Consider the following 56,064-nt stretch of genomic DNA (forward strand, 5'->3'; position numbering starts at 1 on the left):
CGAGAGCCCACAGCGGGGCGGCTAACGGCAGGACGGCGTGCTTGAACTCCACCACCTCCCGTTTGAGCTGGTAGACGGCGCCCGCGTCGGGGAAGCGGATCCGGTGGTCGAACACCGCGTTCTCGATGGAGTCGATGTCGGTCTCCACACGGTCGGCGACCTTCAGGTAGTCATCGACGATGTGGTCGGCGATGGCGTGCAGCACCGTGGCGGGGCCGCGGGCGAGCAGGTGCGGACGGGCTTCCAGCCGGGCACGCAGGGTCTGCAGCTCGCCGTACGCGCCATGGCGGACGGTGACCACGAAGTCGGAGCCGAGGAAGACCATGATCTGCCCAGTTTCGACGATCTCGGAACTCGCGGAGATCTCGTCGTGCTCGACGTAGCGGATGGTCTTCAGCACGACGAACAGGGTGTCGTCGTAGCGTTCCAGCTTGGGGCGCTGATGGTTGTAGCTGGCGTCCTCCACCGCGAGGGGGTGCAGCCCGAAGGTGGCTGCCACCGCCGACAGGTCGTGCTCGGACGGCTCGTACAGGCCGAGCCAGACAAAACCGTTGTGTCCGGCACGTACGGCGCGCAGCGCCGCGTCGAACCCGCACGGGTGGGCGTCGCGTTCGCCATTGCGGTACACCGCACAGGCCACGATCGAGTCGCGGTCACCCAACGTCCCGCCCTCCATGCCGGACGGGTGCCGCCGAGGATGGACTAGCGACACTCGCCTGCGCAGGGCGCCACCAAGCCGACTGGCGCCATCCCTGATGGTGAAGGCCGGGCTGGGCGCGGGACGACGTGGCCTCGGCACACGGTCACGCTCCCCGTCCATGGGAGAAGCCTACGGCGGTCGGTCGGTCGGCCGACCGTCTGCTGGCCGGACAGGCATCCGGCGGCCGGCAGACCGGAGCTACACCACCAGACGACCACAACATCGGCCTGTGGTCAGTAGTCGGCGGGCGTGCTCGGGTGCCGGCGCGACGTGCCCGTGCGGGATCATGTGAGGCGGGATCGCTGCCGTTCGCGGTCGGGGTCGTGCATCAGAGCCAGCCACGGCCAGATCCCTGGTGCGCCATCCGTCCGTCCCGGTCGCTGGTCACAGCCACCGCCGCTGGCGGAAGATCACGTACAGCAGGGCGGAGACCACGCCCATCAGTCCGAGGGCGAAGGGATAGCCGAATGCCCAGCCCAGTTCCGGCATGCGATCGAAGTTCATCCCGTACACCGTGCCGATGAGGGTAGGGGCGAACAGGATGGCCGCCCAGGCGGAGATCTTCTTGACCTCTTCGTTCTGTGCCAGGCTGGCCTCGGTCAGGGTCTTCATCTCCTCGTTCTGACGTTGCCCGACCAGCGCCGTGTTGACCGTCAGGATGTTCTGCAGCAGTTGGCGTAGGCCGTCGATGCGTTCCACCACACCCACCACATGGTCGGAGACGTCGCGCAGGTACTGCTGCAGCTCGGTGTCGACGCCGTACTTCGCGAAACCGGCCGCCAGCCCGTCCAACATGCCCGTCAGCGGCTTGGCCGCCCGTTGGAACTCGATGACCTCCCGGGACAGTTCATAGATACGCCGGCTGACCTCGGGGGCACCGCGGAACACCTCGGTCTCGATCTCGTCGATGTCGTTTTCCAGCCCGGCGACGACCGGGGCGTAGTCGTCGACGACCCGGTCGAGGATCGCGTACAACACCGCCTCGGGGCCGTGGGTCAGCAGGTCGGGGTCGGATTCCATCCGTCGCCGCACCCGGGGCAGGTCCGGCGCGTCGCCGTGCCGGACGGTGATGACGAAGTCGTCGCCGATGAACACGTGCAGCTCGGAGAAGTCGACCTCTTCCCGGGCGTCGTCGTAGCGGGCCGCGCGCAGGACCACGAACAGGGTCTTGCCGTACCGTTCCAGCTTGGGCCGCTGGTGCGCCTGCACGGCGTCCTCGATCGCGAGCTCGTGCAGGTCGAACTCGGTGGCGATCGAGGCGATCTCCTGCTCGTCCGGACGGACCAGGCCGATCCACGCCAGATCCTGTTTGTTCCCGTCGCGGTGGTCCCGGAGCAGCTGGTAGGTGTCCGCCAGCGTGTCCGGCTGCGCCAGCCGCCGCCCCTCGCTGTAGAACGCGTTCTCGACAACGGTCATCACATCAACTCCCCGGGCCGCGAACGGTCTCCGCCTCGATCCGCGCGGATGGCGGTGCCGGCCGGAGCCACACGAGTTCCGCACCCGCCGCGGGACGACCGTCCACGGCGTGCCCGGTCGGCCTCCGCGACCGCCGCACACCCGACCCCAGTAGACCCGTCGCCAGGTCGAACAGTCAAACATTTGCGCAAGTATCGAGGGGTGGTGACGCTGACGGTGGCACCCGAGTAGCGCAGACCGCCCGGAAGGACGACCCGTGCCCCACGACCGTTCCGCCCAGCCGCCATCGGACGCGTTGCCGCTCGACCTGCTGCAGGACACCGCGGCCACGTTCGGCCTGCTCTCGGCCACCGTCCGCCTGCACATCGTGTGGCTGCTGGCGGCGGGCGAACGCGACGTCGGCACCCTGGCCGACGAAGTGGGCCAGAGCGTGGCCACGGTCAGCCATCACCTGGCCAAACTCAGACTCGCCGGCCTCGTGCGCGCCCGCCGCGAAGGCAAACGGCAGGTGTATCTGGTCGACGACCCGCACGTCGTCGAGATCGTCCAACGCGCCGTCCGCCACCACGACGACCTGCGCGACAGCCCGGCACGCCGGCGACGAGCCCATGGCGCATGATCTACGTGCATGGCTGGCAAGCTGGCGCGCAGGTCAGCGAGTTGGGCGGCGTGGTCCAGACCAAGGACCTTCGGCGTGCCGCAGCAGCAGCCCCGGCAGACGGTGACAGTGCAACGCACCCCTCCCGCCTGCGCCGTAGCGGGCGGCGGTCTCGCGGCTGCAGCGGCTCACTGGCCGTTCCGGCTGCGGGCGCGGTGCCAGGCGGCGTCGGCCAGCAGGCGCAGGCCGTTGAGTCCGACGATGACGGTGGAGCCCTCGTGGCCGGCGACACCGAGGGGCAACGGGAGGGTGCCGGCCAGGTCCCAGACCACCAGGCCGGTGATGAAGAGCGAGGCGATGACCAGGTTCTGCACCACCAACTTGCGGGCCCGGCGGGAGAGCGCCACGACCGTGGGGATGGTGGCCAGTTCGTCGCGCACGACGACGGCGTCGGCGGTCTCCAGGGCGAGGTCGGATCCGGCCCGGCCCAGGGCGATGCCGGTGTGGGCGGTGGCCAGCGCCGGGGCGTCGTTGACGCCGTCGCCGACCACCAGAACCTTGTGCCCGGCCTGCTCCAGTTCCTGGACGGCGCTGACCTTGTCCTGCGGCAGGAGCCCGGCGCGGACATCGGTGATGCCGACCTCGTCGGCGAGGCGGGCCGCGGCGCGCGGGTTGTCGCCGGTGATCAGGACCGGAGAGGTGCCGGTCAGGCTGGTCAGCGCGGAGACGGTCGCGGCGGCGTCCTCGCGCAGCCGGTCGGCGATGCCCAGCACCCCGACCGGGGTGTCGTCCACCTCGACCAGCACGGCGGTGCGGCCCTCGCTCTCCAGCTGCCAGGCGACCGCGGCGGCAGGGTGGTCGGTGCGGCCGTTCAGCAGCCGGGCGGGGCTGCCGACCGCCACGCCGCGGCCGTCGACGGTGGCGGTGACCCCGGTGCCGGGGGCGGAGTTGAAGTCCTCCACCAGCGGAATGTCGAGGTCCCGGGTGCGGGCGGCGTCCACGATGGCGCGGGCCAGCGGGTGCTCGCTGGGGTGCTCGGCCGCCGCCGCGAGCCGCAGCAGCGCGTCTTCGGTCAGGCCGGAAGAGACCAGCGGACGGACGTCGGTGACCCGGGGGGTGCCTTCGGTCAGGGTGCCGGTCTTGTCCAGCGCCACGGCGTCGATCTGCCCGAGCTGCTCCATGACCACGGCCGACTTGACCAACACGCCGTGGCGTCCGGCGTTGGCGATCGCGGACAGCAGCGGCGGCATGGTGGCCAGCACCACCGCGCACGGCGAGGCGACGATCATGAAGGTCATCGCCCGCAGCAGTGTCGGCTGCAGTGCGGCGCCGAACAGCAGCGGGACGGCGAACAGTGCGATGGTGGCCGCGACCATGCCGAGGCTGTAGCGCTGTTCGACCTTCTCGATGAACAGCTGGGTGGGCGCCTTGGTCTCGGAGGCTTCCTCGACCATGGCCACGATCCGGGCGATCACCGAGTCCGACGGGTCGCGTTCGACCTTCACCCGCAGGGCGCCGGTGCCATTCAGGGTGCCGGCAAACACCTCCTCCCCCGCGTCCTTCGCCACCGGCAGCGGCTCCCCGGTGATGGTGGCCTGGTCGACCTCGCTCGCCCCGTCCAGGACACGGCCGTCGGCGCCGACCCGCTCACCGGGTCGCACCAGGATGGTGTCACCGACCGCGAGCTGCCCGGTGGCCACCGTCTCCTCGCCGCCGTCGTCGGCGATCCGGGTGGCGGTCGTCGGGGCGAGGTCCAGCAGGCCGCGCACCGAGTCCGCGGTGCGGGCGGTGGCAATGGCCTCCAGGGAACCGGAGGTGGCGAAGATGACGACCAGCAGGGCGCCGTCGAGGACCTGCCCGATCGCCGCCGCACCGATCGCGGCGACCACCATCAGCAGGTCCACATCCAGGGTCTTCTCACGCAGTGCCTGAAGGCCCGCCCAGCCCGGCTCCCAGCCGCCGATCGCATAGGTCAGCGCGTACAGCGGCACCCAGGCCCACGCCGGAGCTCCGAGCAGCTGCAGCGGCAGCGCGATCAGGAACAGCACCAAGGCGGCCGCGGCCCAGCGGGCCTCGGGCACCGCGAAGATCCGGGTGCGGCGCCTGGGCACCACCGCGTCACGGACGGCGCCGCCGGCCGGAGCCGGACGGGTCAGAGTGGAAGGCATGCGGCGGTGACCCTTCACGCGGGAACTCGGCGCCCCACCACGATACAGGAACACATGAACATTTCTTCATTTGTTCCTGGGTGGCCGGTATCATCGGCCCCATGGGCCATGGAGCCGTCACCGCCGCCGAGAACGCCGTCCCGCGCACCCGCCTGGACGCGACCAACGCCGCCAAGGTCGCCACCACGCTCCAGGCGCTGGCGACTCCCTCACGGCTGCTGATCCTTGCCCGGCTCCGCGAGGGACCACTCGCGGCCACCGACCTGGCTGCCGAGGTCGGCATGGAACAGTCCGCCTGCTCCCACCAGCTACGGCTCCTGCGCAATCTCGGCTTGGTGGTCGGCACCCGCAAGGGCCGCTCGGTGATCTACGCCCTGTACGACAACCACGTGGCCGAGCTGCTCGACCAGGCGATCCACCACGTCGAGCACCTGCGGCTTGGTATGACCGACACCCCCGCCGAAGCGGTGGAGCCGCTCTCCACGATGGCAGCGGCCCCGGCGGACGCCTTGTAGTCCCGGTGACCGACGAAGGGGAGCAGCCGGAAGCCCTCCCCGCGCAAGGCCCGGTCAGGCGCCGGACACTGTGGTGGCTGAGCATCGTGTGCGGGTCCCTGCCGTGCGTGGCGTGGTCGTCGTCGTGACCGTTGCCGGCCTCGCCGTCGCCGGATGCTCGGTGCCCGGGCCCGCGGGTACCCCGATGCGGCGCCCGGCCCTGCGCGTCGTGTTGGTGGCGGCGCCGCCATGCTCATCACCGCTCTGGTGGGCCGGATCGCGCATGTGGCCGGCATCTGACCGACGCGGACCGCGGGCCTTCCCGCAGTGGTCGGCCTGCCGGCGTCGCCGTTGTGCTACAGCAAGGTTCGCGGTCAGCAGCCGCCGGGGGGTTGCACCGGTCGGGGCGCGTGCGGCGGAGCCTGGCCATCGCTCGCGCGGGACCAGATCAGACGCGCCGCGACCGCCGGCGCGGCGCGCGTGTATCGGACAGGCCGGGTTTGCTCGCGGTGCGGGCGTCGGATAGCCACGGAGAGGTGAGATTTCACCGCGACCAGGACCATTCACATCTTCCCAACGCGCCGTTCGCTCATGTGACCGCGTCCGAGATCAGCGCCAGGGAGTTGGCCAGCACGCCGATCACGACCTCGGCGGCCATGAAGGTGGCGATCAGTGCGAGCGCGATGGTCAGCCAACGCCGGTCGGCGTCGGCTGACACCCTGTGGGAATCCCCTGCGTGCCCGCTGCCCGGCTCGTGCCCGCCGTCGTCGCGGTCGCGGTCGTGGTCGTGCGTGCTCATACGGTGTGCCCTCCCCGGGCCGGTGGGGCCGTAGGCGTCAGTGGAGCGCGGATCGGCCGAAAGTCCGAAGGCTGCGCGGGTTGCCGTCGTCGTCGCCGGTCCGCCCGCCACCGAATCCACCGGCGGGAGGCACGGGGGCGGTGGTTAGGCGGCCTGGTGGTGGGCCAGTGCGGCGTGCGGGTCTTCCCCGCCGGTGCGGGTGGGGTCGGGGTGGATCAGAGCGGCGGTCAGCCGGGGAACGGCGTGCAGTAGGGCGTGTTCGGCGTCGACGGCGACCTGGTGTGCGGACCACAGGCTGAGGGAGCCGTCGACGACGACGGTGGCCTCGGCCCGCAGCTGGTGGCCGATCCACCGCATCCGTACCTCGCCCACCCCGACCACGCCGGGCACCTGGCGCAGGGCGGTCTCCGCGGTGTCGACCAGGGCGGGGTCGACGGCGTCCATCAGGCGGCGGAAGACCTCCTTGGCCGCTTCCTTGAGGACCGCCAGGATCGCGACGGTGATCAGCAGGCCGACTATCGGGTCCGCCAGCCGCCAGCCGAGCGCGGCCCCGCCGGCGCCGAGCAGGACGGCCAGGGAGGTGAAGCCGTCGGTGCGGGCGTGCAGCCCGTCGGCGACCAGCGCCGCCGAACCGATCCGCCTGCCGGTGCGGATGCGGTAGCGGGCAACCCACTCGTTGCCGACGAAGCCGGTCACCGCGGCGGCCGCGACCGCGGGCAGGTAGCCGACGTCGCGCGGGTCCAGCAGCCGGTCGATCGCGGTGTAGGCCGCGAGCGCGGAGGAGGCGGTGATGGTGAGCACGATGGCGATCCCGGCGAGGTCCTCGGCGCGGCCGAGGCCATAGGTGAACCGGCGGGTCGCGGCTCGGCGGCCGAGGACGAGCGCGATGCCCAGCGGTACGGCGGTTAGGGCGTCGGCGCCGTTGTGGATGGTGTCGCCCAGCAGGGCCACCGACCCGGACAGGACCACGACCAGGGCCTGCAGCACGGTGGTGACGCCCAGGACGGCGAGCGAGATCCACAGCGTGCGCATGCCGTCCGCGGAGGCTTCCATCGCCGGGTCGACCTTGTCGGATGCCTCGTGGCTGTGCGGGGTGACCACGTGCGCGGCCCGGTGCCGCAACCGCGCCCACCGGCCCGGTCCGGGCTCCTGGTCATGGCCGTGCCCGTGCCTGTGCTCGCCGTGGTCGTGCCCGTGCTCGCCGTGGCCTGCGTGCTCGTGCCGGTGGCCACCGCCCCGCCCGTGGCCGTGGTTGTGGCCGGGCGGCTCGCGGGTCGTAGTCGGGTCGCTCACGGCAGCTCACGCCTTCCGGTTCGGGGGTCGACATGGCAGGTCGACATGGCAGGCCGGTTGGACACCGGCGATCCACCGCCCCATCATGTGCATATGAGTGCACGCATGCAACTATCAGGTGCGCACAGGCCGCAACAGCCAGACGATGGCGAGCGTCTGGCCGTGGCGGCGGAGGTCCTGGGGCTGCTGGCCGACCGCACCCGCCTGGCCCTCCTGCAACGCCTGTCCGAGGGCGAGGCGGACGTGACCACCCTCACCGAGGCGTGCGGCGCGGCCCGGCCCTCCGTCAGCCAGCACCTGAGCCGGCTCCGCCTGGCCGGGCTCGTCACCACCCGCAAGGAGGGCCGCCGGGTGGTCTACGCCCTGCGGCACGGCCACCTCCGCCGCTTGGTCGCCGAAGCCCTGGGCGTCGCCGACCACCAACTCGGCCGTCTCCCGCCCCACGACTGACAGCGCGGCCCTCACGTGCCCGGTGGGACGATGGTCAGAGCCAGTGCCTACGTTTGAAGAACGTGTAGAGGCTGGTGCAGACGACGACAGCAAAGGGGACTCGGACGAGATCCTGCCACTGTGCACCCGCGTCCGGGATGCCGGCGGCGTGGCCACGCTTAATTACGAATAGATAATTATGATCTAGCAACGATGCTGCACGCATAACTATGCCTTGGCAAGGGTCTAGTCTGTGTGGCGTGACCAACGACCAGCGGCGGCCGGTGCAGGAGACAGCCGGACCCGCCGTGGACCCCCGGTGGGAGGAGCTCGCCGACCTGGCGTTGATCATCAGCCGGGAGATCCAGTTCCGTGGCTACATCGACGAGCGGGCCGTCACCCTCACACAGTCGGAAGGCATGGTGATGCGCTACCTGCAGCGCGAGCCGACCGCGACCCCCAGCCGGATCGCCGACGCGACCGGACTCCAGCGCACCAACCTGTCCGCCGTCCTGCGAGGACTGGAAGGTAAAGGGCTCGTCGAACGGCGGGCCCAGCCGGACGACCGCCGCGGCGTGATCGTTCGCGCCACCGAACGCGGACGCAGCAACTACGCGCTGGTACGGAACGAGTGGGCTGCGGCGGTCTCCGCCGCGGCTGGCAACAACACCAGCCACCTCGACTCCGCGCTCAGGTTGCTGCGCACAGTCACAGCCGGCCTGGTGGAGATGCGCCCGCGCAGCCCGTCCTCCACACCCGCGGCGTGACCAGCTTCGAACCACGCCGCGCGGGCCGGTCTACTCCAACGCGAAGCGGCCACTCTCGCGGGGCATTTCACCCTCCGAGGCAGAACGCGGAGCCCCATCGGGCGCCCACGCCTTTGGTAGCAGCCGTCAGCCGTGGTCGTCGGTGATCTCGACACTGAGCGCGCCGAGGCCGGTGATCTGCCCTTCGAGGCGGTCGCCCACCTTCAGCCAGGTGCCCGTTGCCAGGCCAACGCCGGCCGGCGTGCAGGTCATGACGACGTCGCCCGGCTCGAGAGTCACGTGTTCGCTGACGCGGGCGACCTGCTCGCCGACGTCCCAGATCATGTCGGCCGTGTTCGCGTCCTGGCGTAGCTCGCCGTTGACCCAGAACCGCAGGTCCAGGTGGCCCGGGTCGACGAAGCGTGCTGGCACGACCGCCGGGCCGAGCGGGCAGCTGTCGTTGAACGCCTTGCCGCCGAACAGGTCGAACTTCACCAGGTGCTTGGGGTGGCGCTGCCAGTCGCGCGCGGACAGGTCGATGCCAATGGTGTAGCCGGCGATGTGGTTCCTGGCCTCGGCGACGCTGATGTGCCGGCCGCGCTTGCCGATGACGAAGGCCAGCTCGAGTTCGTAGTCGAACTTCGCCGACTGCACCGGGTAGCGCACCGAACGACCCGACCCCACGAGGGTGGTCGTCGGCGGCTTGAGGAAGAACACCGGGATGTTGTCCTCCTTGCTGAACCCCGTATGGCCGCCATCCCTGGTGACGTGGTCGTAGTAGTTCGAACCGGTGCAGATGACCTTGTGGGGGTACTGCAGAGGCGTGAGCCAGTCCTCCAGCCGGGCTGGCGCCGACAGCGACGGCGATGCGTCGGGTTCTGCGGTCATGCGGCCGGCGGCGGCGACCAGGGCCGGCTCCGCCCCTGCCCAGCGCTCGAACACGGTCATCAGCCCGCCACGCCCTGACGCGGTCAGCTCGGGGGCGACGTCTGGGATGCGGTAGTACCGGTCGCCGACGACGAGTGTCGGCGTCGGTGAACCGTCCACGTTGATGGTGGCCAGGGAGAAGCTGGTCATGTGATCACGTTCCCCGGGTTGGCGAGCATCGACCAGCGCTCGAGGACGAGCTCGAGATCGGACAGTGGGTCGGCGAGCAGCCGCCGGCTGATCGCGCGCACGAGGACGCGCCCCGGCTCGTCGAGGTACTCCACCGGCGAGCTGCCATCCACCCGGGCCAGCGCGAGCGCGGGCAGGAGGGTCGCGGCCCGAGCTGTGAGCGCGGGCACCGGTTCCCAGATGACACGGGCGGTGTAGGCGTCCGTGAGCGCGCGGGCCGCGGCCTGGAGCTCGGCGGCCAGGCACGGGAGCCTGACCGACTTGAGCAGCAGATGGTTGAGGCAGAACGCGAGGTCGAAGACCGGGTCGCCGAACCAGGCGCACTCGGCGTCCAGCAGCACCGGGCCGTGCGGGCCGAGCAGGATGTTCTTCGGGCTCACGTCCCCGTGGACCACGGCCAGGTGGGTGTTCGCGGTCCGCTCGGCCAGCAGCGCGAACCTCGGCCGCAGGTCCGGGTGGGCTCGGGCGGTGGCGCGCAGGTAGGGCTCGATCCGCAGCGCGTCGAAATTCTCGTCCGTCGCGAAGCGGGTCGCGCTCGCCGGGTCGGCGGCGCTCGCCGCGTGCAGGTCACCGATCAGGTCGCCGACGGCCCGGGCGGCACTGACGTCGACCTCGCCAGCGAACAGCAGCGTCTTCCACACCGGATAGCGCTCGGGCGGGAGGTACTCCATCGCGAACAAGCCCGCCTCAGGGTCATGGGCGAGCACCCGCGGCACCTGACCGGGACGGAGCGGCCGCGCGAACCGCAGCCAGGCGTACTCGACCGCGTTGCGGGAAACCGGCGCGAGCCAGGTGTCGGCCACCTTCAGCTGCGGCAACGACCCCTTGACGCACAGCGACCGACCGGCCACGTCCACGCGCCACAGGTCGGAGGACACGCCGCCGGGCAACGGTGTGAGTAAGGGCTCGGCAGTGGGCGCGACGAGATGGTTGCGCCGCAGGAACTCGATCACTACCAGGCGCTGCTCAGCGCCGGACCGGCTCACGCGCTCAGCCTCGCCGTCGCCTGGTGGTTGCGCGAGGCATCCGGTGCGGCTGGGTATCCGCGGTACGACAGCGTGGGGTCCTCGGCGATGCGCAGCAGCTGGTTGTACTTGGCCAGCCGCTCGGAGGAGCGCACCGAGCCGACCTTGATCTGCCCGGCGCCGGTGCCCACCGCCAGATCGGCCAGGAAGTCGTCCTCGGTCTCCCCGGACCGGGCCGACACCACCGGGGCGTACCCCGCGGCGCGGGCCTCGGCCAGGACCTCGAGAGTGCCGGACAGGGTGCCGTTCTGGTTCACCTTCACCAGCACACCGGTCGCGCAGCCCCGGGCGATGCCGAGCCGCAGGCGGGTCAGGTTCGTGGTGAACAGGTCGTCGCCGATCAGGTGCACCCGCGCGCCGAGGCGGTGGGTGATCTCCCGCCAGCCCTCCCAGTCCTCCTCGTCGAGCGGGTCCTCCACCGACAGGACGGGGAAATCCTCGACCCAGGAGGCGACGAGGCCGAGCACGGTCCAGCCGGCGGCGGCCAGCAGGCGCAGTACACCGCGAACGGGCGCGGGGAGTGACCGAGGTGCGCGGGGTCGCGCCATGAGCGGCTCTTCGGGCGGTCATGAGTGTGCTCCTGTGCGAGCGAGATTCTCGCCGTCTGGGGGTTCGGAGAGCGGGCGCCCGGTGTCGAGCTTGCCGCCGAAGACCCGGTGGGCGAACACGTTGTAGGCCACCACCAGGGGCATGTTGAGGCCGATGCCGACGAGGATGAACACCATCGTGTTGTGGGGACCGACCGCGCCCTCGACGGTCAGGTCCGGCGGCACGAGGACCGGATAACGGGCGACGGCGAGCGCGAGAATCACTGACACCGTCGCGACGACGAGGCCGCCGATAGGCAGCGTGTCGGCGGCGCTAGACCGTTGGCTCCACAAGAACGTGACCATGGCGGTCGTTGCCCCCGCCGCGGCGAACAGCAGCAGACCGCCGAAGGCGAACGCCCGTCCTGGGCTGCTGAGGTCCAGCCGCGCGGCGGTGTCGTTGATCGCGAAAAGGGCGGCGACCAGCAACGCGGCCGTGAGCGCCGTGCACGCCAGCCCGCGGCGCCCGGCGGTCTCGCGCAGGCTCCCGGACGACTTCTGCTTGGTGTAGGCGTAGCCGAGGGCGGTGTACCCCGCGGTGACGGTGACCCCAGCCAGCGCCGAGAACCAGCCGAAGGCGCCGAACGCCGAGCCTGCGTAGGCCCCGTTGCTCACGCGCAGCGCCGATGTCAGCGTGCCCAGCGCGAAACCCTGGCCGAACGAGGCCAGCAGGGATGCGATTCCGAAGGCGGTCGTCCAGCGGCGGCCGGGCGGGGCCTGGGACGCCATCTCGATGCTCACGCCGCGCACGATCAGCGAGAACAGCACAACGGTCATCGGGAGGTAGGCGTGCGGGAGGACCGTGCCGAACGCCAGCGGGAACCCGGACCACAGCGCGACGCCGAGCAGGATGAGCCAGGTCTCGTTGCCATCCCAGGCGACCGCGACGGACTCGAGCATGCGCCGCCGGTGCTCGCCGTCGCGCTCGAGCAGACTCGCCACGCCGACCCCGAGGTCGTAGCCGTCCAGCACGATGTAGGCAAGAAAGCAGACGAGCACCACCGCGAGCCACAGCGAAGTGATCATCGCGTCGCCACCTCCGGGGAACTGAGCAGCGCGCGACGTTCAGCTGGTATCGGAACGTCCGCGGATTCGAGCGGAGTCAGATCCGGCGGCTCCGGTGACGGTTGGCGCCGTGGATCGTCCCGTTCGGGACCGATACGCATCGTGCGCACGACATAGGCGATGTACGCCGCGAGCATGCCGAGGTAGAGCGCCGAGACGCCGATCACCGAGAACAGCACCTCGCCGGAGGCCAGCCTGGAGACCGCCTCGGACGTGCGGAGCTGACCGAAGACGACCCACGGCTGGCGTCCCGCCTCGGCGGTCACCCAGCCGCCGAGGATGCCGAGGACGCCGGCCGGTGTCGTCCAGAGAACGAATGCGTGGAATCGTCGCGCGGTCCACAGCCGGTTCCGCATGCGCAGGACCGTGGCGGCGAACGCCGTTCCGAACATCAGCAGTGCCGCGAGGTAATGGCGAACTGCCATCGGGACAATTCGAGCAGACTCATCACTGCTCCACGGGTATGTCCGCGGCGTGGGCCGTGAAGCGCGGCAGGAAGCGGCTGCCGACGACCAGTAGCACGACGATGCCGAGCTGGACGCCGACCGCACTGCCGAAGGCCTCCGGAATGCTGTGCGGCTCCAGCGCCAGGTACAGCGTGCCGAGAGTCGCGACGCCGAGCGCCAGCCCGGACTGCTGCAGGGTGATGAGAACGCCGCCGCCAACGCCGGCGAGGTGGGCGGGGACGTCGCTGAGCACGGCGCGGAACAGCCCGGCGAACAGCATCGACTGTCCGGCGCCGACCAGGAGCAGGGGTCCACCCAGTTCGGCGAGGCTCACGTGCGGCCAGCCGGTGGCGAGGATGACGATCAGCAGCGCCAGTCCGGTCCCCTGCACCAATCCGCCCACGGCGAGTACACCGCGGCCGAACCGGTTGATGAGCTTGGGACTGACGATCGAACCGAGGAGGAAGAGGACGGCCATCGGCAAGATCGCCAGCCCGGCCTTGAGTGGGCTGGCATGCAAGCCGCCCTGGACGGTGAGCGCGAAGACGAACATGAAGGAGCCGAATCCGAGGCTGAACGCCGCGATCATGGCCAGCCCGCGGGACATGGACGGCAGCTTGAGCAGTGACGGCGGCAGCAGGGGCACCTCGCCGCGTGTCTCCGCGCGTCGTTCCACGACGACCGTGACGGCGGCCAGCGCGACGGCGACGGCGAGCAGCACCCACGTCCAGGCCGGCCAGCCCAGCGTGTGGCCCTCGGTCAGCGGCACGAGGAGGGCGGTGAGCGTCGCCGCGAAGAGGACCGTGCCCGGGACGTCGATGCTGGCCGGGTGCGGGGACCGGTTGGCGGGGACGACTATGCGCGAGGAAACGAACACCGCGATGCCCAGGGGAACATTGATCAGGAAGATGGGCCGCCAGGACGTGCCGGCGATGTCGGCGCTGATCAGCAGCCCGCTGGCCACCTGGCCGACCACCGCGGCGATACCCGAGGTCGCGCCGTAGAGCGCCAGCGCCCGCGTCTTACGTTCACCTTCCAAGGTTGCATGGCAGGTCGCGAGCACCTGGGGTACCAGCATGGCGGCCGCCGCCCCCTGCACCAGCCGGGCCGCGATGAGTATGCCGATGGAGGGCGCCAGCCCGCAGGCCAGTGACGCCAGGATGAAGCCGACCAGCCCTACCTGGAACAGGTTGTGGCGGCCGAAGCGGTCACCCAGCCGGCCCCCCAGGACGAGGACGGCGGCGTACGCGACACCGTAGACGGCCACCACCAGTTCCAGCGCGGCGGCGGACGCGTGCAGCGAGGCGTCGATCGTCGGCAGCGCGACGTTGACGATGAAGAAGTCGGCGATCGGCAGGAACGCGCCCGCCAGCAGGACGAGTACGCCGACCGGATGCAGGCCGCCGGCGCGCGCCACGGCACCCGGCGAGTCGGGTCGGACCGGTGCGGGTCGGGTGTCGAGAGAGGTCGTCACATGATCCTCCAGTTGTTATGACTACATCACTATATACCGATAATCATGATTGCGTCATAACTACCTGGGGTGTGGGCCTGATCCGCGACGGGGACCGACCAACGCGGGCAGGAGCTGCGGCTCGGCCGAGCGACGATCAGGGGTGGGCGGGGCTTGCCGACCTCGCGCTCGCCATCGCCAGGGAGATCCAGTTCCGCGGCTACATCGACGAGCGGGCCGTGCGCCCGCCACAGTCCGAGGGCATGGTCATGTCCGCCGACGTCTGCTCACGTCCACTGGTGTAGGTCACGGGCCGACTGACGTCCGCCGGGGTCCATGAACGTCCGCTGTCGTTCGCGGGCCAGCCCTATGCGGGCTCCCACCGATGATCACCCGCCTGCGGTCCGCCCTTCGCCAAGACGCAACCGTTCGCCAACTCTGTGGGCAAGCCCAGGTGGTCAGGTCATGAGGCAAGAGCCGCGTCCAGAAACTCCCACCGCACGTGTCACTGGGAACGCGCGTCCAGGCTGTCGACAGCCAAATGACCGAAAGCGTCGCTCCAGGCCGCATACCACTGGCGGAACCACGGATGGGACTGCGCGAGCGGGACGACAGAGCGCACCGTCTCCTGGTAGTACGAACGACGTTTCTCCGGCCGAGGATGTGTGTCCAGCCGCTGCACGTTGCTCAGCCGGTCCGCCAGCTTCACCAACAGTGCATCATCCGGGGCGCTAAGCAACCGTGTCAGATATGCCACCCGCACCTCCTCACGTGTCTGGCCCTCCGACGCTGCGGGCTTGGTCACCCAGTCGACCAAGCCCGCGACGCGGTCACCGAAGCGCTCGCGCACATCCTCCAGCGAGCACTCCGTGTCCTCGACCACATCGTGGAGCACGGCCGCGCGCAACACGTCGATGTCAGTCGTTCCGATCGCCTCCACCAACACACACACGACCTCAAGCAGATGCTCGGCATAAGGCTCACCCGCCGGCCGAGTCTGGTCCCCGTGCCACCGAACAGCGAAGGCGACCGCATCATCCAGCGAGGCTAGATCCTGTTCCGCAATGCGCCTGGCCAATCGCTCACGCACGGACGGCCAACCGGCCGCCGCCTCGAACACCTGCAACATGCCCCGAGCTCCCTTCACGTGCCACAGCGACCGACGGGGGCGCGCCTGGGCCATCGCGGACGGATCAGGCATCCCAGTCGGCATGCTGCAGCACGAAAGCAGGCTTGTGGGAACGCGGCGGGGCGACTTCACGCCAGCGACCTACCAGGGCGCCTGGTGTCGGCGGGCCGCCAGGATCGTGATCCACTCCAATTGCCATAGGGATGGTTATAGGGATGCGCAACCTGGGCGCACAACCACCCCCCGGCACTACGCAAGGCCGCCGACGCCTACGACACCGCGCTCGGCGGCGCGCCGCGTCCGCCTCGCCCACCGGGCGGCCGGGACGCCTACGCCGACAGGGACAGGTGGGTGAGGACGGCCAGGACACGGCGGTGGGCGTCGGCGTGCTCGGGGACGTCGAGCTTGGTCAGGATACGGCGGACGTGTGCCTCGACGGTGCGCTCGGACAGCACGAGGCGGCGCGCGATGCCGGCGTTCGTGAGGCCCTCGGCCATGAGCCGCAGGACCTCGCGCTCCCGGTCGGTCAGCCCGGCGAGCGGGTCGTCGGCCCGCTGGGAGGCGAGCAGGCTCGCGACCACCTTCGGGTCGAGCGCCGAGCCGCCGCGGGCGACCCGCTCGGCCGCGGCGAGGAACTCTCCGACGTCGAGGACCCTGTCCTTGAGCAGGTAGCCGAACCCGCCGAGAGTGACGAGCCGGACGGCGTGCGTCGTCTCGACGTGTTGGGAGAGCACGAGCACCCCGGCCGCCGGGTGGCGCCGTTTGATCTCGCCGGCCGCTCGGGTGCCCTCGTCGGTGAACGTCGGTGGCATCCGGACGTCGACGACGGCGAGGTCGGGGCGGTGCCGGTCCACGGCCTCGAGCAGCCCCTCCGGGTCGCCGACTGACGCGACGATCTCGTGCCCGGCATCCTCGAACAGCCGACCGAGGCCCTCGCGCAGCAGCACCTGATCCTCGGCGATCACCACTCGCATGGGTGCGCCACGCTCCCAGCCTCAGTCCAGTCCCGGTCGGTGGGGCGGTGGTCCGCGCGGCCCCTGGCCACGGCGCGCGGGGCCGCCGACCGGGTGGCCGTGGCGCGCCCGGCGGCGGGGCCGCGGACGCGGGCAGCGCGGCTCACGAGCCGCATGGCAGCTCGGCGGTGAGCACGGTGCCGGTGCCGGGACCGCTCGCGATCCGCAGCGTCCCGCCGAGGGTGGCGACCCGGTCGGCGAGCCCGCGCAGCCCGCCCCCGCGCGCCGGGGTGGCACCGCCGACGCCGTCGTCCGCCACCGCGACGACGAGCCGGCCGTCGCGGACCTCCACGGTCAGCTCGATCCGGCGGGCGTTCGCGTGTTTCACGGCGTTCGTCACCCCCTCGCTGCCGACGAAGTACGCGGCGACCTCGAGCCGGCGGTCCAGCCGCCCGCCGCCCGCCTGCTCGCGTCCGCCCGTGCTGGCGGAGCCGATGACCGCGTCGTCGGTCCCGGTGCCCGCGGCCACGTCCGTCGCCACGCCGGCCGTCGCGCCGCCGCGGATCGCGGCCGCCGTGCCCCCGGCCAGCGGCGCGGCGTCGGGGGCCGCGGCCGCGGTGGCCGCCGGTGACGTCGGCGCTGGGAGCGACCCGGTGGACGTGAACGTCGCCGCCACGGCGGGCGGCAGGTGCACGCGCACCTCGACCGGTACCGGGGACTGGCGGGCGACCTCGGCGAACGCGAGGGCGAGGCCGCCGCCCAGCTGCGCCGGCGGTAGGCCGCGGGCGAGCTCACGTAGCTCGTCGATCGCGGTGCCCAGCTGCGCGACCGCGCCGTCGAGGGTGCGGCTCACCCGTTCCGGCCCGGCGGCGCCGGCGCCGAGCTGGTGCTGCGCGTGCCGCAGCGCCAGCCCGATCGAGACGAGCCGCTGCTGCGCGCCGTCGTGCAGGTCCCGCTCGATCCGGCGGCGTTCCTCGTTGGCCGCTGCGACGATCCGCGCCCGCGAGTCGCGCACCTCGGCGAGCTGGCGGCGTAGCTCGACCCGCAGCCGGGCGATCTCGATCGCCAACCCGCCCGCCTGGACGACGTCCCGGGGCAGCGGGTCGGGCCGCGGGCGGTGCAGCACCAGCGCGACCGGCTCGTCGCGGCGGCTGATCGGCAGCCGCGTCCGGCCGGCCGCGGCCGCGTCGACGTCCGCGACCGGCTCGCCGTCGGCGTCCACGTAGACGGCGCTCTCCGTCTGGAAGAACAGCAGGTCCAGGTCCGGGTCGTCGAGCAGGTCGCGCAGCACGGCGCCGATCTGCTCGGGGGCGGCGCGGCCGGCGCGCAGCGCGTCGAGGAAGTCGGCCATCCGGCGCAGCGCGTGATAGCGGGCGCGGTTGAACCGACGGTCGACGCCGGCCTGCACCCGACCGCGTAGCGGCCGGAACGCGACCGCGACGACCAGCGTGGCGCCCGCGGTCGCCACCGGGGAGCCGCGGCCGAGCACCGTGCCGAGGGTGAGGACCGTCGCCGCGAACGCCGCCGCCAACAAAATAGTGATCGTGCCGTAGACGAGGGTGCGGTTGATGACGACGTCGATGTCGTAGAGCCGGTAGCGCAGTATCGCGACGCACGCGGCGATCGGGAGTGCGGTCAGCGCCACCGCCGGCAGGATGCGTACCCCCGGCCACAGGTTCCACAGCACCAGCGCCGCCGGCAGGCAGACCCCGGTGACCGCGGCGGCGTAGGTGAACCATTTGAGCTGCTGCCGCAGCGCGCCGCGCGCGGCGCGCAGCCGCACCCCGAGTGCCGCCACGGAGGCGACCAGCGGGCCGACGATCAGCACGGAGCCGACGATGAACAGGAGGTTTGCGGGGACCGCGTCCGTGGCCAGTGGGTTGCGCCCGGAGGCGAACTCGCCGTCGGACAGGTGGCCGAGCCCCCAGCCCGGCACCGCGAGCGCGACCCCGAGGCCATTGGCCCACAGCACCCACCGCCAGCGGCGGCCGGGCAGGCGCCCGTCGGGGAACAGCAGGAAGATCGGGTTCAGGATCAGGCTGCCGAACGCCCAGCTCGTTGTATTGACCCATTCGGCCGCCGGGCCGCCCGGCCAGCCGAGCTCCGCAGCCCGCAGCCCGTAGCCCTGGGCGAGGTCCGTCAGCGCGACCTGCGTCCCGTTGGCGCACAACAGCCAGCCGACCGGATTGCGCGGGTGGCGGACGGCGATCAGCGCCCCGGCGGCGGCGAACGTGGCGTTGGACAGCGCGTAGAGCACCGTGTCGTAGCGCGACTCGAGCGACCACGACAGCACGCAGGCGGCGACCTCGGCGGCGACCGTCAGCCCGAACAGGACCGCCGGGAGCAGCCGGCCGCGGAACGCCGACGTCCCCACCGTGCCCCCTCCCCGGCCCGCTCGCCGCGCCGTGCCCACGCGGCCCGGCCCACCCCCTGCGAACGCGGCCGTTCCCGCGCGCTCGGGCGTCCGTCGCTCGCCAGCCCCGGTCTCGACGACGGCCGGGACCGGAGAGGGCCGATCCGGATGGGAGCGACCGTCGCGGCGGTCGCGTCATCGTCCCAGAGGCGTCGGGCGGGGCCAACAGCGTTGGTACTCGCCCCAGCTGCGTACTGGTACTTAGCACCGCCGCGGGCCGGACCGCGCGGAAATGCGGTGCCCGCCCTGATGCCCGGGAGATCACTGCCGTCGTAGCTTCACCGCCAAGAACGCGGGCGCCACCACCTGGGAGCCGCGTCCCCATCATTTCCGAACCACGTCCTAGGGAGGACGACATGGCGACGACGAATGACCTGAGAACGACGAATGGCGTGCCGGCGGGCGGATCCGCGAGCGGCCCGAACGCAGCGTCGGTGCGGCGGATGGCGGCCGTGGGAGTCGTCGGCGCCGCGGCCACCGTGGTCGACGCGCTCGTGGTGCAGGCGGCCGTCGTGCCCGGGACGGACGTGTCGAGCAAGATGTTCAGCTACCCGTTCTCGAGCGGGGCGTACGTCGTGGTCTCCCTCGTCAACGCGCTGCTGCACGCGCTTGTGCTCGTCGGCGTACTGGGGTTCGCCCGCGGCGGCGCGGCAGGCTCTGGCCGCGCCGCGCGGGCCGGCGCCGGCCTCGCGCTCGGCGGGCTCGGGCTGCTCGCCGCGGTCGAGCTCGCCTCGATCGCGGTCCGCGGCGACCGTGTCGACGACGCCGGCACCATCGCCGTGATCCTGACCTTCACGACGGCGACGTTGCTCTCGGTGGCCGGCTACATCGTGCTCGCGGTGGCCTCGGCGCGTGGCGGGCGCTGGACGGGTTGGCGTCGGCGCGCCCCGCTGGTCGCGGCCGTCGCCACGGTGGCGGTGCTGGGCATGAGCTTCTCGTCCGCCCTTCTCCCGGCCGGCGTGGCGGTGTGGAGCCTGGGCCTGCTCGTTCTCTGCGCCGCCACCTACACCGACCCGGCCCCCGCGGCGCCGACCCCCGAGGCGCGTGTGGCGGCGCGAGAGGTCCGGCTGCCTTGATCCGCGAGCCGGCCCGGCCGGTCTCCCCGGAACCTTCCCAGGGGGAGACCGGCCGCGCAGGACACAACCGCAGTCCCTGGCGGCCCGCTGCTGGGCGCCCACGGGATCAAGAGGTCGCTCGCGGCGTCGGGCGGCACACAGCAAGCGCAGCGTTGCCAGGAGCGACGATGACCACGCAAGCCGACGCCGTCACCGAGCAATCCGCCGACCCACCCCCGCCGGCCGATGCCGGCCCCCGCGTCACGCTCCACGTGCTGCGCGTCGTCGCGGTCCTGCATTCGCTCGCATTCCTCGGCCAGCCGGTCTTCGCCGGCCGCTACTTAGAGGGTGACATCGACGCGTTGGCCCTGCACGACGCGAACGCGTTCGACCACCGCATGGACTCCACCGCCGCGCAGGTCCACCGCGGCCTGGCCGGCTTCCACCTGGTCACCGACGACGAGGAGGCCGCCCTGCCACTGCCCCGGGGCGACCGCGACATCCCGCTGATGATCACCGACCGGGCCTTCGACGCCGACGGCTCCTTCCGCTACCCCACGCCCGACCACGCACTGCACACCACCGGCGGCGTGACCGACACCTACATGGAGGGCGTGCTCGGCGACGTCATCCTCGTCAACGGCGCACCCTGGCCGGTACTGGAGGTGGCGGCCGCCCGCTACCGCCTCCGGCTGCTCAACGCCTCCAACGCCCGCCGCTACCAGCTCCGCCTCGCTCCGGCGCGGACACCGTTCATCCAGATCGGATCCGACGGCGGACTGCTCGACCACCCCGTCGAACAGACAACCATCCTGCTGGCCCCGGGCGAACGCGCCGACGTGGTCGTCGACTTCGCCGCCTTCCCGCCCAGCACCGCCGTCACCATGAACAACACGCTGGGAGCCGGATCCACCGCCCAGGTCATGCTGTTCCGCGTCACCGGACGTGCCAGCGACGACAGCCACATACCGGCACACCTCAGCCACATCTAGCCACTCCGGCCAAGCCAGGCCATACGGACCCGCGACTGGCAATTCCGCCGAGCACCCACCGGCGACCACCCCGGCTGGCTGATCAACGACCAGCCCTTCGACCCCGCACGCATCGACGCCGACGTCGCCCTCGGCAACGTCGAGATCTGGCGGTTCACCAGCGACCTGCACCACCCCGTACATGCACACCTCAACCCGTTCCAGGTGCTGTCGCGGCGCGGCGCCACACCCGGCCCGCACGACCTCGGCTGGAAGGACACCGTCGACATCACCCCCAGCGAGACCGTCGAGGTGCTCGTGCGCTTCACCGACTACCCCGGCCGCTACCTACTGCACTGCCACAACCTCGAACACGAGGACATGGCCATGATGGCCACCTTCCACACCCGGTAGAGAACCTTCCGGCCGGCAAGCACATGGTCGAGGTACTGCTTGCTCGACGCGACCCTTTCCAGAGGTCGAACCTGCCCTCTTTGCGGCCACCTCCCTGGAGCTGGCCACCGGGATCTGGCGCTCGCTTTCGCCGTCGTAAAGGTAAGGCGCCCGACCTGGTCGGGCGACGCCAACGTCCTCGTCACCGAAGGCAACTCCTACCGCATACGCGAAGCCCGAACGAGAGGAGCACTACAACTACCAACCGAGGCTGATCAACCCGGGGGGCGGGGACTTCAACCTGGCTACCAGCGGGGACCGCAACCTTGGCCGTTGATCAGGCCGCTTGCGTTACCTGGTGATCGCGAGGAGGGCTGGGCTCGGCGCTGGAGCTGGGCTCGTGAGCCGATGGCGACGCTATGAACTCGAGAAGACCTGCGAAGGCAGATCGGAGATGGTATTAAGATGCGACGTATTACTATGACCCTTGCGGCGGTTCCACTCGCCGTCGGTGCTGTCATTTTCGGACAGGCTACCGAGGCATCCGCGCAGCCTCCGGACCCGGATCGCGCCAGTTGCGTGGAGCAGTTCAATTTGGCAGTGGGAACCCCGGGTGAATACCAGAGATATGCCCATCAGGATGAGCTTGGGCGGGACGTGAGCTTCTTTGCTCGCCTTCCGGAAGAGATGTGCCCCTTCTGACCGACTTGGCTCAGGGCGCACGCGTCCCACACCCACACCAGCGGGGTGTCGAGCTGGTGGTGGGCCGCCACGATCAGATCCCGGTAGTCCCGCCAGGCGAAACTCCTCCGCTCGCCACGCGGGCACATCGATCAGCAGGTAGACGCGGCGGCGCCCGTGCCGGCCGCCACCCGCCTCGCCGTCCCCCGATACCAGGTGACGGCGAGGTCGCGGTGCGCCACGCCGGCAAAGGGTCGGCTCTTGGAAACAATGCGCAGGGTGGTGTTCGCCTCCGGAACTGGAGAGGTCAGCAACCGCAGGAAAACACCGCCCGCGTAGTCGGCAGTTTAGCGCAGCCGGCCGGCCCGGCATTCGGACCTATCTGGGATTCGTGATCACGGGCCCGCCAACACCTTCAGCCATCGGCTCGCCTGGAGCCTGCAGACCTACGCGCTGATCCCTGTGATACTCGGCATGTTCGCCGTCTACGCTGCCATCCCCGGTACCCGAGCGCGGCGCCCAGCAATGACCCGGTCTCATCCTCACGGTGGGCGGGGCCGACCTTCTCCCGGGCGCTGGATATGCCATCCTCGTCATGCCGGCAGCGGGGTCCTGACCAGCCAGGGCCATGAGCAAGACGTGCTTGACCTCCTCGACCAGATCTTCCACGGTCGGCGGTTCCGGGTCGGGTGAGCTGCTTGGGCCGGACCACTCGGTCGAACAGCTCGGCGCTGATGCCACGTTGCAGCGCGGCCTGTTTGAGGGTCAGGTCCTGATCGATGGCCAGATGCGCGACGTCCGAGGCGCGGTCGTAGCCGATCACCGGGGACAGTGCGGTGACCATCATCACCGAGCGTTCGACGTTGCCCCGGAGCTGGTCTTCGTGCACGCGGGTGCCTTCGACCAGGAACTCGCGGAAGTGGTCGGCGGCGTCGGCGAGGATCCGCACGGAATGCAGCAGGTTGGTGATCACGATCGGCCGGAAGGCATTCAGCTCGAAGTTGCCTTCGCTGCCGGCCATGGCGACGGCAGTGTCCGATCCGACGACCTGGATGCAGACCATGAGCATGGCTTCGGCCTGGGTGGGATTGACCTTCCCGGGCATGATCGAGGAGCTGCGCGCCCCAGTAGTGGTCGGCCGGGACCTCGACCGCGCCCAGCGAGTCGGTCTCGGTGCGGGTACCGGTGGCGTCGATCCCGATGGGCACCGCGTGGGTAGCGGGCGCGCCGGGGTCGCGGGCCGTCTGGGCATATCCGCCGCCATTGCCAGTCATCGCGTCACGCCGCCTTGACCTGCCGGTACTCTGGCCGCCACATCGCCTCCTGTACCTGGCGTGCCGTGTCGGTCAGGGTGGCGCGGGCCAGGCCCTCGACGGCGGCGCGGTCAGCGACGGCGACGGCGGCGGCAGCCGACACGGCGCGTAGGTTCTCCACCTGTGGCAGCAGGGATGCCCCGGGCGTCCGCACGTCCACCAGGCCGGCCACGGCATCCGCGGCGGCGGCCAGCATGCCGTCGCTGATCCGCGTCGCACGGCTGACCACGGCGCCGAGGCCGAGCCCGGGATAGAGCAGTGCGTTGTTGGCCTGGCCGATGCTGTACGTGACACCGTTGTAGGTCACCGGGGGAACGGGTATCCCGGTGCAGATCAACCCCCGACCGTCTGTCCAGGGGATCAGCTGGGCGGGCATCGCCTCTATGCGCTCCGTGGGGTTGGACAGCGGGAAGATGATCGGCCGGTCAACGTGCCTGGCCATCTCCCGGACGATCTCCTCCGAGAACGCGCGAGGCACGGTGGACGTGCCGACCAGGATCGTGGGCTTGACGTTGGCTACGGTCTCGGCGAGGCCGATGCGGCCGTCGCGCTGCCAGCCGGCGACCTCGCCAGTCGGCCGGGCGTAGGGGACCTGGTAGTCCGCAGATCGGTCATGTCGGCGGTGAGTAGCCCTGGCTTGTCGACACACCAGATCCGCTGGGTTGCGGTGTCCCGGTCCAGACCATCCCGGACCATCGCGTCGCGCAGTTGGTCGGCGATGCCCACTCCGGCTGTGCCAGCCCCGAAGATGACGATCCGCTGGTCCCGCAGCCGGGTGCCGGCGACGCGCAGCCCGCTGAGCACCGCTCCCAGCGTGATCGCCCCGGTGCCCTGCATATCATCGTTGAAGGTGCACAACCGATCCCGATACTTCTGCAGAATTCGCCGGCCGTTGCTCGGGCCGAAGTCCTCCCAGTGCAACACCGCGTTCGGGAACAGTTCGCGTGCCGCGCTGACATACGCGTCGATGAACTCGTCATAGCGTTGCCCGCGGACCCGGCGGTGCCGGTTGCCCACGTAGGACGGGTCGGTCAGCAGGTTTTCGTTGTCGGTGCCTACGTCCAGCCCGACCGGAATCACCCGGCCCGGGTCGAGGCCGGCGGCGGCCGTGTAGACGGCGAGCTTGCCCACGGCGATGTCGATGCCACCGACACCCCAGTCGCCGATGCCAAGTATCTCCTCGGCGTCGGACGCGACGAGCAGGTCCACGCCGTCCGCGCCGAGGTCCAGATCGGCGAGTGCCGCCCGCAGCCGGTCCGGCTCGTCGATCGAAAGATAGACCCCGCGCGGACGCCGATACTCATGGCTGTAACGCTTGATTGCCTCGCCCACCGTCGGGTCGTACACGATGGGGAGCATCTCCCGTAGATGGTCACCGAGCAGCCGGTAGAACAGCACCTCGTCGTTGTCCTGCAACATCGCCAGGAAGACGTTCTTGAGCAGATCCGTGGGCTGCTGATGGTACTGCTCATACACCCGCACGACCTGATCATCCAGGGTAAGCACCATCGGCGGCAACAGCCCTTCCAACCCGAGCGCCCGCCGCTCCTCCCGACTGAACGCCGTCCCCTTGTTCAGTAGTGGCATGTTCAGCACGTCGGCGCCCCGCGCTTTCGTGCCAAAAGCGTCACGATCGACCCAAAACCGCCGCCTCGACAAGGCTGCCGTCATCGTCACGAGACTTCCCCCTGAGGCCAGCGTGCTCCGTTTACCGGTGGCGACCTGGCGGGTAAGAGCCGCAATCCATCCCGCCATGTTCCGCCGCGGCCTTCGTCATACCTCGATCCGCCCTACGTACACCTCCGCTCGAACCGAAGACCCCCGACGGGCACAGCAACCCGACCGTGGACGTCCTGTCCGGTAGCGCGCCTGCTCATCCGCTGCCCCGTCTGACCGCGACGGCTGTCCTGTCGCCGCCAGTCAGGGCGCGCCCGCGCGGGAACGGGTCTGGGAGCTTGCCGGGGTGCACGCTCCCAGTCGGGTGGCGAGCGTCGAGACCCCGCTGGTCGTGGACCCGGACGCGACCCTGGTCACGGCGCATTCGGAGAATGAGAAAACCGGTCAGAAGCGATCACGTCGGAGCCCTGGATCTCGCCCCCGGGCTACCCGGCCGATCTTGAATCGGTCCCTGGTCGTGGGTGGTCCTGCTTCGCTGCCACCGCTGATCGGTCGGCAGGAGCGTTCTGTTCAGCTCACCCGAGATCGCCGGCGCGAGGTGGGGAACTCGTCCACCATGGCAACCGTTTCAGCGTGTCGCATTCTTCCTGGGCCGTTTGTCATCGCCCGTCCGGTCCGCCGTACGGGCGAAGCTCGTCCTCTTGAACCTCATTGTCCTAGATTCGGCCCTGATGTGCCCTGCCGGGCCGACACGGTGACCGCCGCGCGGACTGTCGGCCGGCCAAGGAAAAGGCCGCCAGAAAATCGCTGTATATGAGGACAAGGTCTTGCCGGTCTCCCGGGGCGCGGTCGACGCGCGCCACCTCGAGCCTGGCGTTACGATAATTGCTGTCCGAATTAGGTTGGAAGGGTCGGAGGAAAGAGGGAGTGTTATGGCTCGATTGTCCGAGCAGCTGGCCGAGCTTGCCACGCGTGCCAAGGGAGCCGAGGATGCCGCGGACGCGGCTGAGAAGCAGGCCCGCGAGGAGCTGGCAACCAGAGTCGAACAGGCTCGCGCGAATGCCGAGCGGCACGCGGGCGTGCTTCGCGAAAAGGCCGCCGCCGCTGGCAGGGAGGCGTCCGACCGGTGGAGCGAGATCCAGGGCCGTTGGAAGGACCACGTGAGCGCCCTGCGCGCTGAGGCCCAGGAGAAGCAGGCCGAGCGCGGCGCCAACCGCGCCGAGCGGCGAGCGGAATTCTCCGAGGACGACGCTGTCTACGCGATCGACTTCGCCATGGCGGCCGTGGAGGAAGCCGAGTTTGCCGTCCTGGACGCGACCCTGGCCCGGGCCGACGCCGAAGCCGCTCGGGCCGGGTAGCCGCAACTGTTCCAAACCTGAACCAAACGGGACAGATGCCTGGGTAGGCGGACAGACGGCTCGTCGCGTCGTTTACGGCGATGTCCGTGGCATCGCGGCAGCAGGGCGACCCGAAGCCGCCGAGCACGACCCCGACCGCAGGGTCATCGCGTCGACGGCCCGGCGGGGCGTGCCGGCGACCGGGTCGAGGCTCTCAGAGGTCGGCGTGCTGCGGCCGGGTCTCGACCACGATCACGGTGGGGGTGTCGGTCGCCAGCGCGGCGGTGAGCTCCTTCTCCAGCTCGTCCACGGTCTCGATGTCGATACCCCGGCAGCCGAAGCCCCGCGCCAGCGACACGATGTCCAGCCCCGGCAGGTCGAGCCCTGGTACGCCTGGCGTGTTCTCCAGTTCGGCGAAGGACTTCAGCACCGAGTATTCCCGGTTGCGCAGGACGACGTACGCGATGGGCAATGCGTGCTGCGCGGCGGTCCAGACGGCCTGCACGGAGTACTGGAAAGAGCCGTCACCGATTACGCCGATCACTGGCCGGCGCTCGCCGCGCGCACGATCGCCAAGCGCCACGCCGACTGCCGCCGGCACCGCCCACCCGATGCCGTCGCTGGCCGTCGCTGGCCGTCGCGAAGAACGAGCCGGGCTCGACCGTCGGCAGCCACTCGTTCTGCAGTGCCATCGTCGAGGTCGACTCGTAGACGAGGACGGCGTGCGCCGGGCGGGCCGTGCTCACCGGGTGCCTGGGGCGCGCGCTCGGCCAGCAGCCGCTCCACCTGCTCCGGGGTCGTGTTGACGATCTCAATCTCGCCGACCCTTGATTGACGCGACCCGGTTGCGGTCGAGCAGCAGCCAGATGGGGGTCTTGGCACCGGCAGCTAGCAAGGACGCGACGACGACGGGTGTCATGACGGAGGTCTCCTCAATCTCGCGCCGAACTAGCTAGTTGCCGTCGATCGCCTCGACCCTCAGCTCTTTCGATGCGTGCTCTGCGAGCGTGACCTGGCGGCCGGTGCCTGCCGCCTCTCGGATCTGCTCCAGCATGCGGTGCCGGCGGACGGCGTGCCGGAAGTCGGGAACGCCGTCCGTGTCCGGCGCGAGGTTCCCGGTGATCTGGTCGCGTAGCAGCGCGTACTGGTGGGCGAGGTTGTAGGCGGGCTCGGCGGATCGTCCGGTCCATTGCGTCAGTGACCGCTGATAGGGGGCGGGAACTGGAAGTTCGGTCAAGCCGCCGCTGTTTCCTCGAGCGCCGTACAGCCGCAGCCGACCCCCGAACAGACTGTGGTCGGCCTTGACGACGAGATCACCCTCCGTGCCGTTGATCTCCCAGTGGAATCTGGTGGCGCGGGACGTGCCGGCGCGGAAGTGCATGACGGCCACGGCCCCCGATTCGAGCAGGCCGGTGACGGCGACCTGGTCCTCGGCACTCTTGTGCGCGACCGCCCCGCTCGTCGCGTGGGTGACCTCGGGAAGCAGGTTCTCGATGTGAGCCGATACGTCGCGGAGCTCGCCGAGCACCATGGTCAGCGCGTCGACCGAGTGCCCGAAGGGGATCGATAGCAGTGTGGCGCCGTTCGTGACGTCCAGCAGGTACGCCCCGTGGTCGTCGTACGTGGCGCCCCAGGCTCCGCCAGACCCGAGCATGCTGGTCGACAGAACCCGCCCCGCGTAGCCTCCGGCGACCAGGTCCCGCAGATACCGAAGCGGCGGGGCCGACCGGGCCTGCAGGCCGACGGCCGTCAATATCCCCCTGCGCTGCGCGAGGTCGGCCATTTCCTCGGCCTGCGCGAGGTTTGCACCGAGCGGCCACTCGCTGAACACCGTCTTCCCCGCCTCGAGCGCAGGTCGGATGAGCTCCAGGTGCCGCGGGACTTTCACCGTTACGACCACGAGATCGACTTCCGCACTGCGGGCCAGCTCCTGCGCGCTGCTGAAGGTCAGCGGCACGGCGTACCTCTCGCCGGCCGCACGCGCTGACTCGGTGCTGCTGGCGCTGAGGGCCCGCAGCTCGTAGCCGTCGAGCCCGGTCAGTGCCGGCACATGGGCGGTCGCCGCCCATCCGCCGCGCGCGCTCAGACCTACGACACCGACGCGAATCGGCTTCTGATGAGGGGAAGTGGATGTCATGTGTACGCCTCACAGGTTCGCGGCCGCCTGCTTTCTCCCGTCAAGTGCCGGCGCGCTATCCGTGTGCCGGTCGCAGCACGCGTTCGGGTGGCTGTATCCGCACGCCTGCCTCGGCTGCCGGGGCGACGGCGTCGACCTCGACGACGAGGTGGCGGGGGCCGCGCAGGGTTGGGCTGGGCCGGTACGGCGGCGGGTCGGCCACCAGCCGGGGGTTGTGCAGCCGGCGGGCCAGCGCGGACAGGGCCACCTGTGTCTCGACCCGGGCGAGGGGGGCGCCGTAGCAGTAGTGGATGCCGCTGCCGTAGCCGAGGTGGACGTTGTCTGCGCGGTCGGGGTCGAAACGGTCGGGGTCGGGGAAGCGGGCGGGGTCCCGGTTGCCGGCGGCGAGCGCCAGCACCACCGGTGAGCCTTCCGGGATGGTGGCGCCGGCGATGTCGATGTCCGCGAGGGTGCTGCGGCTGGTCAGGATCTGTACCGGTGGTTCGTAACGCAGCAGCTCCTCGACCAGCGGGATGATCAGGTCGGGTTCACGGGGCAGCCGGTCGAGCACGTCGGCGTGGCGCAGCAGGGTGAGCATGCCGTTGGTGATGAGGTTGACGGTGGTCTCGTGGCCGGCGACCAGCAGCAGTGCGGCGGTGCTCAGAAGGTCGGCGCGCGACATCGGCCCCTGCTGGCCGGTGTCGGTGAGCAGCCCGGAGATCAGGTCGTCGCCGGGCTGGCGGATGTGGGCATCGACCAGCCCGGCGAGGTACGCGCCGAGTTCGGCGTTGACCTGCGCTCGTCTGCGCTGGCGCTCGGCGAACGTCCCCGTGGTCGGGTCGGCAGTCTCGGTGATCGCGCTGGCCCAGTGATGGAAGCGCGGCTCGTCCTCGCGGGGGACGCCGAGCAGCCGGCAGATCGCGGTCACCGGTAGCGGGTAGGCGAAGTCGTCGACGAGGTCGACGCGCTGTCTGCCGGCAAAGTTGTCGATCAGGGCGTTGGTGATCTCGGTCAGCCAGGGTCGCGTCCCCTCGACGCGGCCGGGGGTGCAGGGCGGCCCGAACGGCCGGGTGGCCAGCTCCCGCAGCCGGTCGTGCTCGGGCGGGTCGCGGAGGATGAAGGGCAGGGGCAGTCCGGGCGAGCCGTCCTCCGGTGCGGGCGGGGCTCCGCCCAGTTCGGGGTGGCAGCGGGGGTCTGAGCTGACCCTGCGGTCGTGCAGCAGCGCGACGATCTCGCGGTAGGTGCTGACCACGTAGGTGCCGTCGGGCTGGCGCGCCACTGGGGTTTCGCGCAGCAGCGCGTACAGCGGGTAGGGGTTGGCCCGGTTGGCGGGGTCGAGGATCTGCTCGTAGACGCTGCCCTGTGCCATGGCGGTGCCTCTCCCAGGTGTTCCGGCGCCCGCGGTGCGGCTCGCCGGCACGTCAGTGGTGGTAGATCAGCTCGGCGCGGCGCTCGCTGGGGTCGTGGCCCGTCACCGCGACGGTGGCGTGGCGGTGACGGGTGCGATGGTCGGGAATCTGCGCCGCGACCGGCTGCCCGTCGGCCGGCTCGTCAACCCCGTGAAGATCAGGCGGGAATGGCGCGGCGGCCTCGATCAGCCCCTGGTACGACTCCAGCCACTTGGCCTGGTTGAACCCGACCACGGCGGTCAGGCGGCCGTGGTAGCCGTAGACGGCCACGAACCGGCGCTGCGCGATCGAGCCTTGGGCGATGAGGACCTGGTCGGCGAGGGTCGGCACACCGACGGATTTGATGTTGGTGTCGAACTGCGCCGACCAGAACACCGGGATGGCCAGGTGCGGCCACCGCTCCGCCGAGGCGCTGATCATGTTGTGGGCAGCGATGTGGGCCTGGGCGACGGCGTTGCCCCAGTGTTCCAGGGCCAGGAACTGGTAGTCGTACAGCGGGTGCGGAAACCGCGCCACGTCACCTGCCACGAACACGTCGTCGGTGACCACGCCGGCCACGTCGAAGACTCGGCAGCCGGCGTCGCAGCCCACCCCCCAGTCGCCGGCGGCCAGGCCGCAGCCGTGCAGCCATTCGGTGTTGCGGACCGCGCCCAACGCCACCACGGCCACCTCCGCGTCCACGGTGCTGCCGTCGGACAGGTGCGCGCGACGCAGCCGCCCGGCGGTGTCACCCTCCAGACGCGTGACGGTGGCCCCGCAGCGCAGGTCGACGCCATGTTCACATTGCAGCTCGGCGGCCACCGCGCCGATCACCCCGCCCAGCGCGCCGACCAGGGGTGTGGGTCCGCGCTCGACAAGCGTGACCGCCAGATCCCGGTCCCGACAGGCCGAGGCGACCTCCGAGCCGGTGAAACCGCCGCCGATGACCAGCACCCGGCCGGGCCGGTCGGCCAACCGGTGTTGCAGGCCGGCAGCGTCATCGCGGGTCCGCAACACGAACACGCCGTCGAGAGCTGCCTCGTCCGCGTTGAACCACGGCCGGGCCCGGGTACCGGTGGCGATCAACAGCCGGTCGTAGTCGATGATGCCGCCGTCACCGAGGTGTACCTGCTTGCCAGCCGGGTCCAGCCCGGTAGCGGGCACGCCGAGCAGCCACCGCGCCTCGAGTTCGTCGGCCCGGGGCAGTCCGGTGTGGTCAGCGCGTACCCACCCGTCGAGGACCTGCTTGGACAGCGGTGGCCGGTCATAGGGCCGGTACGGCTCGTCCCCGATCATCGTCAGGGATCCGGTGAAGCCCTCACGGCGCAGGGTCGCCGCGGCGGCCAGGCCGGCCAGCGACGCGCCGACGATCACGATACGGCCGGTGCGCCGCGCCGCCTCTATCACCGCGTCGTGCCCGTCCCGCGAGGGTTGCCCGCCCGTTCGCGGCCACCGGACCGTTCGCGGCGGTGCGGCCGCCCTCGCGGACGCCGTCCCCACGGCCGTCGCGGACTCCACGGCGGCCTCCCGGTCGTCGACGCGGTCGACCAGGATGGCCTGCACCGGGCAGGCCGCCGCCGCCCGCAGCACCCGCTCCCGCTGCGCGTCGTCGGGCTCGGGGTCGTACATCAACGCCTCGGTGCCGCGCATCCGGAACACCTCAGGGGCAAGGAAGGCGCACTGCGCGTACGCCTGGCAACGCGTGAGGTTCACGACAACCCGCATAGCCGCACCTCCCGGTTGGGCACCGTCGGTGTCCTTCCCGGCAGTCCTACCGACAACCGCGCACGCTGCAGAGGCGCACGAGGGATCGCCGCACACAAGGGCACTTTGGATATTTGGCCTTTTGCTAAATGTGTACGAGGTGGGCAGTTTCGCGGGAGCGTCCGTTCGAGTCTCAGCTAGCTTTGAGGCAAACGGTAACCCGGTGTAGCGATGGCAGGGACACGCCCCGATGAGGGTCGAGTCGGGCCGACGGGCGAGTCAGGTTTTGGTCATGGCGACCGCGTGATCCGTGGTGCCGGCGCTGTCGGTGCGGTCGCTCAGTAGGAGCCAGGTGAACGGCTGTACCCGACCGTTGGGGGTGCGGTGTTCTTCCCGGCTGGTATGTACGACGTGCAGGTCCGGGAATTGGGCGGCGAGCTCGTCGGTGCTGTAGCGGGCGGTGGGTAGCCCGGAGCAGGCTGTCGGACCGTCGGCGGCGAACGTCCCGATGACGGCGTGGCCGCCGGGCGCGAGCGCCTGGCGCAGGACCGCGCGGTAACGGTCGCGGTCGGCGGGGTCGGTGAGGAAATGGAACACGGCTCGGTCGTGCCAGAGCCGGTAGCGCCGCCGCGGCTGCCAGGCCAGCAGGTCGACGGTGAGCCAGTGCACGTCGGCAGCCCGGGGCCCGAAGCGGGACCGGGTCTCAGCAAGCGCGTCGGCGGCGACATCGAGCACGGTCACGTCCGTATGGCCGGCATCCAGCAACCGGTCGACGAGCACAGACGCACCGGCCCCGACATCGACGATCGCATCACGCGGACCAGTTCCCGCCGCCTCGACCAGGGCCAGAGAACTGGCCGGCTCCTGCTGAAACCAGCTGACCTCGGTCACCACCATCCGGCCATAGACGTCGTCCCAGTGCGCGCGCTGCGTCATCCGCACTCCCAAGCGGCCGGCAATACCCCTCCGCCAGTCTCACGGCCACCGATCGCGACGATGTGCACAACAAACAGCCCCTTCCAGGGCGAGATGTGAGGATGGGGACCACCTACGGCCCGCGAGCCAGGTCCCGATCGGGCCGCCTCGGCTAGCTGCGGGGGTGTTGGGAGATCGGCGTCGAACCGATGGGTCAGGCGGCGGCAGGCAGGAGCTCGCCGAGCAGCTTCTCGACGCGGGTGCGGATGGCGTCGCGGATCGGACGGACGGCGTCGATGCCCTGACCGGCAGGGTCGTCGAGTTTCCAATCCTCGTAGCGGATGCCGGGGAAGACGGGGCAGGCGTCGCCGCAGCCCATGGTGATGACCATGGTCGAGGATTCGACCGCGTCGACAGTGAGGATCTTCGGGGTCTCGGTGGCGATGTCGATGCCGACCTCGGCCATCGCGGCGACCGCGATCGGGTTGACCTTCTCGGCCGGCATGGAGCCAGCGGAGCGGACCTCGACCCGGTCAGCCGCCAGGTGGGTGAGGAACCCGGCGGCCATCTGGGAGCGGCCGGCGTTGTGCACGCAGACGAACAGTACCGACGGCTTGTCGGACACAGACAGGTCCTTTCAGAGGAGGAAGAGCCGCCGACCCGGCCACCCGGCGGGGCCGGCGGTGGTCGGCGTCAGTCGGTCCGGGGCGCGGGCAGGGTGAGGTCGGGCAGCAGGCTGGCGAGCAGGTCGCGGACGCGGTGGTCGATGTCGTCGCGGATCGCGGCGACCTGGTCGGCGTCGGCGTCGGCGGGGTCGTTGATCGCCCAGTCCTCGTAGCGCTTGCCGGGCATGTAGGGGCAGGTGTCGCCGCAGCCCATGGTGATGACGACGTCGGCGGCGGCGAGGATGTCGTCGGTCAGTGGCTTGGGGAACTCCTCGTCCAGCGACAGCCCGACGTCCTTCATCGCGGCGACGACCTCGGGGTGGATCTGGGTGCCAGGGTCGGAGCCGCCGGTGCGGATGTGCAGCGCGGTGCCGGCGTAGTGGCGGGTCAGTGCGGCGGCCATCTGGGAGCGGCCGGCGTTGTGTACGCAGACGAACAGCACCTCGGGCACCCGCTTGGCGATCAGCCCCCGGGTCGCGGCCAGGGCCTCCAGCCGTTCGCGGGTCAGCCGCTCGGCCAGCGTCGGCAGGAACGCCGTGACCCGGGCGGTGCGGGCGAGCAGCCGGTAGGAGTCGGCGAGTACGTCGGCGACCTCGTCCGCCTCGAACGTCGTGGTGTAGTCGTGGGTCAGTCGCAGCGCGGTCGCGCGTAGGGCGCGGTCGGTGGCCGGGTCGAGGCCGGATAAGCCATCCAGGCCGGTGGAGCTGTCGGAACTGGTCATGAGGCACCTCGCGAGGGGTGTGTGGGGGTGGCGCCGTTAACCGGCGCCGCGTCTGTGGTCGTGGTGGCGGGGTGGGGCAGCAGCACGTCTGCGGCCTGTCCCTGCGCGGTGGGTGTGGCCGGGTAGAGCAGGCGGACCAGGCCGAAGCCGACCGCGCCACCCACCAACTGAGCAGCGATGAACGCGGGGACGGAGGCCGGGACTATGCCGGCGAACGTGTCGGAGAACATCCGCCCGACGCTGATCGCCGGGTTCGCGAAACTGGTCGAGCTGGTGAACCAGTACGCGGCGCCGATGTAGGCGCCGACAGCGGCCGGGGCGCGTTCACCGCGGCCGGAACGGACCAGGGAGAAGATCAGTAGGATCAGGCCGGCGGTCGCGACGACCTCGGCGAGCAGATGCGCACCGGACGCCCGGTGGTGCGTCGAGATCGACACCGCCGAGCCGTCGAACATCAGGTTCGCCAGCACTGCGCCGCCGACGCAGCCGGCGACCTGGGCGGGCAGGTAGGCGGCGGCGTCCCGCCACGACAGCCCACCGAACGCCGCGTCCACGATGGTCACGACCGGGTTGAAGTGGGCTCCGGACACCGGGCCGACCATCAGGATGATCGCGTACAGGCCGGCCGCGGTCGCCGCGGCGTTCTCGACCAACTGCAGGCCGACCTCGTCGGGGCTGAGCTGCTGCGCGGCGATCCCGGAGCCGATGACCAGCGCCGCGAGCAGCAGGCTGCCCAGCGCCTCGGCGACCAGCCGCCGCGCCAACGGCGGCTGGTCGACCGTTGTGTCCGTCACGGACGGGTGCTCAGCAGCAGGAGCCGGCCGAGGCCGGCTCCACCGCGAGCAGCGTGCGCGTGCCGGCCGCCGCCGCAGCCGAGGCCGTTTCCGACTCCGCCGTCACCGCCGCGACCGCGTCCTCGCCCGTCGCCGCCGGGGCGCAGACCGGACCGCAGTCACACGCCGACCCCGGACCGTCGGCGCGCTCGGCGACCGACGGCGTCGGACCCGGACGGGCCATCTCCGCGACGTCGGCGAGCACCGTGTAGACCTCCCACGGCGCCCCATCCGGGTCGTCCACCCACACCTTGTCCTGCAGCGCGTAGCAACAGGCCGTGTTCTCCTCCACCGCGGTCGCCAAGCCCGCCCCGGCCAGCCGGGCGGTGGCCGCGGACACCTCGTCAGTCGTCTCGACCTCGACACCCAGGTGGTTGAGCGCCCCGGCGACGCCGGCGCCGCGGGCCTCGGGGTTCTCGATCAGCACCAGCTTCAGCGGCGGAGTGTCGATCGCGAAGTTCGCATACCCCGGCCGGCGCTTCGCCGGCTCGACCCCGAACAGCTTCCCGTAGAACTCCACCGCCGCGTCCACGTCCGAGACGTTCAGCGCCAGCTGCACCCTCGCCATGCCGCACCCACCTTCACATCGACCGTGGTCTATGTCCTGACGGACCGAGGATGGCCGACGAGATAGACGCCTGTCAATGCTCTGGTGCATGCTGGACCCATGGCGACGACATCCGCATCCGCGGGGCTCCCCATCCCCGCTCCCAGCGAGTGCGCCGACGACACCCCGGGCCTGGCCGGAGCGATCTCCGCCTGCTGCACGCCGCTGGCACGCACGCCACTGTCCGCCGACGAGGCCGAGCAGCTGGCCGCAGTACTCAAGGCGATCGCCGTGCCCGCCCGCCTGCGACTCCTGTCGATGATCTACGCCCGCGACGGCGGCGAAGCCTGCGTCTGCGAGCTCACCGAACCCCTCGGCCTGACCCAGCCGACCGTCAGCCACCACCTGAAAGTCCTCGTCGAAGCTGGACTGATCAGCCGCGACAAACGCGGCGTCTGGGCCTACTACCGGCCAGTCCCCGGCGCCATGGCCGCCCTCGCCGCGACGCTCACGCCAGCGCCCGCAACGGCGGACGCCGCCTGACATCACCCCGGCCGGGCGCAACAGCCGACGACGAACAGCGCCCGCGCTGGCCGCCGTTCCGGCTCAGCCCCTCCGACGCTGCCCACCGCGCCGGCCGCCTGCGGGGATCTCCGCTTGGGCGCGACTCGGCACGGACCGTCCAACCAGTGGCCTAGGTTCGATCCCTCCGGCGCCTGCGGCCGGGGCGGGGCTGGGGCTGAGTGCTTCCGCGACGGCGCGCAGCGTGCCGTCGAGGATGCGGTAGTAGGCCCATTTGCCGCGCTGCTCGCGGGTGATGAGCTGGGCCTCGGCGAGGATCTTCATGTGGTGGGAGACGGTCGGCTGGGATAGGGCGACCGGTTCCGTGAGGTCGCAGATGCACGCCTCACCCCCCTCGGCGGCGGCGATCATCGAGAGAAGTCGCACCCGGGTGGGGTCACCGAGGGCCTTGAAGACGCGGGCGAGGCGTTCGGCGGTGTCGACGTCGAGCACGCCGCCGGTGACCGGTGAGCAGCAGGCGGCCAGGTCCTGCGTGATCAGCGGGAGCGTTCCGGTGGGCATGCACCCAGTCTGCACCTCGCATTGACATCTGTCGATGCATCGAAGAGAGTCGATGCATCGACAGGTGTCAATGTGAGGAGTGGGCATGGCGGAGTTGCCGGTGGCGGTGATCGGCGCGGGGCCGCAGGGCCTGGCGGCCGGGGCGCATCTGTTGGAGCGTGGTCTGGAGCCATTGGTGTTCGAGGCCGGTGACGGCCCGGGCGCCGCCGTGGCCGGGTGACGGCCGGTTCCCGGCGGGCGCTGATCGCGCTGTGCATCACCGAGATCGTCAGCTACGGGGTGCTGTACTACGCGTTTCCCGTCCTCGCCGAGGGGATCGCCGACGACACCGGCTGGTCCCGCACGACGGTGACCGCGGCGTTCTCGGCTGGGAACCTCCTCGGCGCGGTAGCCGGCGTGCCGGTCGGACGCCTTCTCGGCCGGCGGGGGCCGCGGCCGGTGATGACCGCCGGCTCGATCCTCGCCGTCGCCGCGCTGGCAGGAGTGGCGCAGGCGCCGTCGTATGGCTGGTTCCTCGCCGCCTGGCTGGTGGCCGGGGTCGCGATGGCCGGGGTGTTCTACCCACCGGCCTTCGCCGCGCTCACCGGCTGGTACGGACCCAAACGGCTGCCCGCGCTGACCACGCTGACACTGGCGGCGGGCTTCGCGAGCACGATCTTCGCGCCCCTCACCGCCGGACTCGCCACCCACCTGAACTGGCGGGAGGTCTACCTCGTCCTGGCCGCGATCCTCGCGGCCATCACGATCCCCGCGCACGCCTGGGCCCTGCGCCTGCCCTGGCGACCCGACCAGCACCCTGCCCCCGGCCACATCGACCCGAACCCAGCGCCACACCGGGACGGTGATCGCCGGGTGCTGGGCAGCCGGATGTTCCTGCTGCTCGCCGCGGCGATGACGTTGAGCGCGTTCGCGCTCTACGCCGTCGTGGTCAACCTCGTCCCGTTGCTGACCGGCCGGGGCCTGTCCACAACCCTCGCCGCCTGGGCGATCGGACTGGGCGGGGTCGGCCAGGTCGCCGGCCGACTCTGCTACCGCCCCCTGGCCACCCGACTCACCGTCCGGGGCCGGACCGCCGCGGTCATCGGCGCCGGCGGGCTCGCCACCCTCCTCCTCGGTGTCCTCCCCGGGCCGGCCTTCGCGCTGGTGGGGGTCGCCATGCTCGTCGGAGCGATACGCGGGATGTTCACCCTCGTCGAGGCCACGATCGTCGCCGACCTGTGGGGAGCCGAACGCTTCGCACGGCTCAACGGAGTGTTCAACGCCCCGCTAACCGGCGCGACCGCACTCGCGCCCAGCATCGGCGCGGCACTCGCCGCAGCGATGGGCAGCTATCCACTGCTGTTCGTCGCTCTCGGCGCCGCGGGAGGGCTCGGCGCCGCACTCGCGATCGCCGCCACCGCCGTGCCCACGTCGCCTGTTACCGGCGGTGCGGCGGTCGTCGGCACGGTCACAGCGGCGGACACCGTCGCAAGCCAACTGGCCGGGCAGTAGCCGGCGGGCGGGCGAGGTCGTGGCAGTGCGCGCCGGGTACAGGAGATGCCTGAATGGGGGCCCGCAGCCATGCGGGCGGCGGCGAGCGTGACGCCCTGGTGCGCTGCCGTCCTGATCGGTTGCACGCGCGTCTGCTGCCACCGCCCTTGGGGAGTCGTCGTGGTCATCCGTCACGCTGGGCGTGGCCGGTACAGCGGAGATGGGTGTGCTGACCGGGGGGTTGTTCGTCAGGGCCTGGTGAAGGTCGTGCGGACCTCGTGCAGGGCGTAGAGGACGAGGACGTAGCCGGCGAGGGGGTCGGCCCACCACCAGCCGAGGACGGCGTTCAGCGTGAGGCCGGCGAGGACGGCGGCTGCCAGAGCCCCGTCCATGAGGGTGACCCGGCCTTCGGCACGGAGCACGGGGTTACCCAAGGCCGCGCCCACGCGGGCTTTCCCGACGGCCAGCACGACCATGACGACCGCGGTGATCGCGGTCCACGCGATCCCGCCGGGGCTGTGACGGGGGTGATAGCTGACGGCGAGGACCAGGCTCGACTGGACGGCGAGGTAGAGCGCGAGCGCGGCGAACGCGGTACCGATGAGGCGCAGGGCCCGGCGTTGGCGTTCGGGCCCGGTGCCCGACAGCTCCCAGAGCACGACGGTGGACGCGCCGATCTCGATCAAGGAGTCCAGGCCGAACCCGGCGAGCGCGACGGAACGAGCCGCGATCGCGGTCACCGCCAGCACAGCCATACCGACGACGTTCCAGCCCAGGGTCACATACTCCAACGCGATCCCGCGGCGCAGCAGCCTGCCGGACATCTCGACCGTCGTCACCGATCTACCATCGCAGACCCCGTCGGGCACGGTGTCGGGCAGCGCGTGCGCCGAATTCCACGTCGCGGCCCGGTGGCCGCTGCCCGCCGTGAGGTGGTCTAGAGGCACGAAGCGCGGGCCGAGTCGCGCGGCTCACCGTGGAGCGGTCGGCACAGGGTCCCGGTGGTCGCGGGGGGCGGGCACGCCCAGGTCTACCGGTCCCGGAACGGCCCGGCATGCCGCCCGGCGGCGACGGCGGACCGCGACGGCCCCAACGAGCGCGGCGACCGCCACCACCGCCAGCGCCGGAACCCACACGGCGGCGACGGTCGCCAAGGCACCGACGGCGCCGAGCACGGCGAGCAGCGGGCCAACGCAGCACACCGCGCAGGCGGCGACGGTCGCAACTCCAGCGCCGATCGTCGACCACGGACGGGAGCGGCCAGTCGAGGGGCTCATGTGGATACTCCGAACAGGTCGACGAGCAGGGCGGAGGCGGTCTCGGGGGCGCGGAGAGTCAGGACCAGCGCGGTAGGAGCGAGCTGAAGCGTGAAGGCGAAGAAAGCGCAGCAGTCCTGCTCGGCCGCGGCAAGTGCGGCGATCCGCGCGGCGAGATCGGGGCCGGATGGGAACGTCAGGCGCAGCCCCGCGTCGATCTCCTCCCGACTGACCGCCTCCCCGAGCACCTCGCGCCACTGGACCGCTCGGTCGATCTGCTCGTCGCCGCTGAGGGTGCAGGCCACTGGCGCGTCGCGCCATGCCTGGTCGGCGACGTCGGGTCGGACCGGCGACAGCGTGAGCGGCACCGGACCAGCCTTCGATGAGCCGGTCGTGGTCAGGCAGCCGCAGTCCGGACCGCACCCACCCGCAGGGGCTGTCTCCCCGAGTTCGGTGTGGAACGCGGCCAACCGCGCGGAGAAGGCCGACAGCTCGGCCGCACGCTGATCGGCGTCCACGATTCGGGCAGCGACCAACGGCAGCATCCGTTCCCGGACCGCCGCGCACACCCCCTGCTCCCACACACTCAGCAGGTCACCGATCTCCTCCAACGACAGCCCCAGAAGCTTCCCGGACGAGATGAACGCCAACCGCTCCACCGCCTCCTCGCCGTAGACCCGGTAACCCGACGGAGTGCGCTCGGCGGACAACAGCCCAGCCGACTCATAGAACCGCAGCGTGGTCGCCGGCACGCCGACACGATCCGCCAACTGCGAGATCCGGTAGGAACCCATGACCGCAACGTAAACCTTCAACTCGACTAGAAGGTCAACGCAGACGTCGAACGAATCGACGCAGATCACGACTACGGCCATCCGAATGGGCCGCTCCTCCGCGGTGTCGGATGCGCTACAGACGAGCGCCCGTGGAAGCGCAGCAGAACGGATCTGTCGGACAGATGTCGCAAAACGGCACGACGGCCTGGCGCGCAAGGTTGACGAGCCGGTCGAGAAGATGGCGGGCCGTAATCCCAAACACTCCGGTCCCGCCCTTGCCGATGGGGTACCGGCTGCGGGGATCAGCTCCCTGATCTGGCGCCGCATCCTTATGATCGATCGCGCGACCATCGCCGAGCTACACGCGGCGCTGCAGGTCGTGTTCGGCTGGAGCAACGAGCATCTGCACCGCTTACCAGCCAGGCCCGTCGCTCGTGTCGGATTCGTCCGGTGGCGGGATCAGGGCCACCGCCGTGGAGATCTTGGATGCTGGCTTCGTGGGTCAGGTCGCGTTGAGTGGTTGGCCGGTTTCGAGGAGGGGTCTTGAGGCCGGACAGGACTCGCATCCATCCGGCGTCCGGTGCCCGGCGACGCCTCGTTGCAGGACCGGCTCCTGGGCGCGATGGGCCGACCCGCTGGCGGGCTGCGGGGGTGAGCTGACGGTCTCGGCCGCGTTGGCGCTGGTCGGCGATGCGAGCGAGTTCCGCCTCGATGCGGGCGAGGTCGTTGGCGCGGCGAGTCTGGTCGCGGGTGGCCTGCCGTGCGAGCCTGGCGTCGCGTGGGGTGTCGGGTCAGGTGCCGGAGCGTGCCGGTCCGACGGCGGCGGTGGGGTCGGTGTCGAGGAACAGCCGAATCCGTTCGGCGATTGCCGGCCAGTCGGGACCGAGCCAGACGAGGTGGGTGTGCGCGCGGCTTTCGACGAGTTGGGCGTTGCGGATGGTGCTGGCAAGCGACTGAGCGTGGGCGAACGGGACGCCCCCGTCGGTGCGGGTGGCGATCACCAGGGTGGGTTGGTCGATCCGGGCGGTGGCGTCCGGTGTGGGACGCAGATCGTTGAGGAACCCGCGGCCGGAACGCATCTGGGCGAACAACGACAGCAGCAGGTCGCGGTCCTCGGCGCGCAGCGCGGCAATGACCTCGCCCACCGGTCGGGTCGAGAGGCTGCTCATCATCAGCCGCAGACAGACGTCGGGCGCCATACGAGTGAGCGCATGTATCCCGGCCCATGTCACGGCCTGAGTCCCGGTGGCGAACACGACGTGCGCGCCCAGGCGAGTGCGGCGATCCGGATAGGGGAGCCAACCCACGGCGCTGACCAGGATCAGACGCTCGACGAGGTCAGCATGCCGCGCGGCCATCGTGGCGGCGGTCGGGCCGCCACCCGAGACGCCGACAACGGCGGCCACCCGGGTGATGCCCAGATCGGCACACAACGCCCGGACCACGTCCGTATGCCCCTCCATCGAGCTGCCGGTCGACAGCGGAGTACGGCCGTAGCCGGGACGTGAGGGTGCCAGCAGCGTGCAGTCAGCCGCGGCGAACACGTCCTCGCCCAATGCCAGGCTGGCTCGCACGTGCCCACCGTGGAAGACCACCACCACAGCGTCACCACGTCGCTCCAGCCGGTACTCGACCTGGCCGGCCGGCAGGGACGCCACCGCCGTCGGTCTCACAAGATCGGGCATCGACGTGCCTCCAGGCGTGGCGGTGCCGCGGCATTCACGCGCCGACCGGCCTTCCCGGCACACCCACCGGCAGCCTAGCCCGTTGCCCTGCCAACGGCGCACCTCCAACCACACCGATAGCCGGCCGACGATGGCACTGGCGACTGGCTGACTGAACACCCTCAATTCGGCAGATCCGTGTGCGTCCAGCCGTCCGGATCGATACTCCACGCCGTCACGGAGCGTTATGTTCTTCGTGGGGCCGGGTGGGTGGGCTCGGGGGCTCGCGGCTGGCCTGCGTCGGACCAACCGCTGATCCACTGAGAGCCGCCAAGATTGCCGAGACGTACCTCATCGCTGCCTACGGGATCGCGGTGCGGACGGCGCGCCACGTTGTCCGGCGACGAAGTCGAGTGCTTCGGCGCAGAGGCGGCTCCAGTCGGCGATTCGGCTGCTGGGGATGGCGGCCCATTCCCGAAAGGTCCTGCCAGCCGGCGCGAATGCTTCCGCGGCGGCGACGGCGACGAGCTGTTGGACCCTCGGGGCTGGCAGCTTGACGAGGAGGCGGTCGGTCCTGGTGTCGTAGGAGGCGAAGAACGCGCCGTCGATCCGCAGGCAGGGCAGACCCATCATCGTCGACCGCGAGACCCCGGCACGTGCCAGCATGTGCTCGGTCAGACGCGCGAACTCGTTCCGGTCAGCCGGGTCGCCCGGCGGAGGCGTGGCGCTCACCGTCTGGCCAGCTCGTCCGGTGTGGGCACGCGCTGGTTGACGAACGGGTCGGGGCCGGGATCGGCGCCACTGGCGGCGATGGCCAGCCGGGACAGGTAGTGAGCCCAGCCACCGGCGTGCGCGTCGGCCATCGGGCCAGCGAGGCCATGGTGGACCAGACGTAGACGAGTCCCGGCCGGGGTCGCGACGAGGTCGATCTCGACCGTCGTCGACCCGGGCGGGACCTGCACATCCACGCGTTCCCACCCGTAGGTGAACACCACCCGCCGGGGTGGAATGAGCTCGACGACCTGGCCGCTGCACACGTCGCCGTTGGCGTGCCGCCAGCGCACGACCCCGCCCGGCCGAGGGTCGATGTCGGCGTCGTCGGCGAGCCAGCGGACCAGCATCAGTGGGCTGGTGAGAAGGTCGTAGACGAGGGCGACCGGCGCGTCGATCACGATCTCCTTGACGACGAGTCTCATGCGGTCCCCCGCCGCTCGGTCGCCTCGCTGGCCATGGTCTCGGCGACGACCTTCAAAGTGGCGAGGCGGTCGTCCCAGAAGCCGTCGAGGAGGGCACGGACCTCCCACAGCCGGGTGGGATCGAGCCGGTACAGCCGGGTTGTCCTCTCAGCGCGCATCGTGAGCAGGCCGGCCTCGCGCAGGACTTTCAGATGGCGGCTGGCGTCCGGCCCGGACGCCCCGGCCGCCGCGGCCAGTTCGGTGGCCGTGCGTTCGCCACCGAGCACAAGCCGAAGCATCGCCCGGCGGCGGGGATGAGCCAGGGCGCGCAGCGCGGCGTCGAGCTGGCCCTCCTCCGCTGCCGGTTCGAGCCGGCCGGCCTCGGTCATGGCTCGCGACCCATGACGCCGAGCAGCCGGTCCTGCAACGGGGCCTCGACGGGCACCGCGACCGCCGGGCCGATCAGGCCGGCTTCCCGGCCGCGATCAGGCATCACCGGGACGAACATGTCCCAACACGCCTGGACCAGGTCGGGGTCGAGCCGGGCGCCCTGCCCGGTGGCACTGGCCAGGTCCCAGCTGTGGATCAGAACGTCCATGAACGTGCCCGCGAGCGCCTCCGCAACGGTCCACTCGAATCCCAATGGTGACATACAGCGGCGATCCATCGCGCCTGGCCGCGCCACAGCGTCCAACACGGCGGCAAAACCGACCGCGAACTGGCCTGTCGTGGCGGGACCGGCAGGCGGGACGGGCTGATTGCCGGTGGCCGCGCTCAGAAGGTAGCCTGTGCCGCCGACGAGGTGGTCGACCAGATCCTGCACCGTCCACTTCGCGCACGGCGTCGGCCCGATCAGATGTTCCGCGCACACTCCTGCCATGATCGTGGATGCGTGGGCACTCGCCTGCCGGTACAGGTCCACAGCGGAAGTCACTGCCACACTCGCCTCTTTCACATAGTTGTTAATTAACTAGTATCGCAACTATGTCGCTCGCGCAAGCCGGTCGGGCGACGGCGGCGTGAAGGTCGGTGTCGCCGGTCGGTGGCCGGCCGCGGGCCAGAACGGAGCTGGCTGGCCAGTCCGGGCCAGCGGCGCTCGGAGTAGCCGCGTCCGGAGATGGCTCTGTCTGTTACGACGTCGGAGCCCGCCGCGTCGGAGGCTGCGAGGTCGACGCTGGTCGGCCGGCGCGGGGCTCGCCTACATCCTCACCGTGAGACGTGGTCTTTTCGCGGTGTCGCCGGGTTCGTGGTGCCGGGCGGAGAACTGCCAGGCGACGGCGGCGACCGAGGAGGTCCGGACGGCGGAGTCGAGGCGACCCAGGTCGTAGAGCGCGAGGATCTGCGGCCAGTCGGTGGCTTCGGCGGTCGGGGCCTCGTCGTGGAGCGCGGCGGCCGCGGCCTGGATCTGGTAGGCGCCGACCGGGCCGCGGCCGAGGGTGCGGGTGAGGGTGCGGGTGAGCAGTGCCTGGCCTTCGGTGATCGCGGTGCTGTCCCACAGTTCGCGGCGCTGCTCGTCGAGCGGCACGATCAACCCGTCCGGGCTGGTCCGGGCGCCGCGCCGGGCGTCGGTGAGCAGCATCAGCGCGAGCAGGCCGGCGGCCTCGCCCTCCTGGGGCAGCAGCCGGTGCAGCAGACGTGCCAGCCGGATGGCCTCTGCGGTCAGGTCGGCCCGGTTCAGCGCGGGCCCCGAGCTGGCGGTGTAGCCCTCGTTGAACACGAGATACAGCACCTGCAGGACCATGCCGAGCCGCTCGGGCCAGTCCGGCCGTGGCGGCAGCTCGAACCGGGCGCCGGCGCTCCTGATCCGCTCCTTGGCCCGCGTGATCCGCCTGGCCATCGCAGCCTCGGGGACCAGGAACGCCGAGGCGACCTGCGCGGTCGTCAGACCGCCGACCGCGCGCAGCGTGAGCGCCAGCTGCGACGGCGGCGTCAGCGCGGGATGGCAGCACAGGAACAGCAGCACAAGCGTGTCGTCCTGGCCGGACGCCTCGACGTCGGTGGCGTCGGCGTCCCCGGCTGGCTGACGGCCGGCTCGGTCCAGCGCCGCGACGGTCGCCTCACGGCGGCGAACGCCAGCCGCGGCTCCTATTGGACGGTTCGGTCCAGTTGTGGCTAAGGTGGTCGGATGTCGACGGAGCCGACGACCGCGCGTGGGCGGGCGAGTCGCGAGCGGATCGTCGCCCGGGTCGCGGACGTGGTCGCCCAGCATGGCGTGCGGGCGGTGAGCCTGGAGCAGGTGCTCGCGGTGGCCGGGGCGAGCAAGAGCCAGCTTTACCACTACTTCGGTGGCCGGGATCAGCTGATGGAGGCGGCCGTGGGCTACCGGTGTGACCAGGTGCTCGGCGGGCTGACCGAGGCGTTCGCCACGGTGGCGACCCTGGACGAGCTCGAGCGCACGTTGGGTGGATTCGTCGCCCAGTACGAACAGAGCCCGGCGGGCTGCCCGATCGGAACGCTGGCATCCGATGTCGCCGAGCACAACGAGGGGGCCCGGGCGCGGGTGGCGGGCGCGTTCGCCGCCTGGGAGCGGTTGTTCGTCGACGCGTTCGCACGGATGCGCGCGGCGGGAGAGCTGCGGGCGGACGCCTCGCCGGCGGACCTCGGTACCGCGCTGCTGGCGAGTCTCGAGGGCGGGATGCTCCTGAGCCAGACCCGCCGCGACGGGGCGTCGCTGCGGGTCGCGGTGCAGGCCGCACTCGCGTTCGTCCGCACCTTCGCCAGTTGAACTGGACGATTCCGTCCAACAAACTCTGGACGGGATCGTCCAGTCTCGTCTAGCGTCAGACTGGACGGTTTCGTCCAATCTGAAGGTGGCCATGACCGCCCCACCCGCCTCCATCCTCGCCACCCGCCGCGGCATGCTCACGCTGCTGCTGCTGTGCGCGGTCCAGTTCCTCGACCTCGTCGATTCGTCGATCATGAACGTCGCATTGCCGTCGATCCGGCGCGATCTGGGTTTCTCCCAGCAGGGCCTGCAGTGGGTGCTGTCCGGCTACGTCGTGACCTACGGCGGCTTCCTCCTGCTCGGCGGCCGCGCGGCCGACCTCCTCGGCCGGCGACGCATGCTGGTCGCCGGCACGACCCTGTTCGCGGTGTGTTCCCTTGCCGGCGGGCTCGCCGCGAACGCCGGCATGCTGGTCGGCGCCCGGGTGGCCCAGGGCGTCGGCGCCGCGTTGATGGCTCCGGCCGGCCTGTCGATCCTCACCACTACCTTCACCGACGAACGCGACCGCACCCGGGCGCTTGGCGTGTGGGGCGCGATCAGCGGACTGGGCGCCGCCGTCGGCGTGTTCTGCGGCGGGTTGCTCTCGGAAGGACCTGGCTGGCGCTGGGTGCTGTTCGTCAACATCCCGGTCTGCGTTGCCATCGTCGCCGCCGCGTTCCGCCTCGTCCCGGCTGAACGGCGGGCACAGCCGCGCGTCGGCTTCGACGCCGGCGGGGCGATCCTCGTCACCGGCGGGATGCTGCTGGGCATCTACGCGCTGGTGAAGGCGCCCGACACTGGCTGGGGCACCGCGCACACCATCGGCGAGCTGACCACCGCCGCGCTGCTGCTCGCCGCCTTCGCGGTCAACGAAAGCCGCGTCCGCGATCCGCTGTTCCCCTTCGCCATCCTGCGCGTCAAGGGACTCGCGGCCGCCGACGCCACCCAGCTCCTCGCCTTCGCCGGCTTCCTGTCGATGTTCTTCTTCCTGACGCTCTACATGCAGAACGTGCTCGGCTACTCCCCCATCCAGGGCGGCGCGGCCTACCTGCCCGTCACCGCCGGCATCGTCCTCGCCGCCGGCCTCTCGACACAGCTCATGCCCCGGATCGGAACCCGGCCGATCATCGCCGGCGGCGCACTCATCGCCGCCGCCGGGATGTACTACCTGTCCCGGGTTCCCGTGGCCGGCTCCTACCCCACCGACCTGCTCCCCGGCCTGCTGGTCATGTCCGTCGGGCTCGGCGCCGTGTTCGTCACCGTCACCACCGCCGCCAACGCCGGCGTTCCCGCGGACAAAGCCGGACTCGCCGCCGGGCTGCTCAACACCGCCCTACAACTCGGCTCCGCCCTCGGACTGGCCGTCTTCTCCGCACTCGCCACCGCCCACACCCACCACCTGCTCGCCGAACACACCGCCCCAGCCCAGGCACTCACCTCCGGCCTACAGCGCGCGCTGCTCGCCGGCAGCCTCGCCGTCCTCGCCGCCGCCGTCATCGCCCTGCGCGCACCCAACATCAGAACCCAGACCTCGCGGCCCGACCCAGCGACCGAGACCGGCACACCGCGCTTCGTCACCCCCGTGGCCGAACCGGCCGAATGAGCCGCACTGAGCTCGGCTCCGCCACCCCCGTCCACGCCGGCGAACAGGACCACTCATGACCATGACCGCTGCCACCGCGCCCACGACCCAGACCTACCACCTCTTCATCCGCGCCACCCCCGCACAGATCTGGGACGCGATCACCGACCCCGACCTCAGCTCCGGCTACCTCTTCGGCGCCCTCGTCGAGACCACCGGCGAGATCGGCACACCGTTCCGCTACCACTCACCCGACCGCACCGCCCTCTGGGGCGACGAAACAGTCCTGGACGCCGACCGACCGCACCGCCTGGTCGTCAGCTACCGCGCCCTCTACAACCCCGACCTCGCCGCCGAACCACCCAGCCGGGTCACCTGGAACATCACTCCCGGCGACGACCAGATCAGCCTGCTCACCATCGTCCACGACCACCTCGAGAACGCACCCAAAACCGCCGCGCGCGTCGCGGACACCGGCTGGATGCGCGTCCTGTCCGGCCTCAAGACCCTCCTCGAAACCGGCCAGCCACTCAACGCCAGCTGACGCACAAAGCCCCCATCGACGATCTCCACGACGGCGGCCCTGATCCCGCCGCCGGGCGAATCCGACAGGACGCGGCGGACTTCCCGGCATCCGTACAACGCCCGGCATTCAGGTAGCACCCGCCACCGCCCTGTGGGACATCATCAACTGGGCCGACGTCGTCACCCGCTACACCGCCGCCCGACCGCCTGATCCTCCGCTTCGACGAGGCCATGCCCCTACCGCTCGGCGGTTGCGGATGAACCTCGCCGTCGGCACTGGGCGGGACGCCACCCGCCGCGGAGGTCTAGGTCTGCGACCAGGATGATCGTGGGGACTCGCCGTACGCTACGTCCGCCAGTGGCGGGGTCGGGATTCGTCGGGTACCGGCCGGCGACGGTGAACAGCTCGCGGGTGAAGGGTGCCAGGCCGCCGCTGTCCGTCGGCCGGATCAGCGGCACCGTCGTGGTCTCGCGCAGCTCGATCGGCCTGGCCAGCGTCGAGCCCACCGACGTCACGCGGCACCACCTGCGCCTTCTACCCGATCACTATCGCCAGGGCTGCTAGAGTCGCTGGTGGAGTGCCGGGAAGCCTGGTCGGCGAACAAGGGATAAGTCTCTTTGTCGATCGGGGGTCGCTGCTGTGGTGCTCGTGGCGGTCTTCGGGGTTGCGCTGCTCGTCGCGGTGTTGCTGTCGGGTCTGGCGGCGCGTTCGGTGCTGTCGACCTCCTTTCTTTTTCTTCTCGGTGGCGCGCTGGTCGGTGACGGCTTCCTGGGTCTCGTGCACATCACCGCCGGCAGTGAGATCGTCGGTGTGACGGCCGATCTCGCGCTGTTCGTCGTGCTGTTCACCGACGGTATGCATGTCTCGTTCCCGGCCCTGCGCGGGGCGTGGTGGAACCCGGCCCGGGCGCTGGGTCTGGGTATGCCGCTGGCCTTCGCGGGCATGGCGGTCGTGACGCACCTCCTCGTGGGTCTGGACTGGACGACGTCCTTCCTGGTCGGAGCGGTGCTGGCGCCGACCGACCCGGTGTTCGCCTCCGCGATCGTGGGACGCCGCGAGGTACCGGCCCGGCTACGGCAGCTGCTGAACGTCGAGAGCGGCGTGAACGACGGGCTCGCGCTGCCGGTCGTGCTGCTGCTGATCGCGGCCGCGGGTCCGACGTCCGGGACGGCCGAGGAGTCGTTGTCGACGATCGCGCTGGAGCTGGTAGGCGGACTGGCACTGGGCGTCGCGCTGCCGGTGGTCGTCGCCTGGCTGGTGCGTTTCCGGCTGCTGGGCGCGGAGCCGAAGCTCCAGCCGCTGCTGCCGCTGGCGGTGGGGGTGATTCTGTACGCCACCTGCCATCTCACGCACGCCAACCCCTACCTGGCCGCGTTCTCCGCGGGCGCGGTGCTCGCATCGGTATCACCCGACTCGAAGCATGCGTTCGAGCCGTTGGGGGAGGCATTCGCGGAGCTGAGCAAGTTCGCGGCGCTGTTGGTGTTCGGGTCGCTGCTGACCCCGAGTCTGTTCGGCGACCTTCCGCTCGGCGGGTACGTGGCGGTGGTGCTGGCGATCGTGCTGATACGCCCCGCCTCGCTGCTCCTCTCGCTGGCCGGCAGTCGCTTCAGCCGGCGGGAGAAGCTGACCGCGGCCTGGTTCGGGCCGAAGGGCTTCGCGTCGGTCGTCTACGGACTGCTGGTGCTCGAATCCGGAATTCCGCAGGGCCACCAGGCCTACACGCTGATCGCGGTCTGCATCGCGGTCTCCATCGTGGCGCACAGCAGCACGGACGTTCCGATCGCCCGCATGTTCGACGTCGAGGACCTCGTCGGCATCCCGGACGACGAGCACGGGAAGGACCCATCCGCGATGGCTTCAGCTGCCCTTTCCGACACCGAACGCCCGGACGGCGACAACCTCAGGAACGGGGTCCCGCACCCGGTGGCAGCCGTTCGAGGCGAGGAGACCGACAATGCGAGCACGTGACCTGGCCGTCCCCTACACCTCGGTGACGCTGGACAGCGATGCCCTGGACGCTGCTCGCCTGTTGGCCGAGCAGCGGCTGCCCGGGCTGCTGGTGCTGGACGACGACGGCGTGCCATACGCGGTGCTGCCCGCCTCCCGGCTGGTCAAGATGCTCGTACCCCTGTATGTCATCGAGGACCCGACGCTTGCCGCCGTCGTCGACGAGCGGCACGCCGACCGGCTGTGCCAGGCCCTGTCCGGACGCTCGGTGCGCGACTGCCTGCCGAAGGACCGGCACACTCCCCCGATCGCGGCCCCGGACGACACGGCGCTCGAGGTCGCGGCCCTCATGGCCCGAGAAGCCAGCCCGCTCGTCGCGGTCGTCGAACGGGACGCGGCCGGCTCCCGCACCCTCGGCGTGATCACCGCTGCGCATCTGCTGGACCGCCTTCTCGAGGCTCGATGAGCGACTGGCACAGCTGGGCGGCCATCGCCGTCTTCGTCATCACCTATGTACTGATCATCAGTGAGCGCGTCCACCGCACGGCCGCCGCACTGGGCGGCGCGGCCGGCATGCTCGCGATCACCGCGACCGACGACAAGGCCGCCTTCTACGACGAGCACACGGGCATCGACTGGAACGTCATCTTCCTGCTCCTGGGCATGATGATCATCGTCGGGGTGCTGCGACAGACGGGCGTCTTCGAGTACCTGGCCATCTGGTCGGTCAAACGCGCCCGCGGCAGACCGTTCCGGGTGATGGCCATGCTGGTGGTGATCACGGCGGTCGCCTCGGCGCTGCTGGACAACGTCACCACCGTGCTCCTCGTCGCCCCGGTGACCCTGCTGGTGTGTGAACGCCTCGCGCTGCGCGCGGCACCGTTTCTCATCGCCGAGGTGCTGGCCTCCAACATCGGCGGCACCGCCACCCTCGTCGGCGACCCTCCCAACATCATCATCGCCAGCCGCGCCGGCCTGACGTTCAACGACTTCCTCGTCCACACGCTCCCGATCGCCGCCGTTCTCACCGCCGTCCTGGTCGGCCTGTGCCGGATCATGTTCCGCGGCGAGTTCGTGTACGACGAGAACCTCACGGGCGAAATCATGGAACTGGAGGAGCGCGAGGCCATCCGCAACCCGAGGCTCCTCATCGAGGGCCTCGCGGTGCTCGCCCTCGTCGTCGCGGGATTCGTCCTGCACCCAGTGCTGCACTTCGCCCCCAGCGTGGTCGCCCTCCTCGGCGCCGGACTGCTCATCGCGATCTCCAAAGTCGATACCCGGCAGGTACTGAACGAGGTCGAATGGCCCACACTTGCCTTCTTCGCCGGCCTCTTCATCATGGTCGGCGCCCTGATCGAGACCGGGGTCATCGGCGAGCTCTCCACGTCGCTCGCCGACGCCACCGGCGGGCGCGAGCTCGGCGCGACAATGCTGCTGCTGTTCGGGTCCGCGGTCCTGTCCGCCGTCGTCGACAACATTCCCTACGTCGCCACCATGGCACCGATCACCGCCGACCTGGTGAAGGACATGGGCGGCGGCGCCGACGGACACCACGTCCTGTGGTGGGCCCTCGCCCTCGGCGCCGACCTCGGCGGCAACGCCACCGCCATCGGCGCCTCCGCCAACGTCGTCGTCCTCGGCATCGCCGAACGCAACCGCCAGCCCATCTCGTTCTGGCAGTTCACCAAATACGGCCTCGTCGTCACCGCCGTCACCATCACCCTGTCCGCCGGGTACCTGTGGCTGCGCTACTTCGCGCTCGCCGGCTGAGGACATCCGCCGGCCTGGCAAGCCGGCCGTACCGCGCTGACCAGTTCACCGCCTCCGACCGGGTCTGGCTGAAGTTCCCGCGGGCGTGCCTGGCCTGCTCGTCGGACCGACCGACCAGGAGAGTCCGCCGGCGCTGTCGTTCCTACACACGGTCACATGATCGATGGCAACCCCGTTCACGACCCGCCTACATATCTTGCCAAGCATATAACCATCAGAGTATATTCCAGGCGTGGAGACAGTGTTCGCGATCATCGCGGAGCCCAGCCGGCGGCGCATCCTCGACGCGCTGCGGACCGGCGAGCAGTCGGTCGGGGACCTTGTCGCCACGCTGGGCATGAGCCAGCCCGCGACGTCGAAACAGCTGCGGGTCCTGCGCGACGCCGGCCTCGTATCCAGCCGGATCGACGCGCAGCGCCGGGTCTACCGGATCGAGCCGGCGCCCCTGCGCGCCCTCGACGACTGGCTCGCCCCCTACCGCGCCCTGTGGGCCGACAGCCTCGACGCCCTCGAACGCCACCTGGACGAGACGGCGCGGGCCGAGAACCAGGGCGACCAGCACCGGGGCACCACGGAGCACCGAGACACCACGGCCGACGGCCACTGAGAACACCAGGAGGACCGCATGGCGGCGACCACCGAACGGCTGGGAACGCTCGAACGCGTCGGGGACCGCGCCCGGCTCCGCTACGAGCGACTGCTGCGCCATCCCCGCGAGCGGGTATGGCGCGCCCTGACCGACCCGCGGGACCTGCGAGCATGGTTCCCCACCGGCATCGTCGGCGACCGGGCCGCCGGCGCCGCGCTGACGTTCCCGTTCCCCGACCAGGACCTTCCCGCGATGACCGGTGAGATGCTGCGGTTCGAGCCGCCGGCGGTACTGGAGCTGCGCTGGGGGCCGGACGACATCCTGCGCTTCGAGCTCGCCACCGCCGCCGACGACGACGGGGGCACCGGCTGGTGCGCACTGACACTCGTCGCCGAGTTCACCCCGCTGGGCAAGGCCGCCCGGGACGGCGCCGGCTGGCACGAGTGCCTCGACCTGCTCGCCACCCACCTCGCCGGCGGCGAGCCCTGGGCACCGGGCCAGCGCTGGGCCCCCATCGCCGCCCGCTACCGCGCCGCGTTCGGCCCCGAGGCCTCCGAGCTCGGACCGCCCGACGGCTGGAAGGAACCCACCGACCCGCGCTGACGCCGCGCCCTCCAGAAAGCGCCTGCCGTCACCCGCGCAGCGGGTCGCGGGCGAAGGCGGCCATGCCCTCGTCGCCGTCCTCGCCGGCCGGCTGGAATGGCTCGCCGTGGCCGCGGCCGCCTACCCCCTGTACATCTCCCTGTTCACCGACCTGCCCGGCGACGCCTGGACGCTACGCATCAGCTCGTACGCCCTCGCCGCGGCCATCGTGCTCACGGCCGCGCTCACCCGGTCGGCCCGGTGCCGAACCCGACGAGACCGGCATGTGCCCGGCGGCCCCGCCGGTCAGCTGGCGACCGGAACCTCCGTCGTCCGCTCCGCCGTGTCCGGGGCCTCGACCGCGAGGCGAGGCAGGCCACGGGTGAGCCAGCCCGGCAGCCACCAGGTCGCGCGGCCCAGGAGGGTCAGCGTCGCGGGTAGCAGCACCATCCGGATGACCACGGCGTCGAGGAAGATCGCGCTGGCCAGGCCGATGCCGAAGAGCTGCAGGACATGGCCCCCGCTGAGCGCGAACGAGGCGAAGACCGTCACCATGATCGCCGCGGCGGCCGTGATCACCCGGCCGGTGCTGGCGAGGCCGCGGCGGATCGCGGCCGCGGTGTCGCCGTCGCGCGACCACTCCTCCTGGATCCGGGCGACGAGGAACACCTCGTAGTCCATCGAGAGCCCGAAGACGATGGCGAACAGGATGATCGGCATGAACGGCTCGACGACCGACTGCTGGACGTTCAGGGGGCCGGCGAACCACCCTCGCTCGAAGATCGCCTGAAGGATGCCGAGACAGGCGCCGATGGAGAGCAGGTTCATGACCGCGCCCTGCAGCGGGATCAGCAGGGAGCGGAAGACGAGCAGGAGCAGAAGCGCCGCCACGCCGATGACCAGGCCGACGAAGAGCGGCATCTTGCTGGACAGCCGCTGGGTAAAGTCCACGGAGGCCGCCGTGTAGCCGCCTACGTGGGCCTGGGCTGGGGTGGCCCCGAGAGCGGCCGGGATGACGTCGCCGCGCAGTTCGCCCACCAGGTCCTTGGTCTGCTCGCTCGAGGGCGCTGACGCCGGCGTGACGGTGATGACGGCGGTGTCGCGCGCCGGGTTGATCCGGGCCGGCCCGACGGCGGCGACACCCGGCACATCCGCCAGGCGCGCGCCCAGCCTGTCGGTGACGGTGCTGACATCCGCTCCGGGCAGGGTCACGGCGACGACCAGGGGCCCGTTGAAACCGACGCCGAACGCCGCACTGAGCTGGTCGTACGCCTTGCGGGTCGTGCTCGACGCGGCGTCGGTGCTCGCGCCGCTGAAGGCGAGCCGAAGGTCGAGCGCGGGGCCGGCCAGCGCCACCAGCGCGGCGACCGCCGCCAGCGCGGCCACGGCCGGGCGCCGCTGGATGCCGCGCACCCATCGACCGGCGAGGGTCTCGCCGCCTTCCGCGGGCACGGCGCCGCCCTTGCGCCCCAGTGGCACGGCGCCGCTCCTGCGCCGCGGGAACACGGCTCGGCGCTTGCGGCGCGCGACGCGCGGCCCGACGTACGAGAGCAGCGCGGGCAGGAGGGAGACCGCGCCGGCCAGGACGAACAGGACGCTCAGCGATGCCGCGACCGCGACCCCGGACAGCAGGTTGATGCCGACGGCGTACAGACCGCTCAGCGCGATGACGACCGTCAGGCCGGCGAAGACGACGGACCGGCCGGCGGTGTCCATGGCGACCTCGATCGCGTCCTGGTTGTCGCCGCCGTTGCGCCGGTACGTCTCCCGGAAGCGCGTTACCACGAGCAGGGCGTAGTCGACACCGACGCCGAGCCCGATCATCATCGCGATCTGCTCGGCGAAGTCTGGCACCGTCAGGACGCGGGAGGCCGCCGCGATGAGCCCGGAACTGACCCCGAGCCCGACCAGCGCCGTGGCGATCGGCAGACTCGTCGCCGCCAGCGAGCCGAACGTCAGGAACAAGATGACCATCGCGGCCAGCACGCCGATCGCGGTGGCGGGGCCGACCGACGGACGGTTAAGCTGCTCGATCGCGGCGCCGCCCACCTCGACGTCGAGCTGGGGCGACCGGATCTCCCGCGCGCGGTCGACGACCCGTTGGATCGCCTCGTGCGGGATCGCCTCGGCGACGTCGTCGAACACCACCGTGGCATAGGCCGTTCGCCGGTCCTTCGAGATCGCGAGCGAGCCGTCCGCGCCCTCGTAAGGCGAGATCACCGACGCTACGTGGGGCAGCCCCGCGACCCGTTCCAACATCGGCGCGACGGCGGCGTGCACGGCGGCGTCGGTGACGGCGCCCTCGTCCGCGGTGAGGACGATCTGGTCGACGTCCCCGGCCTCGGCCGGCAGGTTCCTGGCAAGCAGATCCGTCGCGCGCTGTGAGTCGCTGCCCGGCAGCGAGAGCGCGTTGTCGAACCGCGTGCCGGCGGCGGCCGAGATCCCGAAGCCCGCCACGAGGAGTACGAGCCACCCGGCCACGATCATGCGGCGATGCGACGTCGACCACCGGGCGACGCGTCCGAACAGCCCGCGGCGGGCGGGCCCTGGCCGCCCGAGCGGATCTTCCTCGACGGACGAGGACACGCGTGCTTCTCCTTGGTTCGTGGGTGACGTGGAGCGTCCGAGCGTTGTCACTAACTTGAACCTTTCTGTACAAGATAGGACTCAGACGGATGCGCCTGAATCCGGACGGCGGGCTAAGCCGCGGGCGGCGACGGCTTCGGGGCAGAGCGAGACGCCCGTGGCGGCGGCGGGTTGCCCCGCGCGAGTCAGTGCATGGGCCGGGCGTCCGTCGGGAGTCGCCGGGCCCGCGGCACGACCAGAGCCGCGGCGAGCCCGCTGGCGAGTGCCGCGGCCGCGCCGACCGTGAACGCACCGGAGAAGGCGTCCGCCGCCGGGCGCGCCACGACGAGGGCGGTGCCGGCGACGCTCGAGAGCACCGCGACCCCGGCGGCCCCGCCGAGCTCGTGGAAGGTGTTGACGATCGCGGAGCGCAGGCCCGCCTCGGCCGGTTCCGCGTCGCCGAGCGAGGCGGTGAACGCGGTCACGAAGATCGCGCCGATGCCGAGCGCCGCGACGGTGAGCCCGGCCACGAGGAAACCGGCGCCGCCGAACAGCGCGGGCAGCCCGTAGCCGACCGCCGCGAGCGCGAAGCCCACGACCGCGACGATCCGTGCGTCGAGCCGGGTGAGGAGCTGCCCCGCCGTGTGGGCGCCGGCCACGGTGGCGACTGCCGCGGGCAGGAAACAGAGGCCCGTCCGTAGCGCCCCGTAGCCGTGCCCGTGCTGCAGCGCGAAGGAGCCGAGGAAGAAGCCGCCGACGAGGAGCCCGGTGGCGGTCAGCATGAGCACCATGCCGGCGACGACCGGGCGGCGTCGCAGCAGCTCGACGCGCAGCAGCGGGCGCGCCGTCACCCGCTCGACCAGCACGAACGCGGTCCAGAGCACGAGCGCGGCGAGCAGGGGGAGCAGGCAGCGCGCCGACGTCCAGCCGTGGTCGCCCGCGCTGATCAGCCCGTAGATCGCGGCGCCCGTCCCGGCGGTCACGAGCGCGGCGCCGGGCGCATCGAGGCCCCGAACGTCGAGGCCCGAGCCGCCGTCGCCCGGGCTGTCGACGCCCGGGCTGTCGAGGCCCGGGCTGTCGAGGCCGCGGCCGGAGCCGTCGTCCGCCGCGCCCGGAGCCGTCGTCACCAGGGGGATCGCGACCAGCAGCGCGGCTCCGATCGGGACGTTGATGCCGAACACCCAGCGCCACCCCGCCGAGGCGGTGAGGACGCCGCCGAGCACGACTCCGAGCGCGGACCCGATGCCCGCCAGCCCCGACCAGACCGCCAGCGCCCGCTGGCGCGCCGG

58 protein-coding genes and 1 pseudogene (2 of these 59 cut by a window edge) are annotated in these 56,064 nt (G+C 71.1%); 22 read left to right on the forward strand and 37 right to left on the reverse strand.

Going from position 1 to position 56,064, the window contains the following annotated elements; genetic code table 11:
* Both QOZ89_RS23790 and corA read right to left on the reverse strand, forming a co-directional pair.
* Positions 1–661, reverse strand: partial view of a magnesium and cobalt transport protein CorA gene (locus QOZ89_RS23790; RefSeq protein ID WP_312625307.1) — the 5' portion only. 356 nt of this gene lie to the left of the window's left edge; only the first 661 of its 1,017 coding nucleotides appear in the window; its start codon is at positions 659–661; its stop codon lies beyond the left edge, outside the window.
* 423 nt (positions 662–1,084) lie between these two features.
* Positions 1,085–2,116: a magnesium/cobalt transporter CorA gene (gene corA, locus QOZ89_RS23795; protein ID WP_071046744.1), complete on the reverse strand. Its 1,032-nt coding sequence runs from the start codon at positions 2,114–2,116 to the stop codon at positions 1,085–1,087.
* Positions 2,117–2,372: 256 nt separating this feature from the next.
* On the opposite strand from corA, the gene QOZ89_RS23800 reads away from it, so the two are divergent.
* A complete protein-coding gene (locus tag QOZ89_RS23800; RefSeq protein ID WP_071046743.1) occupies positions 2,373–2,735 on the forward strand; it encodes an ArsR/SmtB family transcription factor in 363 nt (120 codons plus the stop codon).
* Between the two features lie 167 nt (positions 2,736–2,902).
* Here QOZ89_RS23800 and QOZ89_RS23805 read toward each other — a convergent pair whose 3' ends face one another.
* A complete protein-coding gene (locus tag QOZ89_RS23805; RefSeq protein ID WP_312625309.1) occupies positions 2,903–4,882 on the reverse strand; it encodes a heavy metal translocating P-type ATPase in 1,980 nt (659 codons plus the stop codon).
* Positions 4,883–4,962: 80 nt separating this feature from the next.
* Between QOZ89_RS23805 and QOZ89_RS23810 the strand changes: the two genes are divergently transcribed.
* Complete coding sequence (locus QOZ89_RS23810) at positions 4,963–5,397, forward strand: metalloregulator ArsR/SmtB family transcription factor (RefSeq protein ID WP_312625311.1); 435 nt, start codon at positions 4,963–4,965, stop codon at positions 5,395–5,397.
* A 568-nt stretch (positions 5,398–5,965) separates the two neighbouring features.
* Here QOZ89_RS23810 and QOZ89_RS23815 read toward each other — a convergent pair.
* Together QOZ89_RS23815 and QOZ89_RS23820 are read right to left on the reverse strand one after the other, a co-directional pair.
* Complete coding sequence (locus QOZ89_RS23815) at positions 5,966–6,175, reverse strand: hypothetical protein (RefSeq protein ID WP_312625313.1); 210 nt, start codon at positions 6,173–6,175, stop codon at positions 5,966–5,968.
* Between the two features lie 144 nt (positions 6,176–6,319).
* The gene (locus QOZ89_RS23820; protein WP_071046740.1) at positions 6,320–7,468 is read right to left on the reverse strand and encodes a cation diffusion facilitator family transporter; all 1,149 of its coding nucleotides are present in this window, start codon (positions 7,466–7,468) and stop codon (positions 6,320–6,322) included.
* Between the two features lie 162 nt (positions 7,469–7,630).
* Here QOZ89_RS23820 and QOZ89_RS23825 point away from each other — a divergent pair, with 162 nt between their 5' ends.
* Positions 7,631–7,918 (forward strand): ArsR/SmtB family transcription factor, encoded by a 288-nt coding sequence (locus QOZ89_RS23825; RefSeq protein ID WP_241841480.1) that lies wholly within the window; start codon positions 7,631–7,633, stop codon positions 7,916–7,918.
* Between the two features lie 239 nt (positions 7,919–8,157).
* A complete protein-coding gene (locus QOZ89_RS23830; RefSeq protein ID WP_312625316.1) occupies positions 8,158–8,664 on the forward strand; it encodes a MarR family winged helix-turn-helix transcriptional regulator in 507 nt (168 codons plus the stop codon).
* Between the two features lie 126 nt (positions 8,665–8,790).
* Here QOZ89_RS23830 and QOZ89_RS23835 read toward each other — a convergent pair whose 3' ends face one another.
* From QOZ89_RS23835 to QOZ89_RS23860, 6 genes are read right to left on the reverse strand one after another with little or no spacing between them, the layout of a single operon-like run.
* On the reverse strand, positions 8,791–9,720 hold the full coding sequence (locus tag QOZ89_RS23835; protein ID WP_312625319.1) for a fumarylacetoacetate hydrolase family protein: 930 nt from the start codon (positions 9,718–9,720) through the stop codon (positions 8,791–8,793).
* Complete coding sequence (locus QOZ89_RS23840; protein ID WP_312625321.1) at positions 9,717–10,745, reverse strand: phosphotransferase family protein; 1,029 nt, start codon at positions 10,743–10,745, stop codon at positions 9,717–9,719. The genes QOZ89_RS23835 and QOZ89_RS23840 overlap by 4 nt, the downstream gene beginning before the upstream one ends.
* Entirely contained in the window at positions 10,742–11,332 is a 591-nt protein-coding gene (locus QOZ89_RS23845; protein ID WP_083418104.1) for a phosphopyruvate hydratase family protein, read from the reverse strand. The genes QOZ89_RS23840 and QOZ89_RS23845 overlap by 4 nt, the downstream gene beginning before the upstream one ends.
* A gap of 18 nt (positions 11,333–11,350) precedes the next feature.
* The gene (locus QOZ89_RS23850) at positions 11,351–12,397 is read right to left on the reverse strand and encodes a cytochrome d ubiquinol oxidase subunit II (protein WP_312625325.1); all 1,047 of its coding nucleotides are present in this window, start codon (positions 12,395–12,397) and stop codon (positions 11,351–11,353) included.
* Positions 12,394–12,861: a cytochrome ubiquinol oxidase subunit I gene (locus tag QOZ89_RS23855; protein WP_312625327.1), complete on the reverse strand. Its 468-nt coding sequence runs from the start codon at positions 12,859–12,861 to the stop codon at positions 12,394–12,396. Before QOZ89_RS23855 ends, QOZ89_RS23850 begins: the two co-directional genes overlap by 4 nt.
* 22 nt (positions 12,862–12,883) lie before the next feature.
* Complete coding sequence (locus QOZ89_RS23860) at positions 12,884–14,356, reverse strand: MFS transporter (protein WP_198543056.1); 1,473 nt, start codon at positions 14,354–14,356, stop codon at positions 12,884–12,886.
* 71 nt (positions 14,357–14,427) lie between these two features.
* Between QOZ89_RS23860 and QOZ89_RS23865 the strand changes: the two genes are divergently transcribed.
* Positions 14,428–14,640, forward strand: coding sequence for a hypothetical protein (locus tag QOZ89_RS23865; RefSeq protein WP_312625331.1), 213 nt, complete (start codon positions 14,428–14,430; stop codon positions 14,638–14,640).
* Positions 14,641–14,840: 200 nt separating this feature from the next.
* Here the strand turns inward: QOZ89_RS23865 and QOZ89_RS23870 are convergent, their stop codons facing one another.
* The 3 genes from QOZ89_RS23870 to QOZ89_RS23880 all read right to left on the reverse strand — a co-directional run bounded on the left by QOZ89_RS23870 (position 14,841) and on the right by QOZ89_RS23880 (position 18,791).
* Positions 14,841–15,464: an HD domain-containing protein gene (locus QOZ89_RS23870; protein WP_312625333.1), complete on the reverse strand. Its 624-nt coding sequence runs from the start codon at positions 15,462–15,464 to the stop codon at positions 14,841–14,843.
* Positions 15,465–15,793: 329 nt separating this feature from the next.
* On the reverse strand, positions 15,794–16,438 hold the full coding sequence (locus QOZ89_RS23875) for a response regulator transcription factor (protein ID WP_312625335.1): 645 nt from the start codon (positions 16,436–16,438) through the stop codon (positions 15,794–15,796).
* 142 nt (positions 16,439–16,580) lie between these two features.
* The gene (locus QOZ89_RS23880; protein ID WP_312625336.1) at positions 16,581–18,791 is read right to left on the reverse strand and encodes a sensor histidine kinase; all 2,211 of its coding nucleotides are present in this window, start codon (positions 18,789–18,791) and stop codon (positions 16,581–16,583) included.
* Between the two features lie 395 nt (positions 18,792–19,186).
* Here QOZ89_RS23880 and QOZ89_RS23885 point away from each other — a divergent pair, with 395 nt between their 5' ends.
* The 3 genes from QOZ89_RS23885 to QOZ89_RS48335 all read left to right on the forward strand — a co-directional run bounded on the left by QOZ89_RS23885 (position 19,187) and on the right by QOZ89_RS48335 (position 21,270).
* The gene (locus QOZ89_RS23885) at positions 19,187–19,906 is read left to right on the forward strand and encodes a hypothetical protein (protein WP_312625337.1); all 720 of its coding nucleotides are present in this window, start codon (positions 19,187–19,189) and stop codon (positions 19,904–19,906) included.
* A gap of 167 nt (positions 19,907–20,073) precedes the next feature.
* On the forward strand, positions 20,074–20,877 hold the full coding sequence (locus QOZ89_RS48330; protein WP_312625338.1) for a hypothetical protein: 804 nt from the start codon (positions 20,074–20,076) through the stop codon (positions 20,875–20,877).
* 78 nt (positions 20,878–20,955) lie between these two features.
* Positions 20,956–21,270 carry a multicopper oxidase domain-containing protein gene (locus tag QOZ89_RS48335; RefSeq protein WP_491723670.1) on the forward strand — a complete coding sequence of 105 codons (315 nt, stop codon included), beginning with the start codon at positions 20,956–20,958 and terminating at the stop codon, positions 21,268–21,270.
* A 1,075-nt stretch (positions 21,271–22,345) separates the two neighbouring features.
* Here QOZ89_RS48335 and QOZ89_RS23900 read toward each other — a convergent pair.
* Entirely contained in the window at positions 22,346–23,194 is an 849-nt protein-coding gene (locus QOZ89_RS23900; protein WP_312625339.1) for a lyase family protein, read from the reverse strand.
* A gap of 14 nt (positions 23,195–23,208) precedes the next feature.
* Positions 23,209–24,998, reverse strand: a pseudogene (locus tag QOZ89_RS47540) (NAD-dependent malic enzyme).
* 794 nt (positions 24,999–25,792) lie between these two features.
* Here QOZ89_RS47540 and QOZ89_RS23915 point away from each other — a divergent pair.
* On the forward strand, positions 25,793–26,218 hold the full coding sequence (locus tag QOZ89_RS23915; protein ID WP_071046728.1) for a hypothetical protein: 426 nt from the start codon (positions 25,793–25,795) through the stop codon (positions 26,216–26,218).
* A 193-nt stretch (positions 26,219–26,411) separates the two neighbouring features.
* Here the strand turns inward: QOZ89_RS23915 and QOZ89_RS23920 are convergent, their stop codons facing one another.
* From QOZ89_RS23920 to QOZ89_RS23960, 9 genes are all read right to left on the reverse strand, one after another.
* Positions 26,412–26,798 (reverse strand): thiamine pyrophosphate-dependent enzyme, encoded by a 387-nt coding sequence (locus QOZ89_RS23920; protein ID WP_312625341.1) that lies wholly within the window; start codon positions 26,796–26,798, stop codon positions 26,412–26,414.
* 351 nt (positions 26,799–27,149) lie between these two features.
* The gene (locus QOZ89_RS23925) at positions 27,150–28,334 is read right to left on the reverse strand and encodes a Gfo/Idh/MocA family protein (RefSeq protein WP_312625342.1); all 1,185 of its coding nucleotides are present in this window, start codon (positions 28,332–28,334) and stop codon (positions 27,150–27,152) included.
* Positions 28,335–28,389: 55 nt separating this feature from the next.
* Positions 28,390–29,682, reverse strand: a complete 1,293-nt coding sequence (locus QOZ89_RS23930; protein ID WP_071046725.1) for a cytochrome P450 — start codon at positions 29,680–29,682, stop codon at positions 28,390–28,392.
* Between the two features lie 52 nt (positions 29,683–29,734).
* Positions 29,735–31,426: an FAD-dependent oxidoreductase gene (locus QOZ89_RS23935; protein ID WP_312625345.1), complete on the reverse strand. Its 1,692-nt coding sequence runs from the start codon at positions 31,424–31,426 to the stop codon at positions 29,735–29,737.
* Positions 31,427–31,684: 258 nt separating this feature from the next.
* Positions 31,685–32,341 (reverse strand): class I SAM-dependent methyltransferase, encoded by a 657-nt coding sequence (locus tag QOZ89_RS23940; protein WP_312625347.1) that lies wholly within the window; start codon positions 32,339–32,341, stop codon positions 31,685–31,687.
* Positions 32,342–32,534: 193 nt separating this feature from the next.
* Positions 32,535–32,945 (reverse strand): arsenate reductase ArsC, encoded by a 411-nt coding sequence (locus tag QOZ89_RS23945; protein ID WP_071047350.1) that lies wholly within the window; start codon positions 32,943–32,945, stop codon positions 32,535–32,537.
* Positions 32,946–33,013: 68 nt separating this feature from the next.
* Positions 33,014–33,706 carry an arsenate reductase/protein-tyrosine-phosphatase family protein gene (locus QOZ89_RS23950; RefSeq protein ID WP_071047349.1) on the reverse strand — a complete coding sequence of 231 codons (693 nt, stop codon included), beginning with the start codon at positions 33,704–33,706 and terminating at the stop codon, positions 33,014–33,016.
* Entirely contained in the window at positions 33,703–34,500 is a 798-nt protein-coding gene (locus QOZ89_RS23955) for an aquaporin (protein WP_312625353.1), read from the reverse strand. Before QOZ89_RS23955 ends, QOZ89_RS23950 begins: the two co-directional genes overlap by 4 nt.
* A 10-nt stretch (positions 34,501–34,510) precedes the next feature.
* Positions 34,511–35,107 carry an ArsI/CadI family heavy metal resistance metalloenzyme gene (locus QOZ89_RS23960; protein ID WP_071047347.1) on the reverse strand — a complete coding sequence of 199 codons (597 nt, stop codon included), beginning with the start codon at positions 35,105–35,107 and terminating at the stop codon, positions 34,511–34,513.
* Between the two features lie 99 nt (positions 35,108–35,206).
* On the opposite strand from QOZ89_RS23960, the gene QOZ89_RS23965 reads away from it, so the two are divergent.
* The gene (locus QOZ89_RS23965; RefSeq protein WP_071047346.1) at positions 35,207–35,629 is read left to right on the forward strand and encodes an ArsR/SmtB family transcription factor; all 423 of its coding nucleotides are present in this window, start codon (positions 35,207–35,209) and stop codon (positions 35,627–35,629) included.
* Positions 35,630–35,692: 63 nt separating this feature from the next.
* On the opposite strand, the gene QOZ89_RS23970 is transcribed toward QOZ89_RS23965, so the two are convergent.
* On the reverse strand, positions 35,693–36,169 hold the full coding sequence (locus QOZ89_RS23970; protein WP_083418247.1) for an ArsR/SmtB family transcription factor: 477 nt from the start codon (positions 36,167–36,169) through the stop codon (positions 35,693–35,695).
* An 85-nt stretch (positions 36,170–36,254) separates the two neighbouring features.
* Here QOZ89_RS23970 and QOZ89_RS23975 point away from each other — a divergent pair, with 85 nt between their 5' ends.
* Both QOZ89_RS23975 and QOZ89_RS23980 read left to right on the forward strand, forming a co-directional pair.
* Positions 36,255–36,389 carry an NAD(P)-binding protein gene (locus QOZ89_RS23975; RefSeq protein ID WP_312625361.1) on the forward strand — a complete coding sequence of 45 codons (135 nt, stop codon included), beginning with the start codon at positions 36,255–36,257 and terminating at the stop codon, positions 36,387–36,389.
* The gene (locus QOZ89_RS23980) at positions 36,386–37,660 is read left to right on the forward strand and encodes an MFS transporter (protein WP_312625363.1); all 1,275 of its coding nucleotides are present in this window, start codon (positions 36,386–36,388) and stop codon (positions 37,658–37,660) included. The genes QOZ89_RS23975 and QOZ89_RS23980 overlap by 4 nt, the downstream gene beginning before the upstream one ends.
* A gap of 227 nt (positions 37,661–37,887) precedes the next feature.
* Here the strand turns inward: QOZ89_RS23980 and QOZ89_RS23985 are convergent, their stop codons facing one another.
* From QOZ89_RS23985 to QOZ89_RS23995, 3 genes are all read right to left on the reverse strand, one after another.
* Positions 37,888–38,478: a cation efflux transmembrane domain-containing protein gene (locus QOZ89_RS23985; protein WP_198543119.1), complete on the reverse strand. Its 591-nt coding sequence runs from the start codon at positions 38,476–38,478 to the stop codon at positions 37,888–37,890.
* A 132-nt stretch (positions 38,479–38,610) separates the two neighbouring features.
* Positions 38,611–38,916 carry a hypothetical protein gene (locus QOZ89_RS23990; protein ID WP_198543118.1) on the reverse strand — a complete coding sequence of 102 codons (306 nt, stop codon included), beginning with the start codon at positions 38,914–38,916 and terminating at the stop codon, positions 38,611–38,613.
* Positions 38,913–39,770, reverse strand: coding sequence for a MerR family transcriptional regulator (locus tag QOZ89_RS23995; protein ID WP_312625368.1), 858 nt, complete (start codon positions 39,768–39,770; stop codon positions 38,913–38,915). The genes QOZ89_RS23990 and QOZ89_RS23995 overlap by 4 nt, the downstream gene beginning before the upstream one ends.
* 139 nt (positions 39,771–39,909) lie before the next feature.
* Between QOZ89_RS23995 and QOZ89_RS47545 the strand changes: the two genes are divergently transcribed.
* Entirely contained in the window at positions 39,910–40,218 is a 309-nt protein-coding gene (locus tag QOZ89_RS47545) for an IS1096 element passenger TnpR family protein (RefSeq protein WP_397428832.1), read from the forward strand.
* Positions 40,219–40,462: 244 nt separating this feature from the next.
* On the opposite strand, the gene QOZ89_RS24000 is transcribed toward QOZ89_RS47545, so the two are convergent.
* From QOZ89_RS24000 to QOZ89_RS24025, 6 genes are all read right to left on the reverse strand, one after another.
* Entirely contained in the window at positions 40,463–41,356 is an 894-nt protein-coding gene (locus QOZ89_RS24000; protein ID WP_312625370.1) for an alpha/beta fold hydrolase, read from the reverse strand.
* Between the two features lie 330 nt (positions 41,357–41,686).
* Complete coding sequence (locus QOZ89_RS24005) at positions 41,687–42,067, reverse strand: hypothetical protein (RefSeq protein WP_312625372.1); 381 nt, start codon at positions 42,065–42,067, stop codon at positions 41,687–41,689.
* A complete protein-coding gene (locus tag QOZ89_RS24010) occupies positions 42,064–42,531 on the reverse strand; it encodes an SRPBCC family protein (RefSeq protein ID WP_312625373.1) in 468 nt (155 codons plus the stop codon). The genes QOZ89_RS24005 and QOZ89_RS24010 overlap by 4 nt, the downstream gene beginning before the upstream one ends.
* A complete protein-coding gene (locus tag QOZ89_RS24015) occupies positions 42,528–42,899 on the reverse strand; it encodes an ArsR/SmtB family transcription factor (RefSeq protein WP_071047341.1) in 372 nt (123 codons plus the stop codon). The genes QOZ89_RS24010 and QOZ89_RS24015 overlap by 4 nt, the downstream gene beginning before the upstream one ends.
* On the reverse strand, positions 42,896–43,450 hold the full coding sequence (locus QOZ89_RS24020) for a TIGR03086 family metal-binding protein (protein ID WP_116271439.1): 555 nt from the start codon (positions 43,448–43,450) through the stop codon (positions 42,896–42,898). Before QOZ89_RS24020 ends, QOZ89_RS24015 begins: the two co-directional genes overlap by 4 nt.
* 258 nt (positions 43,451–43,708) lie before the next feature.
* Entirely contained in the window at positions 43,709–44,473 is a 765-nt protein-coding gene (locus QOZ89_RS24025; protein WP_312625374.1) for an RNA polymerase sigma factor, read from the reverse strand.
* A gap of 162 nt (positions 44,474–44,635) precedes the next feature.
* Between QOZ89_RS24025 and QOZ89_RS24030 the strand changes: the two genes are divergently transcribed.
* The 9 genes from QOZ89_RS24030 (at position 44,636) to QOZ89_RS24070 (ending at position 52,231) form a co-directional block, all read left to right on the forward strand.
* Complete coding sequence (locus tag QOZ89_RS24030) at positions 44,636–45,235, forward strand: TetR/AcrR family transcriptional regulator (protein ID WP_312625376.1); 600 nt, start codon at positions 44,636–44,638, stop codon at positions 45,233–45,235.
* Between the two features lie 91 nt (positions 45,236–45,326).
* Positions 45,327–46,817: an MFS transporter gene (locus QOZ89_RS24035; protein WP_071047339.1), complete on the forward strand. Its 1,491-nt coding sequence runs from the start codon at positions 45,327–45,329 to the stop codon at positions 46,815–46,817.
* A 55-nt stretch (positions 46,818–46,872) separates the two neighbouring features.
* On the forward strand, positions 46,873–47,340 hold the full coding sequence (locus QOZ89_RS24040) for an SRPBCC domain-containing protein (RefSeq protein WP_071047338.1): 468 nt from the start codon (positions 46,873–46,875) through the stop codon (positions 47,338–47,340).
* Between the two features lie 339 nt (positions 47,341–47,679).
* Positions 47,680–47,886 (forward strand): hypothetical protein, encoded by a 207-nt coding sequence (locus QOZ89_RS24045; RefSeq protein ID WP_312625379.1) that lies wholly within the window; start codon positions 47,680–47,682, stop codon positions 47,884–47,886.
* A 75-nt stretch (positions 47,887–47,961) separates the two neighbouring features.
* On the forward strand, positions 47,962–49,290 hold the full coding sequence (locus tag QOZ89_RS24050; protein ID WP_312625381.1) for a cation:proton antiporter: 1,329 nt from the start codon (positions 47,962–47,964) through the stop codon (positions 49,288–49,290).
* Positions 49,277–49,735: a CBS domain-containing protein gene (locus tag QOZ89_RS24055; protein ID WP_071047336.1), complete on the forward strand. Its 459-nt coding sequence runs from the start codon at positions 49,277–49,279 to the stop codon at positions 49,733–49,735. Before QOZ89_RS24050 ends, QOZ89_RS24055 begins: the two co-directional genes overlap by 14 nt.
* Positions 49,732–51,039 carry an ArsB/NhaD family transporter gene (locus QOZ89_RS24060; protein ID WP_071047335.1) on the forward strand — a complete coding sequence of 436 codons (1,308 nt, stop codon included), beginning with the start codon at positions 49,732–49,734 and terminating at the stop codon, positions 51,037–51,039. Before QOZ89_RS24055 ends, QOZ89_RS24060 begins: the two co-directional genes overlap by 4 nt.
* 232 nt (positions 51,040–51,271) lie before the next feature.
* Positions 51,272–51,646, forward strand: a complete 375-nt coding sequence (locus tag QOZ89_RS24065) for an ArsR/SmtB family transcription factor (protein ID WP_071047334.1) — start codon at positions 51,272–51,274, stop codon at positions 51,644–51,646.
* Positions 51,647–51,664: 18 nt separating this feature from the next.
* Complete coding sequence (locus QOZ89_RS24070; protein WP_071047333.1) at positions 51,665–52,231, forward strand: SRPBCC domain-containing protein; 567 nt, start codon at positions 51,665–51,667, stop codon at positions 52,229–52,231.
* A 285-nt stretch (positions 52,232–52,516) separates the two neighbouring features.
* On the opposite strand, the gene QOZ89_RS24075 is transcribed toward QOZ89_RS24070, so the two are convergent.
* Both QOZ89_RS24075 and QOZ89_RS24080 read right to left on the reverse strand, forming a co-directional pair.
* Positions 52,517–54,796 (reverse strand): MMPL family transporter, encoded by a 2,280-nt coding sequence (locus QOZ89_RS24075; RefSeq protein WP_312625387.1) that lies wholly within the window; start codon positions 54,794–54,796, stop codon positions 52,517–52,519.
* 185 nt (positions 54,797–54,981) lie between these two features.
* On the reverse strand, positions 54,982–56,064 hold the 3' portion of the coding sequence (locus QOZ89_RS24080) for an MFS transporter (RefSeq protein WP_312625389.1). Its footprint extends 417 nt past the window's final position; the window shows 1,083 of its 1,500 coding nt (coding positions 418–1,500); its start codon lies beyond the right edge, outside the window; the stop codon is at positions 54,982–54,984.

The sequence above is a fragment of the Pseudofrankia coriaricola genome (assembly GCF_032027725.1).
In the GTDB taxonomy this organism is placed as follows: Bacteria; Actinomycetota; Actinomycetes; order Frankiales; family Frankiaceae; genus Pseudofrankia.

Coding starts and splice junctions, on each gene's coding strand:
- corA (WP_071046744.1), bottom strand. CDS start 2,116: ATGACCGTTGTCGAGAACGCGTTCTACAGCGAGGGGCGGCGGCTGGCG.
- QOZ89_RS23805 (WP_312625309.1), bottom strand. CDS start 4,882: ATGCCTTCCACTCTGACCCGTCCGGCTCCGGCCGGCGGCGCCGTCCGT.
- QOZ89_RS23815 (WP_312625313.1), bottom strand. CDS start 6,175: ATGAGCACGCACGACCACGACCGCGACCGCGACGACGGCGGGCACGAG.
- QOZ89_RS23835 (WP_312625319.1), bottom strand. CDS start 9,720: ATGACCAGCTTCTCCCTGGCCACCATCAACGTGGACGGTTCACCGACG.
- QOZ89_RS23845 (WP_083418104.1), bottom strand. CDS start 11,332: ATGGCGCGACCCCGCGCACCTCGGTCACTCCCCGCGCCCGTTCGCGGT.
- QOZ89_RS23850 (WP_312625325.1), bottom strand. CDS start 12,397: ATGATCACTTCGCTGTGGCTCGCGGTGGTGCTCGTCTGCTTTCTTGCC.
- QOZ89_RS23855 (WP_312625327.1), bottom strand. CDS start 12,861: ATGGCAGTTCGCCATTACCTCGCGGCACTGCTGATGTTCGGAACGGCG.
- QOZ89_RS23870 (WP_312625333.1), bottom strand. CDS start 15,464: ATGTTGCAGGTGTTCGAGGCGGCGGCCGGTTGGCCGTCCGTGCGTGAG.
- QOZ89_RS23875 (WP_312625335.1), bottom strand. CDS start 16,438: ATGCGAGTGGTGATCGCCGAGGATCAGGTGCTGCTGCGCGAGGGCCTC.
- QOZ89_RS23885 (WP_312625337.1), top strand. CDS start 19,187: ATGGCGACGACGAATGACCTGAGAACGACGAATGGCGTGCCGGCGGGC.
- QOZ89_RS48330 (WP_312625338.1), top strand. CDS start 20,074: ATGACCACGCAAGCCGACGCCGTCACCGAGCAATCCGCCGACCCACCC.
- QOZ89_RS23900 (WP_312625339.1), bottom strand. CDS start 23,194: ATGGCGGCGGATATGCCCAGACGGCCCGCGACCCCGGCGCGCCCGCTA.
- QOZ89_RS23915 (WP_071046728.1), top strand. CDS start 25,793: ATGGCTCGATTGTCCGAGCAGCTGGCCGAGCTTGCCACGCGTGCCAAG.
- QOZ89_RS23925 (WP_312625342.1), bottom strand. CDS start 28,334: ATGACATCCACTTCCCCTCATCAGAAGCCGATTCGCGTCGGTGTCGTA.
- QOZ89_RS23930 (WP_071046725.1), bottom strand. CDS start 29,682: ATGGCACAGGGCAGCGTCTACGAGCAGATCCTCGACCCCGCCAACCGG.
- QOZ89_RS23935 (WP_312625345.1), bottom strand. CDS start 31,426: ATGCGGGTTGTCGTGAACCTCACGCGTTGCCAGGCGTACGCGCAGTGC.
- QOZ89_RS23940 (WP_312625347.1), bottom strand. CDS start 32,341: ATGACGCAGCGCGCGCACTGGGACGACGTCTATGGCCGGATGGTGGTG.
- QOZ89_RS23950 (WP_071047349.1), bottom strand. CDS start 33,706: ATGACCAGTTCCGACAGCTCCACCGGCCTGGATGGCTTATCCGGCCTC.
- QOZ89_RS23960 (WP_071047347.1), bottom strand. CDS start 35,107: ATGGCGAGGGTGCAGCTGGCGCTGAACGTCTCGGACGTGGACGCGGCG.
- QOZ89_RS23965 (WP_071047346.1), top strand. CDS start 35,207: ATGGCGACGACATCCGCATCCGCGGGGCTCCCCATCCCCGCTCCCAGC.
- QOZ89_RS23970 (WP_083418247.1), bottom strand. CDS start 36,169: ATGCCCACCGGAACGCTCCCGCTGATCACGCAGGACCTGGCCGCCTGC.
- QOZ89_RS23975 (WP_312625361.1), top strand. CDS start 36,255: ATGGCGGAGTTGCCGGTGGCGGTGATCGGCGCGGGGCCGCAGGGCCTG.
- QOZ89_RS23990 (WP_198543118.1), bottom strand. CDS start 38,916: ATGAGCCCCTCGACTGGCCGCTCCCGTCCGTGGTCGACGATCGGCGCT.
- QOZ89_RS23995 (WP_312625368.1), bottom strand. CDS start 39,770: ATGGCCGTAGTCGTGATCTGCGTCGATTCGTTCGACGTCTGCGTTGAC.
- QOZ89_RS47545 (WP_397428832.1), top strand. CDS start 39,910: ATGGCGGGCCGTAATCCCAAACACTCCGGTCCCGCCCTTGCCGATGGG.
- QOZ89_RS24000 (WP_312625370.1), bottom strand. CDS start 41,356: ATGCCCGATCTTGTGAGACCGACGGCGGTGGCGTCCCTGCCGGCCGGC.
- QOZ89_RS24010 (WP_312625373.1), bottom strand. CDS start 42,531: ATGAGACTCGTCGTCAAGGAGATCGTGATCGACGCGCCGGTCGCCCTC.
- QOZ89_RS24015 (WP_071047341.1), bottom strand. CDS start 42,899: ATGACCGAGGCCGGCCGGCTCGAACCGGCAGCGGAGGAGGGCCAGCTC.
- QOZ89_RS24030 (WP_312625376.1), top strand. CDS start 44,636: ATGTCGACGGAGCCGACGACCGCGCGTGGGCGGGCGAGTCGCGAGCGG.
- QOZ89_RS24035 (WP_071047339.1), top strand. CDS start 45,327: ATGACCGCCCCACCCGCCTCCATCCTCGCCACCCGCCGCGGCATGCTC.
- QOZ89_RS24040 (WP_071047338.1), top strand. CDS start 46,873: ATGACCATGACCGCTGCCACCGCGCCCACGACCCAGACCTACCACCTC.
- QOZ89_RS24055 (WP_071047336.1), top strand. CDS start 49,277: ATGCGAGCACGTGACCTGGCCGTCCCCTACACCTCGGTGACGCTGGAC.
- QOZ89_RS24060 (WP_071047335.1), top strand. CDS start 49,732: ATGAGCGACTGGCACAGCTGGGCGGCCATCGCCGTCTTCGTCATCACC.
- QOZ89_RS24070 (WP_071047333.1), top strand. CDS start 51,665: ATGGCGGCGACCACCGAACGGCTGGGAACGCTCGAACGCGTCGGGGAC.